At 55.9% G+C, this 57,671-nt stretch carries 47 protein-coding genes, 4 tRNA genes and 1 pseudogene (1 of these 52 running past the window's edge); 33 read left to right on the top strand and 19 right to left on the bottom strand.

What is annotated here, in order from left to right:
* Both FZF01_RS04740 and FZF01_RS04735 read left to right on the top strand, forming a co-directional pair.
* Positions 1 to 405, top strand: partial view of a sensor histidine kinase gene (locus FZF01_RS04740; protein WP_150276993.1) — the 3' portion only. It extends 711 nt beyond the left edge of the window; the window shows 405 of its 1,116 coding nt (coding positions 712–1,116); its start codon lies beyond the left edge, outside the window; the stop codon is at positions 403 to 405.
* Positions 402 to 1,052: a response regulator gene (locus FZF01_RS04735; RefSeq protein ID WP_150276992.1), complete on the top strand. Its 651-nt coding sequence runs from the start codon at positions 402 to 404 to the stop codon at positions 1,050 to 1,052. Before FZF01_RS04740 ends, FZF01_RS04735 begins: the two co-directional genes overlap by 4 nt.
* A 138-nt stretch (positions 1,053 to 1,190) precedes the next feature.
* Here the strand turns inward: FZF01_RS04735 and FZF01_RS04730 are convergent, their stop codons facing one another.
* Both FZF01_RS04730 and FZF01_RS04725 read right to left on the bottom strand, forming a co-directional pair.
* Positions 1,191 to 2,516, bottom strand: coding sequence for a Na+/H+ antiporter NhaC family protein (locus FZF01_RS04730; RefSeq protein ID WP_150276991.1), 1,326 nt, complete (start codon positions 2,514 to 2,516; stop codon positions 1,191 to 1,193).
* Positions 2,517 to 2,611: 95 nt separating this feature from the next.
* A complete protein-coding gene (locus tag FZF01_RS04725; RefSeq protein WP_150276990.1) occupies positions 2,612 to 3,034 on the bottom strand; it encodes a hypothetical protein in 423 nt (140 codons plus the stop codon).
* A gap of 138 nt (positions 3,035 to 3,172) precedes the next feature.
* Between FZF01_RS04725 and FZF01_RS04720 the strand changes: the two genes are divergently transcribed.
* From FZF01_RS04720 to FZF01_RS04680, 8 genes are all read left to right on the top strand, one after another.
* The gene (locus FZF01_RS04720; protein WP_150276989.1) at positions 3,173 to 3,844 is read left to right on the top strand and encodes a glutathione S-transferase; all 672 of its coding nucleotides are present in this window, start codon (positions 3,173 to 3,175) and stop codon (positions 3,842 to 3,844) included.
* A gap of 81 nt (positions 3,845 to 3,925) precedes the next feature.
* Complete coding sequence (locus FZF01_RS04715; RefSeq protein WP_150276988.1) at positions 3,926 to 4,474, top strand: hypothetical protein; 549 nt, start codon at positions 3,926 to 3,928, stop codon at positions 4,472 to 4,474.
* On the top strand, positions 4,474 to 4,812 hold the full coding sequence (locus FZF01_RS04710; protein ID WP_150276987.1) for a winged helix-turn-helix domain-containing protein: 339 nt from the start codon (positions 4,474 to 4,476) through the stop codon (positions 4,810 to 4,812). Before FZF01_RS04715 ends, FZF01_RS04710 begins: the two co-directional genes overlap by 1 nt.
* A gap of 11 nt (positions 4,813 to 4,823) precedes the next feature.
* On the top strand, positions 4,824 to 5,732 hold the full coding sequence (locus tag FZF01_RS04705; protein WP_188434427.1) for a MotA/TolQ/ExbB proton channel family protein: 909 nt from the start codon (positions 4,824 to 4,826) through the stop codon (positions 5,730 to 5,732).
* Between the two features lie 2 nt (positions 5,733 to 5,734).
* A complete protein-coding gene (gene exbD, locus FZF01_RS04700; RefSeq protein WP_150276985.1) occupies positions 5,735 to 6,169 on the top strand; it encodes a TonB system transport protein ExbD in 435 nt (144 codons plus the stop codon).
* The gene (locus FZF01_RS19385; RefSeq protein ID WP_188434429.1) at positions 6,169 to 6,927 is read left to right on the top strand and encodes a TonB family protein; all 759 of its coding nucleotides are present in this window, start codon (positions 6,169 to 6,171) and stop codon (positions 6,925 to 6,927) included. The genes exbD and FZF01_RS19385 overlap by 1 nt, the downstream gene beginning before the upstream one ends.
* A 14-nt stretch (positions 6,928 to 6,941) precedes the next feature.
* Positions 6,942 to 9,557 (top strand): ankyrin repeat domain-containing protein, encoded by a 2,616-nt coding sequence (locus FZF01_RS04685; RefSeq protein WP_150276983.1) that lies wholly within the window; start codon positions 6,942 to 6,944, stop codon positions 9,555 to 9,557.
* A gap of 58 nt (positions 9,558 to 9,615) precedes the next feature.
* Complete coding sequence (locus FZF01_RS04680) at positions 9,616 to 11,157, top strand: phospholipase D family protein (protein WP_150276982.1); 1,542 nt, start codon at positions 9,616 to 9,618, stop codon at positions 11,155 to 11,157.
* An 83-nt stretch (positions 11,158 to 11,240) separates the two neighbouring features.
* On the opposite strand, the gene FZF01_RS04675 is transcribed toward FZF01_RS04680, so the two are convergent.
* Both FZF01_RS04675 and cls read right to left on the bottom strand, forming a co-directional pair.
* The gene (locus FZF01_RS04675; protein WP_150276981.1) at positions 11,241 to 11,609 is read right to left on the bottom strand and encodes a DUF6746 family protein; all 369 of its coding nucleotides are present in this window, start codon (positions 11,607 to 11,609) and stop codon (positions 11,241 to 11,243) included.
* A gap of 129 nt (positions 11,610 to 11,738) precedes the next feature.
* Positions 11,739 to 13,181 carry a cardiolipin synthase gene (cls, locus tag FZF01_RS04670; protein WP_150276980.1) on the bottom strand — a complete coding sequence of 481 codons (1,443 nt, stop codon included), beginning with the start codon at positions 13,179 to 13,181 and terminating at the stop codon, positions 11,739 to 11,741.
* Between the two features lie 97 nt (positions 13,182 to 13,278).
* Between cls and FZF01_RS04665 the strand changes: the two genes are divergently transcribed.
* Entirely contained in the window at positions 13,279 to 15,234 is a 1,956-nt protein-coding gene (locus FZF01_RS04665) for a CASTOR/POLLUX-related putative ion channel (RefSeq protein WP_150276979.1), read from the top strand.
* Between the two features lie 10 nt (positions 15,235 to 15,244).
* Here the strand turns inward: FZF01_RS04665 and FZF01_RS04660 are convergent, their stop codons facing one another.
* The 5 genes from FZF01_RS04660 to FZF01_RS04640 all read right to left on the bottom strand — a co-directional run bounded on the left by FZF01_RS04660 (position 15,245) and on the right by FZF01_RS04640 (position 17,365).
* On the bottom strand, positions 15,245 to 15,583 hold the full coding sequence (locus tag FZF01_RS04660) for a TusE/DsrC/DsvC family sulfur relay protein (RefSeq protein ID WP_223825390.1): 339 nt from the start codon (positions 15,581 to 15,583) through the stop codon (positions 15,245 to 15,247).
* Positions 15,580 to 15,891: a sulfurtransferase complex subunit TusB gene (tusB, locus tag FZF01_RS04655; protein ID WP_150276978.1), complete on the bottom strand. Its 312-nt coding sequence runs from the start codon at positions 15,889 to 15,891 to the stop codon at positions 15,580 to 15,582. The genes FZF01_RS04660 and tusB overlap by 4 nt, the downstream gene beginning before the upstream one ends.
* Positions 15,888 to 16,241 carry a sulfurtransferase complex subunit TusC gene (tusC, locus tag FZF01_RS04650; RefSeq protein WP_150276977.1) on the bottom strand — a complete coding sequence of 118 codons (354 nt, stop codon included), beginning with the start codon at positions 16,239 to 16,241 and terminating at the stop codon, positions 15,888 to 15,890. The genes tusB and tusC overlap by 4 nt, the downstream gene beginning before the upstream one ends.
* Before the next feature lies 1 nt (position 16,242).
* Positions 16,243 to 16,632 (bottom strand): sulfurtransferase complex subunit TusD, encoded by a 390-nt coding sequence (gene tusD, locus FZF01_RS04645; protein WP_150276976.1) that lies wholly within the window; start codon positions 16,630 to 16,632, stop codon positions 16,243 to 16,245.
* Positions 16,633 to 16,699: 67 nt separating this feature from the next.
* A complete protein-coding gene (locus FZF01_RS04640; RefSeq protein WP_150277115.1) occupies positions 16,700 to 17,365 on the bottom strand; it encodes a Bax inhibitor-1/YccA family protein in 666 nt (221 codons plus the stop codon).
* A gap of 165 nt (positions 17,366 to 17,530) precedes the next feature.
* Here FZF01_RS04640 and FZF01_RS04635 point away from each other — a divergent pair.
* A tRNA-Ser gene (locus FZF01_RS04635) sits at positions 17,531 to 17,621 on the top strand.
* A gap of 72 nt (positions 17,622 to 17,693) precedes the next feature.
* Here FZF01_RS04635 and FZF01_RS04630 read toward each other — a convergent pair.
* From FZF01_RS04630 to FZF01_RS04620, 3 genes are all read right to left on the bottom strand, one after another.
* Positions 17,694 to 19,469, bottom strand: a complete 1,776-nt coding sequence (locus FZF01_RS04630) for a putative bifunctional diguanylate cyclase/phosphodiesterase (protein WP_150276975.1) — start codon at positions 19,467 to 19,469, stop codon at positions 17,694 to 17,696.
* 178 nt (positions 19,470 to 19,647) lie between these two features.
* A complete protein-coding gene (locus FZF01_RS04625) occupies positions 19,648 to 22,137 on the bottom strand; it encodes a PAS domain-containing protein (protein WP_150277114.1) in 2,490 nt (829 codons plus the stop codon).
* Positions 22,138 to 22,190: 53 nt separating this feature from the next.
* Positions 22,191 to 23,765, bottom strand: coding sequence for an ATP-binding response regulator (locus tag FZF01_RS04620; RefSeq protein WP_150276974.1), 1,575 nt, complete (start codon positions 23,763 to 23,765; stop codon positions 22,191 to 22,193).
* Positions 23,766 to 23,969: 204 nt separating this feature from the next.
* Here FZF01_RS04620 and FZF01_RS04615 point away from each other — a divergent pair, with 204 nt between their 5' ends.
* Both FZF01_RS04615 and FZF01_RS04610 read left to right on the top strand, forming a co-directional pair.
* Positions 23,970 to 25,466 (top strand): ATPase domain-containing protein, encoded by a 1,497-nt coding sequence (locus tag FZF01_RS04615; RefSeq protein ID WP_150276973.1) that lies wholly within the window; start codon positions 23,970 to 23,972, stop codon positions 25,464 to 25,466.
* Positions 25,456 to 27,552 (top strand): ATP-binding protein, encoded by a 2,097-nt coding sequence (locus FZF01_RS04610; protein WP_150276972.1) that lies wholly within the window; start codon positions 25,456 to 25,458, stop codon positions 27,550 to 27,552. Before FZF01_RS04615 ends, FZF01_RS04610 begins: the two co-directional genes overlap by 11 nt.
* Here FZF01_RS04610 and gdhA read toward each other — a convergent pair.
* The 3 genes from gdhA to FZF01_RS04595 form a co-directional block, all read right to left on the bottom strand.
* Positions 27,537 to 28,874, bottom strand: a complete 1,338-nt coding sequence (gdhA, locus tag FZF01_RS04605; RefSeq protein ID WP_150276971.1) for an NADP-specific glutamate dehydrogenase — start codon at positions 28,872 to 28,874, stop codon at positions 27,537 to 27,539. The genes FZF01_RS04610 and gdhA overlap by 16 nt on opposite strands.
* A gap of 267 nt (positions 28,875 to 29,141) precedes the next feature.
* On the bottom strand, positions 29,142 to 31,526 hold the full coding sequence (locus tag FZF01_RS04600) for a DUF6351 family protein (RefSeq protein WP_150276970.1): 2,385 nt from the start codon (positions 31,524 to 31,526) through the stop codon (positions 29,142 to 29,144).
* 136 nt (positions 31,527 to 31,662) lie between these two features.
* The gene (locus FZF01_RS04595) at positions 31,663 to 33,081 is read right to left on the bottom strand and encodes an aminotransferase-like domain-containing protein (protein ID WP_150276969.1); all 1,419 of its coding nucleotides are present in this window, start codon (positions 33,079 to 33,081) and stop codon (positions 31,663 to 31,665) included.
* Between the two features lie 194 nt (positions 33,082 to 33,275).
* Between FZF01_RS04595 and FZF01_RS04590 the strand changes: the two genes are divergently transcribed.
* Positions 33,276 to 33,539 carry a YebG family protein gene (locus FZF01_RS04590; protein WP_150276968.1) on the top strand — a complete coding sequence of 88 codons (264 nt, stop codon included), beginning with the start codon at positions 33,276 to 33,278 and terminating at the stop codon, positions 33,537 to 33,539.
* Between the two features lie 141 nt (positions 33,540 to 33,680).
* Here the strand turns inward: FZF01_RS04590 and FZF01_RS04585 are convergent, their stop codons facing one another.
* The 3 genes from FZF01_RS04585 to FZF01_RS04575 all read right to left on the bottom strand — a co-directional run bounded on the left by FZF01_RS04585 (position 33,681) and on the right by FZF01_RS04575 (position 37,660).
* Positions 33,681 to 34,922 carry an OmpP1/FadL family transporter gene (locus FZF01_RS04585; RefSeq protein ID WP_150277113.1) on the bottom strand — a complete coding sequence of 414 codons (1,242 nt, stop codon included), beginning with the start codon at positions 34,920 to 34,922 and terminating at the stop codon, positions 33,681 to 33,683.
* A 90-nt stretch (positions 34,923 to 35,012) separates the two neighbouring features.
* Entirely contained in the window at positions 35,013 to 35,729 is a 717-nt protein-coding gene (locus FZF01_RS04580) for a 3'-5' exonuclease (RefSeq protein ID WP_150276967.1), read from the bottom strand.
* On the bottom strand, positions 35,726 to 37,660 hold the full coding sequence (locus FZF01_RS04575; protein WP_150276966.1) for a putative nucleotidyltransferase substrate binding domain-containing protein: 1,935 nt from the start codon (positions 37,658 to 37,660) through the stop codon (positions 35,726 to 35,728). Before FZF01_RS04575 ends, FZF01_RS04580 begins: the two co-directional genes overlap by 4 nt.
* A 167-nt stretch (positions 37,661 to 37,827) precedes the next feature.
* Here FZF01_RS04575 and FZF01_RS04570 point away from each other — a divergent pair, with 167 nt between their 5' ends.
* The 16 genes and pseudogenes from FZF01_RS04570 (at position 37,828) to FZF01_RS04495 (ending at position 54,423) form a co-directional block, all read left to right on the top strand.
* Positions 37,828 to 39,735 (top strand): propionyl-CoA synthetase, encoded by a 1,908-nt coding sequence (locus FZF01_RS04570; RefSeq protein ID WP_150276965.1) that lies wholly within the window; start codon positions 37,828 to 37,830, stop codon positions 39,733 to 39,735.
* 136 nt (positions 39,736 to 39,871) lie between these two features.
* The gene (gene uvrY / locus FZF01_RS04565) at positions 39,872 to 40,516 is read left to right on the top strand and encodes a UvrY/SirA/GacA family response regulator transcription factor (RefSeq protein ID WP_150276964.1); all 645 of its coding nucleotides are present in this window, start codon (positions 39,872 to 39,874) and stop codon (positions 40,514 to 40,516) included.
* Entirely contained in the window at positions 40,516 to 42,348 is a 1,833-nt protein-coding gene (gene uvrC, locus FZF01_RS04560; RefSeq protein WP_150276963.1) for an excinuclease ABC subunit UvrC, read from the top strand. Before uvrY ends, uvrC begins: the two co-directional genes overlap by 1 nt.
* A gap of 33 nt (positions 42,349 to 42,381) precedes the next feature.
* Positions 42,382 to 42,951, top strand: a complete 570-nt coding sequence (gene pgsA / locus FZF01_RS04555) for a CDP-diacylglycerol--glycerol-3-phosphate 3-phosphatidyltransferase (RefSeq protein WP_150276962.1) — start codon at positions 42,382 to 42,384, stop codon at positions 42,949 to 42,951.
* 62 nt (positions 42,952 to 43,013) lie between these two features.
* Positions 43,014 to 43,089, top strand: a tRNA-Gly gene (locus tag FZF01_RS04550).
* Between the two features lie 224 nt (positions 43,090 to 43,313).
* The gene (locus FZF01_RS04545) at positions 43,314 to 43,571 is read left to right on the top strand and encodes a DUF4212 domain-containing protein (protein ID WP_150276961.1); all 258 of its coding nucleotides are present in this window, start codon (positions 43,314 to 43,316) and stop codon (positions 43,569 to 43,571) included.
* A 5-nt stretch (positions 43,572 to 43,576) separates the two neighbouring features.
* Positions 43,577 to 45,340, top strand: coding sequence for a sodium:solute symporter family protein (locus FZF01_RS04540; RefSeq protein ID WP_150276960.1), 1,764 nt, complete (start codon positions 43,577 to 43,579; stop codon positions 45,338 to 45,340).
* Between the two features lie 99 nt (positions 45,341 to 45,439).
* Positions 45,440 to 45,946 (top strand): hypothetical protein, encoded by a 507-nt coding sequence (locus tag FZF01_RS04535; RefSeq protein ID WP_150276959.1) that lies wholly within the window; start codon positions 45,440 to 45,442, stop codon positions 45,944 to 45,946.
* Positions 45,947 to 46,130: 184 nt separating this feature from the next.
* Positions 46,131 to 46,204 (top strand) — tRNA-Cys (locus FZF01_RS04530).
* A 27-nt stretch (positions 46,205 to 46,231) separates the two neighbouring features.
* A tRNA-Leu gene (locus FZF01_RS04525) sits at positions 46,232 to 46,318 on the top strand.
* Between the two features lie 348 nt (positions 46,319 to 46,666).
* Positions 46,667 to 48,789 (top strand): annotated as a pseudogene (gene nosR, locus FZF01_RS04520) (transcriptional regulator NosR).
* 56 nt (positions 48,790 to 48,845) lie between these two features.
* Positions 48,846 to 50,753, top strand: coding sequence for a TAT-dependent nitrous-oxide reductase (gene nosZ, locus FZF01_RS04515; RefSeq protein WP_150276958.1), 1,908 nt, complete (start codon positions 48,846 to 48,848; stop codon positions 50,751 to 50,753).
* Between the two features lie 80 nt (positions 50,754 to 50,833).
* The gene (locus FZF01_RS04510) at positions 50,834 to 52,135 is read left to right on the top strand and encodes a nitrous oxide reductase family maturation protein NosD (protein ID WP_223825389.1); all 1,302 of its coding nucleotides are present in this window, start codon (positions 50,834 to 50,836) and stop codon (positions 52,133 to 52,135) included.
* Positions 52,132 to 53,043, top strand: coding sequence for an ABC transporter ATP-binding protein (locus FZF01_RS04505; protein ID WP_150276957.1), 912 nt, complete (start codon positions 52,132 to 52,134; stop codon positions 53,041 to 53,043). Before FZF01_RS04510 ends, FZF01_RS04505 begins: the two co-directional genes overlap by 4 nt.
* Complete coding sequence (locus tag FZF01_RS04500; RefSeq protein ID WP_150276956.1) at positions 53,040 to 53,870, top strand: ABC transporter permease; 831 nt, start codon at positions 53,040 to 53,042, stop codon at positions 53,868 to 53,870. The genes FZF01_RS04505 and FZF01_RS04500 overlap by 4 nt, the downstream gene beginning before the upstream one ends.
* Positions 53,871 to 53,886: 16 nt before the next feature.
* Positions 53,887 to 54,423 (top strand): nitrous oxide reductase accessory protein NosL, encoded by a 537-nt coding sequence (locus tag FZF01_RS04495; RefSeq protein WP_150276955.1) that lies wholly within the window; start codon positions 53,887 to 53,889, stop codon positions 54,421 to 54,423.
* 145 nt (positions 54,424 to 54,568) lie between these two features.
* On the opposite strand, the gene FZF01_RS04490 is transcribed toward FZF01_RS04495, so the two are convergent.
* The gene (locus FZF01_RS04490) at positions 54,569 to 55,078 is read right to left on the bottom strand and encodes a hypothetical protein (RefSeq protein ID WP_150276954.1); all 510 of its coding nucleotides are present in this window, start codon (positions 55,076 to 55,078) and stop codon (positions 54,569 to 54,571) included.
* Between the two features lie 267 nt (positions 55,079 to 55,345).
* Between FZF01_RS04490 and FZF01_RS04485 the strand changes: the two genes are divergently transcribed.
* Both FZF01_RS04485 and gorA read left to right on the top strand, forming a co-directional pair.
* Entirely contained in the window at positions 55,346 to 56,221 is an 876-nt protein-coding gene (locus FZF01_RS04485; protein WP_150276953.1) for a YihY/virulence factor BrkB family protein, read from the top strand.
* A gap of 98 nt (positions 56,222 to 56,319) precedes the next feature.
* On the top strand, positions 56,320 to 57,671 hold a 1,352-nt coding region (gene gorA / locus FZF01_RS04480), incomplete at its 3' end, for a glutathione-disulfide reductase (RefSeq protein WP_150277111.1).

Genomic DNA, 57,671 nt, shown 5'->3' with positions numbered 1-57,671 from the left:
CTGTCAGACGTGCGTCAGGTCGTTGCCGACCTGCGCGATGTATCGCCCTCAAGCCTGCGCGATCGGATTGCAGGCCTGGCTCAAACCGCGCGGCCTGTAATGGAAATGAATATAGATGAGGCCGCCTACAAGCTCAGCTACGAACAGGAGGATGCCATGTTTCGTGCGGCGCAGGAGATCATTACCAACTGCAACAGGCACTCCCATTGTGAGCGCCTGACCATCAGCCTTGAGCAGCAGCCAAATCAATGGTTGATGACCGCAACCGAAGACGCGCAAAGCCCTGTATCGCTCACCTGGGGCCATGGGCTGAGGGGATTGCAGGAAAGGATTACTGCCTTGGGCGGCAGTGTGGAGCTGGACACCAAAGCCGGGCTCAACTATCGGATTGTGATACCAGCATGATCAAGGTACTGATAGCGGACGACCAGACGCTGGTGCGGCAAGGCTTTCGCAGCTTGCTGGGATTCAGTGATGCCGTGGAGGTTGTCGCAGAGGCAGGTGATGGTGAACAGGTATTGCATGCACTCGGCGAGCATGCGGTCGACGTGCTGCTGCTGGACCTGCAAATGCCCAGACTGACCGGGTTGCAGGTACTGGAGCGCATCCATCAGCAAAGGCTGGGTGTCTCCGTAATCGTACTCACCACCTTTGATGACGATGCCAAGCTACTCGAATGCGCCAGGTTGGGCGCCCGCGGTTATCTGCTGAAAGATGTCAGTCTGGAGCAGCTTAGCTCGGCCATAATCCGGGTCGCGGCAGGGGAGCTGCTGATCGAACCGCTGGTAACCCGGCGTGTAATCCACGGTCTGCAACGACAAGCTCAGGATTTCGAACATGTGGTTAACCCGGAAGCGCTGACGCAACGGGAGCTGGATGTGTTGCGCTATATGGCCGGAGGTTATTCCAACCGAGAAATCGCCAGCGCGATTCACCTGACCGAAGGCACAGTAAAAAACCATGTTTCTTCCATTCTGTCCAAGTTCGGCGTGCGTGACAGAACGCGCGCAGTGCTCAAGGCAATGGAGATGGGCTTGATCGGGGGAGGGTAGAAGCCTCCCTGGGGAGGTATTCTGTGAGGGTCGAGTTCCATCTCGACTTGCGTGGTTATGGCGGGCGCCTTTGGCCGAGGTGGATTCCCGCCTTCGCGAGAATGACGGAAGCGTTCCCAGGGGGCGGAACTTTTTGGTCTAGTTTGAAGCTGGCTTGGGCTTGGGGAAGCCGAAAATGATGGCGGCGATGGCCATGGCTGCCAGGAGCCAGCAGTAGTAGACCTGGCCCACCAAAGCCAGTGGCGAGATGGAGGCCAGGGAGCCGGCCAGCAGTATCTGGGCGCCGTAGGGGATCAGACCCTGGATGACGCAGGAGAAGATATCGAGCAGGCTTGCGCTGCGGCGGCGGTCGACTTCGTAGTCTTCCGCAAGCTCTCTCGCGACGCTACCGCTGATGATGATGGCGACGGTGTTATTGGCGACAAACAGGTTGGTAATGCTGACCAGAGCGGCGATAGCAGCTTCGCCCGTGCGCTTGCCGGTCTTGCCGATGGCACCGGCGATGCGTTGAATACGCTCGCGAACCCAGTCCAGGCCGCCTTCGCGTTTCATGATGGCCGAAAGGCCGCCAATGAACATCGACAGCACCATGATCTCAAGCATGCCTTCGAAACCGCGATAGATGTCTCCGCCCCAGGTCGCCACGCTGTATTTATCTGCGATGAACAAGCCAGTCAGGCCTGACAGCACAATGCCGGTCATGAGTACTGCGAGTACGTTCAGTCCGCTGAGCGCGAGCACCAGTACGGCAACGTAAGGCAGTACCAGCAACAACTGATAGTCGGCGATGACGGGCTCTACGGTGGTGTCGCCGAGAATAAACAGCAGAATCAGCGTGAGTACCATGGCGGGCAGGGCGATTAGCAGGTTGAGCTTGAATTTGTCGCGCATGGACACGCCCTGGGTGCGGGTAGCGGCAATGGTGGTGTCGGAGATGATCGACAAGTTATCGCCCGCCATCGCGCCACCGATGATCGCGCCCATGGCCAGGGGTATAGAGAGTCCGGTCGCTTCGGCAAAACCCAAAGCTACTGGTGCAAGCGCGCCGATAGTGCCCATGGAGGTCCCCATGGCTGTAGAGATAAACGCGGCGATCAGGAACAAGCCCGGAAGTACGAATGCCGAGGGAATAAAGCTCAGACCCATATTGACCGTGGCAGCCACGCCGCCGATGGCTTCGGTAACTGTAGCGAAGGCGCCGGCGAGCAGAAAAACCAGAGCCATAGTAATGATATTGCTGTCGCCCACGCCGGCAACAAAGGCTTCCAATGTGCGGTTCAGGGTGTCACGGGCGAGAAGTACGGCGAGTATGATCGCGGGCAGTATCGCGACCGGCGCCTTGATTTGATAGAACGCGAAGTCGGTGCCGATGGCGGTGTAATAGATGCCGCTGCCGAGGAAGATCAGCAGAAACAGCAGCAATGGCAGTAGTGCAATCGCGCGCGGTGGCAAGCGTTCAGTCATGGCCGGAGATCCCTATGGACTCATCTCGATGGATGCGACAACGGTAGTGATAGAAGGCGCAATATTCTACGCGAGTTGCAGGCTGATTGCCTTTGTCATTCAATCTCAGCCAGCAGCGCTTGAACGTCAGCATAGGATTGCGGCAGCACAGGCCCTGAGATGACTTCACCCTCGGCGTCCAATAGAACCAGATCACCATCTCTGGAGTTGTGATCCCGGGCAAAAGCTCGGCCGTCTTCCTGACCCTGATGGGCTACGCGCAGATATACACGCTCGCCATATTGAGGCTGAGCCTCCCGGAGCAAATCAAGTACTTCACCCCCGCCAACCAGGTTGTTATCCCGGGTCAGGACCAGGGCAGGCTTATCCATACCGATAACGGAGAGGTCTGTCGAGACGCCTGCCCGGGGTAGCTGTTGCCATGCAACAAGGCTGACGCAGCCGAGCAATACCAGAATGAACAGGGCTTTTATCCAGCCGGGGATACGTTTGGTGTTAGAGGTTCTGGTGGTGGTCATATGCTCTCTCCGAATGTGCGGCATGCATGTTCTCACGCCTTGGCACGCCCTTGGGGATAATCCTGCTACAAAGACTTTCAACGCTTTTTCATGGCATAGTCTGTCTCAATTCAAGCCACTTATCAGGAAGACAAGTCGATGATTACAGTCCACCACCTGGCCAACTCCCGCTCGCAACGTATTCTCTGGCTGCTCGAAGAGCTGGGTCTTGAATATGAGGTCAAACGCTATGAGCGCGACCCCGAAACCAGTCTTGCACCGCCTGAATTGAAGAAAGTTCACCCGCTGGGCAAGTCGCCTGTAATTACCGATGGCGATCTGGTAGTGGCTGAGTCTGGTGTAATTATCGAGTATCTGGTCGGCAAGTACGGCAAGGGTAAGCTCGCGCCGGAGCAGGGCACCCCAGAGCGGCTGAAATATACCTATTGGCTTCACTATGCCGAAGGCTCGGCGATGATGCCGCTACTGCTCAAGCTGGTTTTCAACAAGGTCGAGAATGCAAAAATGCCGTTCTTTGCCAAACCCTTCGCCAAGGGTATTTCCAGGAATGTGCGCAGCAGCTTTATCGAACCACAGATTCGTCAACATCTGGATTACATGGAAGCGGAAGTAGCCAAGACAGGATATTTCGTCGGCGATCAATTCAGCGCTGCTGATATCCAGCTCAGCTTTCCCCTGGAAGCGGCCGCCGCTCGTGGCGGCCTGGATAAGAACTGGCCAAACCTGATCGCCTATCTCGAGCGCATACATGGGATGCCGGGTTACAAGCGTGCACTCGAACGCGGCGGTGAATACGACATAATCAGCTGATTTATTTTTTCGGCACACCTCTTGTTTTTGTCTACTCTGTTCAATAGAGTGCTTTGCAAAGAATAAAACAAGAGAGTGTTCATGCCGCCTTCAGTTGAAGAAGCCGCACGGGCGTTGCGCGAGATTGATGCCATCAAGGCACGCGCCGCCGGGTTCCAGGATTACCGTGCAGAGTCCGACCAGCTCCTGCTGTGGGGGTTGGCTCACGCGGTTGGCTTTGCTCTTTCGGGATTTTTCCCAGCTTTCATTCTGTTAATCTGGCTCATCGTAGTTCCCCTCTCCATGGGCGCTGGCATGTTGTTGGCTCGCCGCGCGGCCAGCGAGATACCGGGTATCAGTTGGCGCTACCTGGTACTGATCGGCGCTATTTTCACCTTTATGGTTCTTATCCACGTGGTCATGTGGCCGCTCACCCCCGAGCAGGGCTCCATGGTGGCCCCTTTGTTTGTGTCCGCTTTGTATGTGATGCGCGGCGTACAGATGCGGCCCCGTTATCTGTTTATCGGTGGCTGGTTGGCCGTACTGTTGATGACGGGGTTTGTATTCTTTCAACCGGTTTTCTGGTGGTGGATGACCACTGTCTACGGTGGCAGCTTCATCGCTTTCGGCATCTGGTTGAGGCGCCTGTAATGCAGACACCCAATGAGATCATCCACCAACCTATCCGCCTGAAGATCATGGCTGCCCTTAATACGCTGGGCGCAAATCAATGGCTCGAGTTCGTCTCTCTGAAATCGATTGTCGACACCACCGACGGCAATCTGGGAGCGCACCTCAATACCCTTGAGAGCGCCCAATACGTTCTTATCAAAAAAGATTTTGCAGGCAAGAAACCGCGCACACGGGTCTGCCTGAGCGCCAAGGGTCGCGAAGCCTTCGCCGGCTATATTGCGGCGCTGCACGCCATCCTTGCGCTGGAAACACTTGAACCTGATGTCCCCACTACCTCTACCCATAACAATAGATAATGGAGCTTTCTATGCAGACCACCAACCCTCACGCCCCCGCCAACCGCTGGCAGACCCGTCTGCGTCTTGCGGCACTCGTGATTCTTATGGGCGTGACCGGCCTGACTGCCAATCTGGTGGTTGCCCAGGCCGAACAGGAGCAGGCGAGCCAACAGACAAACGCCGCCACAGCTGCTCCGGCCGTTGAAGCTGGACAATTGAGCCAGCCAGCACAGAGCGCAACAGCGCCTACCCAGACGACGATGACTCCAGCCGAGCGTTTCGGTGTGAAGGAGATGTTTTTCCAGGCCGATGTGGTGGTCAAGGCGGTGATGATTTTTCTGGTGCTCTGTTCCCTGGCGACCTGGGCGATCCTGTTCGAAAAGCTAGTCGTTTTTGCCCGCGCAAAACGCGCCAACCAGCGTTTTCTGGCAGCGTTCCGCAATGATGACAAAACGGCCATGCACGAGCAGTCCGACTCCAGCGCCATGGGGCGTATGTGGCAGGTAGCCCAGGGCGAGCTTCGTCGTTTCGGGTCCGATCGCAAGGCTGATGCCGATCAGATAAATCGCTTGCTGCAGCGCATGTCCCTGACTGCCAGTATCCCGCAGGAGCGTGACATGGCGCGCCTGGGCAGCATGATGGGCGTACTTGCCACCATAGGCGCAACTGCTCCTTTCATCGGTCTGTTCGGTACCGTATGGGGCATTCTCAACAGCTTCGCCAGTATTGCCACAATGAAAACCGCCAGCCTGGCCATCGTTGCTCCTGGTATCGCCGAGGCACTTCTGGCTACGGCACTGGGCCTGTTCGCGGCAATACCCGCGGTGATGATCTTTAACAAGTTTGCCCGTGACATTAATCATTTTGTCGGCAGCCTGGATAACTTCTCGGCCGAGATGCTGGCAACCACTTCCCGTCAGTTGGACGAGGTGCGCTGATCATGTCGATCCAGTTCAATTCAGGGCCTACGGTTAAGAGACACAATTACCAGCAGAATGCCGAGATGAACATCACGCCCTTTGTTGACGTGATGCTGGTATTGCTGATCATTTTCATGGTGGCAGCTCCGCTGGCAACAGTGGATGTGCCGGTAGATTTGCCCAGCAACGCTGCCGCGCCCAGCTCTCCACCTGCAGATCCGGTCTACGTGAGCGTGCAAGCTGACGGTCTGCTGTTCGTGCAGGAACAGGAAGTCACCATCGACGGGCTACAGGCGCTTGTTCGCGGTGTGACCTCAGGGCAACAGGACACACGATTGTTCCTGCGTGGTGACCAAGCGGTTGACTACGGGACGTTGATGCGCGTCATGAATACGCTGCAGAAGGCCGGATACACGCGTATCAGCCTGGTTGCATCGGAAGAGCTGGAACCCTGATGAGTCGCTCTACGACAAAGCTGGGCTGGGCCGCACGGATTCTGGTGATTGCGCTGTCACTGGCGTTGCATGCTGCGCTGGTGGCATGGCTTGCGAGCGGACACCTCGCCAGACCGATGATCATCGAACCTGAGGCGGTGGCAATTGAGCTGGTTGAAATCCCTCCAGAGCCTGAGCCTGAGCCTGAGCCTGAGCCAGAACCCGAGCCAGAACCTGAACCTGAGCCAGAACCCGAGCCAGAACCCGAGCCTGAACCTGAACCTGAACCTGAACCTGAGCCAGAACCTGAGCCAGAACCCGAACCGGTCAAACCGCGCCCCCAGCCGGTCGTTAAGCCAGCGACACCTAAGCCCGCTGGGCCACCTGTGCACTCTTTCGGAGCGAATACCGAATGGAGCGCTCCACCTGCACCACCGGCCAACGCGCCAACACGTGCACGTATGGCGCCATCGGGATATGCCGACACGGTTAAAGGTCGTGTGACTGCGAAAATTGTGCGACCAGTCGGCTCCTCATACAAACCGCCACCGGGCTATAAGGGCGATCCAGAGGACTTCAAGCGTCAATGCCGTATCCCCTATGAGGTGGTAGTTGATGCCCAGGGAAAGATGGTGTCCTACGAGATAGACCGTTGTGGCGACGATGTGCTGGACCAGGCTGCTGAACGTGCGGTGCTTCAGGCAGCACCGTTTCCACCGCCACCCAATGAAGGCGCGAGCCAGTACACGATCTATGGCACCGTCATATTCATCAAGTAACAGGAGGTCGCTCGATGCTATACCTAACACGTTCCAACGCTGCGCTATTGGCGACAGCGGTTTCGGTGGCCTTTCTCAGTGGCTGTGCCGGACAACCCGTTGCCGGCCCGGTGGACAACACGCCACCGCCACCCAGCTTGCCAACCGAGCGCGCTACAACCAAGGCCAGCTTCGAATGCGGCGGCGCCTTGCCGCCAGTGCATCGGCAGATCTGCGCCAGTGATGACCTGTCACTGGCGGACCGCCAGCTCCATGAACAGCACCGGGCCCGGGTACAGGCGACAGATATGGCCGGGGCTCTGTTGCTTGAAGCAAATCATCGCCAATGGCTGTTGGGCAGGGCAGGGCATTGCGGCCTGGGCCAGGAGAGCAGTACCGAAATACAAGCCGATAGTCAGGCGATAGGCTGCCTGCAATCGCTGTATCGGCAACGTTCCCGGGAGCTGGCATCCTGGCCAGAAGCTCAACCCCAGGCCCAAAGCAAGCCCCATGCCTACGCCTCCTACGTAACTTACCGGCTGGCAGACAGCCGCGATCCCGCGTTGTGCTCAGCCATGACGGCCGATTTGAATAATGATCTGGCGCGGCATGGCCGCCCTTCAGCTTCGCGCCTGGCAGGTGTGACGTTATTGGCAGGCACTCACGCCCCGAAAACCTCGGCCAATATCAACGGCAGCGAAATCCAGGTTGATGTTTACAACGCCGGGCCTTATGCCGGTTACGAGAATCGCTCCCGTGTGCTGATCGTCAATGGTCAGGCGATTCTCGGCCACCGCACCATGCCCCAGTGGATCGCCCAGCAGCCCAATTATGGCGGCCGCGCCCATGCCTCGTCATCGCAAACGGGAGACTATGGTTCGATCGACGTATTTACCCTAGACGGGCGCACACTGGTTATGGTTAACGAAACCTGGGGCTTCTATTCGCCTGCAGCGCGTGGTGAGTCGGCTTACAGTGGGTTGTACGAGCTGCAGGGGCAGACGGTGCAGCCGCTGTGTCTGTTCCAGACCTATCTGACGCCGCCGCGCACCAACACCCTGGCGGGAATGCCCTCCTACGCACAGCTGCAGGCCGAGCTCGACAAGCTGGCGGGGGATCCCTTGCCGGGTTACGCGCAGCACGAGCGTCGCGATAATTTTCAGACCTGGAAAGAACGTCAGTGGACATTGCTTAACCTGCCTTTGTTGGGTGCCGATGCACTCAGCCGTTTCGGCCGTGAGGGAGCTGTACGGCAACGCAACGATGCGGCAATGGATGCGTTTTTTGCCTGGTCGGAGCGCAGCCTTAGCAACAAGGCAATGTACCGGCGGGTGATGCCCATGCTGCAGCCAGCTCACAATGAGCTGGTGCAAATGTTTGCTGCTCAAGGCCTTTCGGACTCGGAGGCACGCGCCTCGGCTGATTTGCTGTTCCACGAGACATTTGCCCGGGCCACTGAGAATCTGAGTGCACCGGATCAAGCTCCTGGCTTGCCGTTAGCCCCTGGCGCGAATTATCAGCCACGTTTTGCGATGGCACCGGCCGCGGGTGAGTTGGAGCGCGGACGCAATTTCGCCACGCTGTACAGTGTCTTGCTCAACAACGCACCACAGAACGTGGTGCGGGATTTTATCGCCTACGAAACAGATACGCTGGGTCGTCAACGCGGACTGGGCCCCGACGCGAGCCCGGCATTGCTTGCCGCCCTGGAGACGCCTGCAAACGTGCGGTTATTGCTGGATGCCGGCTTTGATGTGAATGACGCCAATGCCTGGGGCAAGACACCGATGATGGCGGCGGCACAGCTCAATGAGCTGGACAGTGCCCGGCTGCTGCTCGGTAGCGGCGCCGATGTGCATCGCCAGACAACTCAGTCCCCGGGGCTAGGTGTGGGTGGCCCCGACAGGGAAGAGGCTGCAAGTGGCCGGCGAACGGCACTGCTGATGGCTGCACGGGAAGCGGAGGCGAGCATGATTACCACTTTGCTTGATGCGGGCGCGGCACGGCAGCTATGGAAGGGTTATCACCAGCAGGTCTGCAATGCTCTGGATGCCAATCCAAAATTGAGCGATAGCGAGCGTGCTGCATTCAAGGAGCCTCTTTGCAGGGAGGTCTACAAGCCGCTGCCGGTAAGTCAGCAAAAGCCGGTGAATATCCGTGCCGGGGACATTCTGCCGCTGCGCGATGATGGGGTGATATATGAGATCGCCCTCGTCGAACGTCCTGCAATGGACCTGTTTGGCCGTGCATACAATCTTTCGCCCAAACGTTTGCGTAATGATATTGGCTCGCTGGCCCGTACCGTCGGCACGGCTGCGACCCGCCGTGGCAAGGTCAAGATAGATGGCCCTCTCACGCTGGTCTTCGCGGACCTGTCAGCGGTAACTCCGGACAACTTGCCGGTGACTGTAAGCTTTCCAGTAGATGCCTCTGGGGTGCCTTCAGTGAGCGGTTTTGTGATGGATAAAGTTGACGCCCAGCAGGTACTTACCGTTGACTTTGATACCCAGCGTAACGATGTGGAGGGTACCTGGCGTGCTCTGTACAGCGCAGCACTGACGCAGGGTTTCACGCCAGCCGGGCGCGGTTATGTGGTTGTGCATACACGCGGAGGTTTGCGCACGGAATACCAGTTGGTAGTAACGGAATAGGGGGAGTGTCCGGTCGGGTGATACGATAGGATCATCACCCGATAATAATGAGAGCGCCATGCGCCTTGAACAATATGTAATGGTCGGCTGCGTTTGTGCGCTGCTTGCGGGTTTGACGGCCTGCGCCACACCGCTGCCCGACCATGATGTGCCCCCGAGCTACCGTATTGATGCTCCAGCCCACGGCTTGCTCGGCACCTACATGAGAAAGCAACCGGCCGAGGGCAAGGCCATGTCCGGCTTTTACATGCTTGATCGAGGTGTCGACGCGTTATCGGCACGACTGCACCTGATCGATACGACCCGTACCAGCCTCGACCTCCAGTATTACATTTACAACAACGACGTCACCGGAGGGCTCGTCGCCGAACGGATTCTTGCGGCAGCGGATCGCGGCGTCCGTGTGCGTATCTTGCTGGATGATGTGGGTAATGCCTTATCAGACGAGACTGCTACCACGCTGGACAGGCACATCAACATCCAGTTGCGACTGTTCAATCCAGTGCGAATCCGTAATCCCTGGCTCAGCATGCCAAGTAAAATCGTTGAATTTGGCCGCATCAACAATCGCATGCACAACAAACTCATGATTGCCGATAATTTGGCGATAATCACGGGCGGACGTAATATCGGTGATGAATACTTCGCACTGAGTGAAAGGGACTTTCAGGATATTGATCTATTGGGGATTGGCCCGATCGGTCAGGAGGCGTCAATTAGCTTTGATGCTTTCTGGAACAGCCCTAACGCTATCCCTGCCAGCGTGGTGCATGAGAACGGCAAACAGGGCGCCTTGAATATTACCCGCAAAAATTTGGTATCACACCGGCTACGGGAAGAGCAAAAGCCCTATACCCGGGCAATGGAACAATCATCTTTCAGCACTTCCCTGAAGGAAGGCAGCCTGCAGCTGTATTGGGGAGAATCCGAATGGCTTGCAGATCCGCCAGGCAAGGCCAACGCCCAATCCATTCGCAGCGAGGAGCCTTTTCTGGCTCGTATCCTGGCTGATCATTTACAGGATGTACGCTCCGAGTTGTTGATGAAATCAGCGTACTTTATTCCTGGTGAGCGCGGTGTGGAGTTGCTGGCCGCAATGGTGAGTAAGGGAGCAAAGGTATCGGTGTTGACCAATTCACTTGCTACAACCGATGTACTGGCGGTACACAGCAGCTACGCCCAATATCGCAAACCCTTGCTGCAAGGTGGTGCGAGGCTCTGGGAACTGCAGCCCAGGAGCAGCCGGCAGCCGGACCCCAGCGCTTTTATCGGTGAGTCCGAGGCGAGTCTGCATGCAAAAAGTTTTGTGTTTGATAGGCACAAGCTGTTTGTTGGCTCAATCAATAGCGATCCACGTTCTATCAAACTCAACACGGAAGCTGGCGTGATGGTTTATCAGAGGGAGCTTGCAGAACGTTTGGCGGAGTTGTTCATGCGCTGGACCTCCGATGCCTATGCCTTCGAAGTACGCCTGAGCGAGCAGGGCAGTCTGGAATGGCACGCGCAGAACAGGCACTGGACATCAGAACCAGAGGCAGGGAATGTACGCCGTTTCAAGGCCTGGTTGCTCGGGTGGCTGCCAATTGAAAGCCAGATGTAACCCCTACCTGTAAAGGACACAGAGACCAGAATGCCCCACGGAGTCAGCGACTCCGCTGAGGCACCCTCAGTTTCAAATGACAGCTAGTTAATCAGTTTTTTTGCTGCTCCAAGGTAGGCAGTGCCATGCTTACGCACTGCTTCGGAGTCGGCCCGTTCGGATGCCAAATGAACTTCTTCCAGTGACTCGGCCATGTCTTCAACTTCTGCGTCAATTTTTGCCAGCGCATTTTCCAGCGTGTAGGTGAGCTCGTGGACCTGGGCCAGGTCACTACCATTCAGATCGCCGGCCAGCAATCGCTTGAGACGGTCGTTGTATTCGGTAAAGTTGACCAAAGCCTGCTCCAGCGTATCAGCTGATTTGGCCTGGTAGTGATTTACCTCTTCTGCGTGGGCAATGGTGGGGGACATCAAAGCGGCAGTCAGGGTCAGGGGCAGCAGATAAATGCGCATTACGTACCTCTCAATATGAATGATAAACAGTCGCATTTGGAATTTATCAGCCATTCTTGATGATAACAAGTCTCATTTGTGAAATTCAGCCAACTTCTAACTGGGTTCTTGGGCAACTCTGTAGGAGCCTCAGAGCAGCGGGCTCATGAAGAACATCAGCCGTTCGAGCACCTTTGCTCTTTTGCTACGTCCTCTCCATGAGGCCAGGGTCAGGAGTTCACTGCGTTCAAGGTAGGCATCAATCAAGTGCCCAACGGCGGCGGTATGTGGCCCGCCAAACAAAGTAACAGTCAGTTCGAAGTTGAGCTGGAGACTCCGTATATCCAGGTTGACGCTGCCAACCAACGCCATTTCATTGTCAATCAGCATTGCCTTGCTATGCAGCAAACCACCTTCAAACCGGTGAATTCGCGCACCCGACTCCAACAGCAGCTCGAAATAGGAGCGACTGGCCCATCCCACCATGATTGAGTCGTTATGCTTGGGCAGTAGCACGTTTACGTCAACACCACGCCTTGCTGCCTGGCGTAGTGCATCGAAGATCGCCTCTGAGGGCACGAAATAGGGAGTGCAAATGGTGATACTGGTATTAGCACGATAGATCGCAGAGAGCACTGCCTGGCCGATAAGGTCTTCCCCGACTCCCGGGCCAGAGGGAATAACAGAAAGCCAGTTGGGCCAGCTCTCTGAGGTGGGGTAATGCTGTGGCAGATCGCGCAGGCCGGTTTCCACTTCCCAGTCCCAGGCAAAGACCTTGGACAAACCGGGGGCTGCCTGACCATCAAAGCGCAGCATGAGGTCGATCCATTGACCGACCCCGGCGCCCTGTTTGAAGCTCAGCGGGTCGGCCATGTTCATCGAGCCGGTATAGGCGACGCGGTCGTCAATGATCCAGAGTTTGCGGTGCATGCGAAGATCTATACGGTGAGCGAGGGCACGAAGCAGCTTCACCGGTAAAGCCGGCACCACCTCTATACCCGCCTCAACCATTTTTTTACGCCAGCGTGAGCGGAAAAATTTCCGACTGCCCGCGTGGTCAATAAGCAACGATACCCGAACGCCACGCTGGCTCGCGGCTATAAGAGCCTGGGTAATATCGTCAACCCGACCCCCAGGGTGCCAAATATAGGTCACCACCCGGATACTTTCAGTGGCATGCTCGATGTCACTCATCCATTGCTGAAAAATAGCTTCAGGCGTGGCGAGCAACTGCATATTCGAATACCCCAGCGCACTCACCCCGTTTCGCGCGATCAGCAACTGGTGGATACCCAGGGCCAGGGGGCCACCGGGCAATTCAGCACCGGGGCGTACAAAACGCTGATTGATGTTGTGCAGGTAAGGGTCGATCATCGCGCTGGTACGCCTGCCATGTCGGCGCCCCAGATTCATCTCACCAATCATCAGATATAGCACTGCGCCGATCAGCGGTATTACATAAATAACCAGCAACCAGGCAAGGGTGCCGCTTACGGGTCTGCGGCGGGTGATGACACGGACAGTGACCGCTGCCGAGAACAGCCAGTAAAAGGCAATGGCAAAAAGCGCGAAGATGTTTTGCAGGTTATCCATCAAATTCCGTTGTCATAATTTGGCCGCAGGCTTGCAGATAGTCAATCTAGCAGGCTTTATGTACGCTTGTAAGATTTTGACCTATTCGGAAATTCTTATGCTGCCCTTCACGCTGGTAGACCGCCTGCGCTACATCCTCGAGCGCCAGTTAATCAAAGGGGTGCATTATCAATTGCTGGTGGTAGCACTTTTTATCGGATTGATTTCGCTGATTGGTGGCTGGTTGGCCTGGCCCTCTGCAGCGGCTGACATGCCCCTGGCAGATTCGGTGTGGTGGGCATTTCTGCGACTTACCGATCCCGGATATCTTGGCGACGATGTGGGAACCTGGCGTCGAGTCATTTCAACTGTATTGACCGTTGTCGGGTATGTGTTGTTCATGGGTACACTGGTAGCCATCATGACCCGGTGGCTGATCAGTAAGATGGGGGTGCTGGAACAGGGCCTGACACCGGTCACCATCAGCAATCACGTGGTAATCCTGGGCTGGACAAACCGGACCATTCCCCTGGTGCAGGAAATCATGGATACCGCTGGAGGTATTCAGCGTCTGCTCAAATCTCTCGATACTCGCCGCCTGCGGCTGGTCATTCTCTCCGATATCGTCAACACCGAGCGCAGTCAGGAGCTGCGCGATACACCCGGCGTCGGTCGAAGGGTGAAGGACATCATCTTGCGCTCAGGTACGCCGCTGCACCCCGACGCACTGCACCGGGTCGCCTGTTTGCAGGCTGCCGTGGTCATGATTCCCGGGCGGTCACAGGGCGGTAGTACGCTTGTGACCGGCGATATGGAAACCATCAAGGCTTTATTGACCCTACACGCCCAAGGCCAACATAGCGGTCAGCCTTTACCTTATGTCGTTGCCGAGATCGAAGACGTTCGCAAACTTAACGTCATGCGCCGGGCCTACCCGGGGCCACTGGAAATTATCGCCAGCGACGCAATAGTCAGCCGTCTGATGGCACAGGCCATCTTGCATCCTGGCCTCCCGGAATTCTACGGCGAAGTCATGTCGGTGCACGATGGCAACGAGATTTACCTGCGCTCCAGTGCTGGCTGTGAGGGGCAGACATTAGCGGCAATTGCTTCACGATGTCCACGTGCAGTGCTTCTCGGTCTGGTGCGCAGGGAAGGGGAGAGATCAATCCCGATGCTCAACGCACCGACCAGCGAACGCCTGCGAGCGGGTGACAGCCTGGTAATGCTGGCCCGCGAGTATGAGGATGCTGATCCGATACAGGTAAGTGAGAGTCTCACCAGGGCCTGGGAGCGGAAAGAGCAGATTAATTCGGACCTGGTTGCTGTGAATGCAATCAAGAAGTCAGTACTTATTCTGGGCTGGAACCGCCGTCTGCCAGCTCTGGTGCACGAGCTTGCAACCTATGGTGAACAGAACTTCCGGCTCATGATGGTTTCAACGCTGGACGCCGAGGCCCAGCGTGAGGAGCTGGTGCAATACAGTGAGCAGGCTCAGCGAGTGCCATGTAATCACCTGCAGGCGGACTTCATGGCCGAGACGACGTTGAGAAAGATACTGCAAACCGAGTGGGACAGTATTCTGCTGGTATCAAGCGACCGGCTCGACTCGGGTGAAGAAGCCGACGCTAGAGCCATGGTCGGTTATATGGCAGTGGATGAGTTGCTGAAGGAGCGCAGAAAACGACCTCAGCTGTTGCTGGAATTGAGTGATCCTGCAAATGAAGAGCTGGTGGTGCGTAACCGCAGCGAAAGTATCATAAGTCCGATGATTCTCAGTCATCTCATGGCGCAAGTTGCTCAACGACGCGAGCTTGGGTTGGTATTCGAGGAGCTCTTTACCGTGGGCGGAGCCGAAATTCTTTATCGAGACCAGAGCGAATACCCGATGCAGAGCGTCAATACCTTTGCCGATCTGGAAGCTGTGGCTGGTTTGCAAGGCGAAACCGCTCTGGGCATCTACCGGAATGCCCCTGACGGCGAGGGCCGACGTCTGCAACTTAATCCTCCCAGGGATATTCCGCTCAAGCTTCAGGTTGGCGATGAGCTGGTTATTCTAACAACACTGCCTTGATACCTAATCTTCACAGACAATTATCAGGCTTGGGCAGACCGGCAATCTTGCTTGCGAGTTTGGCAGGGCTGCCGGGAAACAGCTTGAGTAAATAGATGCTCTTACCTTTCTCGGCGCCCAGTTCCTGGCCAATATATTTGACCAGCGGCCGCATGGCTGGAGAAAGCTGATAGCGCTGATAAAACTGCCGGAGTGCCAGAACCACCTCCAGGTGCTCTTCGGTAAGATCGATGCCCTCAAGGCGCGCCAGCTCAGCCGCCAAGGGTTGCGACCAGTCGTTCAGATCGACCAGAAAGCCTTCCTGATCCAGCGCTACATTCTTCGAGCCGATCTGTATTGTCTGCGTCACCAGCTGATCACCTTGCTGCTCTGTTCGCAGAGTCTAACCATACCGGCGTAGCCTGTGGGTTGCACTCGCGAGGGCAGGTCGTCGAGCGCCAGACCTCGAGCGAGCAGGTCCGTCTCCAGCACATACAGGCGCACATCGCCCGGTAGCAGACCGATGCTGCTCAAGGCCGCAGAACCGGGTAGAAGAGCGTAAACTGCGTCCTCGGTGAACAAGATTGATTGTCCGCTCGCCAATACCCGCTTGCAGCTGGCCAGCGAGCTGTTAGCGGACGGCGAATGGCGGAGAATATGCAGCAACGGCGCGCTCACAGGGAGACAACCTCCGAGTAATGTTCCAGTAAAACAGCGATTTGAGCGCTATCCACACAGTCTGCAGCCAGTGAACATTGTTTGATGTTCATGCCGCGCTCGGCCAGGGAGTGACGGCAAACCATGATGTCTTCTACTCCATACATGTCCAAAGCACCCAGGTTGGCGGTCAGGGACTTTTGCTGCAGTAGGCTGGCATCCTGGCCCTTGCGCAATTGCAGTACTCCATCACCCATAAAGAGAAACCCCGTCGGCACGCCAAAGGCGGCGGAGGCGAGGGCCAGATCGAGGGCTTCCCGGGCGGCGATATGCGTCGGCGGTCGACTGGTAATGATCAGCACACTTTTCATATCAGGTTCCGAACGTCACGGTACGGTCAGCTGTTTGCAGACTGTCGACCCATTGTCCAAGGCCGGATAACTCCCAGGGCGCTCCTGTGTTTGCTACAGGCCGCTGCCAGCGTGAAGCCTCCGCGTCATCGAGCACGCCGCGGCGCAGGGCGGCGGCAATGCATACAACGGCATCAAGCTGGTTCTCTGAAATGAAGGCTCTCCAATCCGCGTAGATGTCCGCTTCGTCCTGGGGCTGTACAGCCAGCGCGGTAGCCAGATGGACTGCGTCGCGATAGAAGAATAACCGACTGATCTGATGCCCGGCATCCAGCGTTGCGCGGGCAAAATTCAGTGCGCTGCGGGCAGCTGGATCCTGGGGACCGGAGAGTAGGACAATGGCAAAATTCATGGTCAGAACCGTTCAAAAACAAAAAAGGCCCGCTATCGAGCGGGCCTCATTGTAACCAACTAATCGATCAGTCGTCGCCAACAACGCCCAGAATGTGCAGCAGGCTCAGGAAAATGTTGTAGATAGAAACGAAAAGGGTGATGGTCGCCATGATGTAGTTGTCTTCGCCACCGTGAATGATGGAGCTGGTCTGATAAAGAATGATGGCCGATGAAAACAACACGAAGCCAGCAGAAATCGCCAGTGAAAGACCAGAGATGTCCAGGAAAATACTGGCCACGACTGCGCAAAGCAATACGACAAAACCAGCCATGATGAAGCCGGACAGGAAGCTGAAATCCTTGCGGGTCAGAATCGCGTATGCAGACAGACCCAGGAACACCATGGCAGTCATGCCCAATGCCATAGCCACCAGTGAACCGCCATTGGGCAGTGACAGGTAAGCGTTCAATATGGGGCCAGTGGTGTAGCCCAGGAAGCCGGTAAATACGAAGGTCAATACCAGACCCCAGCCCGAATCACGGAACTTCGAGGTCAGGAAGAGCAGGCCATAAAACCCCACCAGCATGATGATGATATTAGGCCGCGGCAGATTCAACGCCATTGAAACCATTGCAACAATGGAACTGAACGCCAAAGTCATGGCCAGCAGAGCATAGGTGTTGCGGAACAGCTTACTGACCTCGGCCTCGTTTACACCCGAATGCTGCAGGGTGGTTTGCTGATCTTGCATGTTCATAGTCGATCTCCAGGAGTGGGCAAGCAGGTTGATCCTTTGATATGCGCTCGATCATACCTGTTCGATGTTGCAAATCAAGGCCTTGAAAATGTTAAAGCGTTTCATTTAGCTACCTTGGGCATTGACTAGCGCGCGGTTTCCGGTAGTATTGCCGGCCGTGGAGGGATGGCAGAGCGGTTGAATGCACCGGTCTTGAAAACCGGCGTAGGTTAATAGCCTACCCAGGGTTCGAATCCCTGTCCCTCCGCCATATCAGTAGTCAAAAGCCCCAGAAATGGGGCTTTTTTCGTTCTGCTGTTGATCTGGACGATTGGGCGAATCATCAGGTGGTAGCAACTCCAACATGGGCTTGATCGGGCAACCATCCGGCCCACACCGCAAAGTCAGCCGCGGCCATCGGTTTGGCATAATAGAAGCCCTGGGCGAAACGGTAGTTGAGCGACCGCAAGAAAGCTTCCTGAGCAGGGGTCTCGACCCCCTCGCCAAGCGCCTCGATATGCAGGTGACGACTCAGCTGCGCAAGACTCGCAACTACACCGGCGCCGCGTCCGTCGGGTGATTGCCAGACAAACGCCTTATCTACCTTGATCAGATTGAACGGGATATCGATCAGACGTCCCAGAGAAGAGTAACCGGTACCGAAGTCGTCCAGGGCTAGAGAAAAACCAGCTGCAACCAGGTCATCGATCACCTGTCGCACACAATTGATGTCGAATTCCAATGCGTTCTCTGTTATTTCGAGCTTCATGCATCTTGGCGACACGCCTATAGATCGCGAGATATCCACAAAGCGGGCGGCCAGATTCGGATCCCGGAGTTGAGAGGGTGCTACATTGACCGAAATCCAGAATGCCGCGTTGCCCTCGAGCGCTTGCCAACTTCGAAGTTGAAGGCAGGCATCTTCGAAAACTTGTCCTCCCAGCTCATCCATGAGCCCCAGCTGCTCGGCCAGCGGGATAAAACAGTCCGGACCTATCGGGGCTTGCCCTTCAGGTAGTGGCCAGCGCAATAAGGCCTCAGCCCCCACTGCCTTACCGTTTTCCAAATCCATAACTGGTTGATAAAAGAGCACCAATTGCTTTTCGGAGACGGCAGACTGCAGATCGCCTTCAAGTTTGATTTCCTGGCGCTGCGCTTCCTTTATGCTGTGATCAGCCCAGCGAATAGGATCCGCGTCTGTATTGGCGGCCCCTTCAGCAAGCTCTTCGGCAAGCAGTGCCAGCTCTCGCGCGTGGCGGCCATCTGTGGGCGCGCGGGCAATACCCGCGCTCACCTCGACCCGTAGAACTTCACCCGCAATTTCAAAATCCTTTTCAGTAACAGCCGCAATGAAAGAGCGTGCTCGCTTCATCAGATGATGATCCGCATCGTTCGCCGCATCGGCTTCCGCAGAGATGATTACCGCGAAGGTGTGATCATGGGAACGGGCCAGCGATTCCTCCGGCTTAAGTCTGTTACCGAGGCGTTTGGCGATATCGCTCAGGAGATGATTGATTGTCTCCACGCCAAAGGCTCGATCAATGCGGTCAAGGCGTCTGAACTGCAAGGACACAAGGCCGGTCACTGAGCCGGATTCTGCCGTCTGATCAATGAGACGCTGTAGCCGCAAAAGCATACTGCGATGATTCAAGGCGCCAGTAATAGGATCGTGCTTGGCTCCGCTTGAATTCAAAAGTGCATTCAAGCGCCGAGTTTGGCCCTCCAGCCTGTCCTGAGCAGGATTCAGGTTGGTTATTTCCTGCTGCACGGAAAAAAAATAATCCAAACCTTCTCCATCATGGCGTAAACGCGTGATGGTCCACTCAACCAGATAGGGCGTACCGTCCTTCCGGTAATTCCACGCCTGACACTCAAAAGAGTCGCCGGCACGCAAGTTTGACTTGAGTCGCTCCAGAACTGTGCGATCAGTGTCCGGACCCTCCAGGAGGCTGGGTGCTGCACCCAGAAGCTCCTCTCGTGAATAACCCGTCATGCGTGTAAAAGCATCATTAACATGCACGTAGACCGGCCCTGCAGGTTCCAGCTCGCCAGTGGTTATGACTACTGAAAAATCTGATTCCTTGATGACCGCTAACAAGGCGGGGGGTCTGAAGGTCATTGGCTGCATCCTTGCTATTATTCGCGATGGGGTATCAGCAACTATATGTGGCCAAAATGCGGAAAAACTATATCTTTTTTTGCAACTGACTGGTCCCCAATTGATGGGTTGAGTCGAACCTGGAGACATTTGGCGCGCTATAGAGTGGTCTGCAGAAGAAATTGTTTTCCAGACCCAATTACGAAATAGGGGGCGTTTGCAACACGGATCCCCGATCCGCGGGGTCCGAAAACAGTAGGTGTTGAACCCGAGCAGAGAGCGCGTCGATGGCAAAGGGCTTGGTCAGCACTTGCATACAAGCTCCAAGATCGTCTTTACCAAGAACAGAAGCCTCCGCATAACCAGTAATAAACAGCACCTTGAGGCCAGGCCGATTTTCCAGGCCTGCGTCGGCCATCTGCCGTCCATTCAGACCGCCCGGGAGTCCGACATCGGTGATCAGCAGGTCAATGTTGATGTCGGAACGCAGCAGCTTGAGCCCTGCGACGCTATCAGCCGCCTCGATCAGGGTGTATCCCTGGTCGCCCAACGCCTCACGAAGCAACATTCTTACCGTTGGTTCATCATCGACGATAAGGATGGTCTCGCCACTTTTGGAAAAGTTTACGGGAGCGTTTTTCAGTTGTTGACCGACTTTCGCAGCGGGACCGTGATGGCGGGGAAGGTAAATGCTTATGGTCGTGCCCTGGTCAACCTCCGATTCAATACGTACCTGCCCACCTGACTGCTTGGCAAAACCGTAAATCATCGAGAGACCCAGCCCTGTCCCCTGACCGATTGGCTTGGTGGTAAAGAAAGGCTCAAAAGCTTTGGCAAGGATGTCCGGTGTCATACCAACACCGGAGTCAGTTACAGTAAGTGCAAGGTACTCACCCGGTGGTATCTCGGCAGCTTGCGCCGTCAGGCCCTCCAAATGCTTGTTGCTGGTTTCAATAACAATACGGCCACCATCAGGCATGGCATCTCGCGCATTGAGGCAAATGTTGAGCAAAGAGCTTTCGAGCTGCCCTGCATCAACCAACGTAGTCCAGAGATTGTCCGCGCCAACTGTTTTCACGAGGATGCCCGGTCCTACAGCGTGGCGGATCAATTCGACCATGCTGGCAATCAAGGTGTTCACATCAATGGCACGAGGATCCAGCGTTTGCCTACGCGAAAAGGCGAGCAATCTGTGGGTCAGAGAAGCTGCACGTTGGGCTGCCCCTTGTGCCGACAGGATATATTTACCTATCTCGTCGGTACGTCCCTGATTGATCCGTCTGGACATCAGTTCGAGCGCACCGGAAATACCTGCAAGCAAATTGTTGAAGTCATGGGCCAGCCCTCCTGTGAGCTGACCGACTGCTTCCATTTTCTGCGATTGACGCAACTTGTCCTCGGACTGCATCAGCTCATCGGTACGCTCTGCAACGCGTTGTTCCAGGGTGTCATTCAAAGCTCGTAGCGCTGCCAGTGCCCTGTCACGTTCCGCCTCGACAGCGCGTCGCTCTTCTACATCAAGAAGGACCCCTGGAAAGCGCAGAGGTACGCCCTCGGCGCTATGCTCAACCCGACCGTTTGCTTCTATCCAATAGTATTTCCCATCTGCCCGACGCACACGGTACTGGTGAGCATAGGCGCCGCCCCGCAGGATGGCTTCATCGATTGCGTTCATCAGACCAGCGCTGTCATCGGGATGCACTGTCTTTACCACCTCTACCAGAGGAAGGTCGTGTCGACTGATTCCGGGGGGAAGACCAAAGGCGTTCACAAAGCCGTCATCGATGCTGAAGTGGTCGGTAGCCAGATCCCAGTGCCAAGTACCAATAATGGCGCCAGCGGACAGCGCCAGTTGAACACGCTCTACATTGTCTCGGGCCAGGGCTTCGCTTGCGCGCAACCTTTCCTGCGCATTCCGCCGCTCAGTGACATCATTGAAAATGACCGCAATTTGCCTATCCGCCGGATCGCCGACGCGAACCGCGCGTACATCGAACCACCGGGCGAACGCTTCGGCGTAACTTTCGAAGCTGGCGGGCTCGCCGGTCATGGCCACCTTTCCGTAAATCTCAAACCAGAAGGGCTCCAGATCAGGGGCGTACTCTGTGACCCATTTACCCTGAAGGTTTACGCCCGCCTGTTTCTCGAACGCAGGGTTGATCTCGTCGAAACGGTAATCAACCGGCCTGTCCTGGCTGTCGAACTTGACCTGAACGATGGCAAACCCTGCCTCAACGGTTTCCAGTATCGTTCTGAAGCGTTCTTCGCTTCTGCGTAGCGCATTTGCTGCAATTCGCATCTGAGTCAAATCGAGCATGGCGCCGATAACACGTATTGCCTGGCCGCTCGAGTTCCGTATCACCTGTCCACGATCGAGGACCTCTGCATACGTACCATCTCCCCGGCGGAAGCGGTATTCCTCACTCCAGGCAGTTTCTTCACTATGAATGACGGTATGGATCGACGCATCAACACGGGCCTGATCGACCGGATGAATCTGGGCAATCCACCAATCTCCGGTCGGAGTAATGGTTTCTGCCGTGTAGCCGTAGGCGTGCATCAACGCCTCATTCCACAAGACGTAATTGGTCACAAGATCCCAATCCCACACCGCGTCGTTGGTGGCTTTAGCAATCAGCCTATAACGTTCATGCATCGCCTGTTCACCGCTTTGATCGCGGTTTTGCATGGTTTGAGAACTGCTTGCGGGCGTGTTTCCAGCTCCTTCTGGATGGTCGTCCTTCAAGGTATTACCCCGCGAGACACAAGGGTCGTTGCCTTCTCCATCGCCTGGCAAATAACTCTGGATAAACCGGCCTCATCAAAGGGCTTGGCCAATGTGGGTATGCCTGGGTCAGCCCGCTCGGTAATGTCCGAGTAACCCGATGCAATAATTACCGGCAACTTGGGGTTGGACACTTTCAGGCTTTCCACCAGTTGTCTGCCAGTGGTATTGGGCATGGCGTGGTCCGTAATGACCAGTGCGACTTCGAGATTCTTCAACATCTCAAGAGCTACGTCCGCAGAGGAAGCTTGAAAAGTGTGATGACCCATGTCCTCCAGAAGCGCACAGGTATTGGTCAGCACCAGGTCGTCGTCGTCAACTACGAGAATCTGTAATGGTTTGGTAGCAGAGGCGCACTGAGCAATGCTGGATGGACCGGCCTGCACAGTCAGCTCATGGCTAATCGGCAGCCACAGCTGGACTGTTGTACCTTTTCCCAGAACACTTTCTAACATCAGCTTGCCACCCAGTTGCTCGACTATGCCGTGTGCCATTGACAGCCCAAGCCCGGTACCCTTGCCAACGTCTTTTGTGGTGAAGAACGGTTCGATGGCCCGCCGAGCGGTTTCTTCATCCATACCGTCGCCGGTGTCGACAACCTCCAGCAAAACATATTCATTTGGCTCCATTACCGCTTCAACGCTATCGAAAGCGGTGGGTAGACGGGCCGAGATTAATACCTCGCCGCCCCCGGGCATGGCGTCGCGGGCATTGATGACCAGATTCAGAAGGGCCGTTTCCAACTGGTTACGATCGCCATGAATGCGGGGCAGGGCAGACGCGATTCTTGTATGAATCCGCATAACGGGCCCAATGGATTGCCGAATGAGACCTTGTATCCCCTGCAACAGGTCGGCAATTACCAATGTCTCTATTTTTAGTGGCTGGTGTCTGGAGAAGGCCAGCATCCGCTGGGTCATGGCAGCACCGCGCTCGGCGCCCTGAATAGCATTGTCAATCAGGTCAAGTACAGGGGAGTCAGGGGCTCGTTTCTTCGCCAGGTTCAGACTGATCAAGACGATGGTCAGCAGATTGTTGAAATCGTGGGCGACACCGCCGGTGAGACGACCAACGGCTTCCATTTTCCGCGCCTGAAACAAAGCTTCACGTGCGCGGTCGAGCTCCTGCTGGGTTTGATAGCGCTCGGTGATATCACGAGTGACCTTGGCAAATCCGGTGATAGAGCCCACCTCGTCGCGAATCGGATCGATAATCACGTGGGCCCAAAACCGCGAGCCGTCGTTTCTGACCCGCCAGCCCTCCGTCTCGAAGCGCCCCTGCGCCGCGGCAATTTCAAGACCACGCTTGGGCAAGCCGGCAAGTCTGTCTTCCTCGGTATAAAACAAGGAAAAAGGCAAACCAATTATTTCTTCGCTGGCATATCCCTTGAAGCGCTGCGCTCCAGAATTCCAGCTGGCAACGATACCGTCTGGGTCGAGCATGTAAACGGCATAGTCGATGATCGAGTCGACCAGCAGCCGGTAGCGTTCCTCCACGTTAGGCAATAGAGGTGACATATCTTGAATTTTCATGCCGATTTGCGGTCCTAGATGTTGAAGGTGCGAGCTGGCCCAGTGCTCTGAAACATTTCCTAACAGCCGCGAAGATTTTAACCATACTGGCTGATAAAATACGCCAATAAAGTGGCTCGGATGGTTTCAGAGTCAGAAAACAGCTGCCCAACAGCAGATTAGTACGTTGCTCTCGAGGGGCTGCGTCCCTTTTGAGGATATCGAATGGCAAAAACATACCCCGTCATCTCCACCGGCAACAACGGATTTGACGCAATTCTCAAGGGCGGACTGCCCCAAAACCGGCTCTATCTTTTAGAGGGCACGCCCGGTGCTGGTAAAACAACACTTGGCTTACAGTTCCTGCTCGAGGGTGTTGCCGCCGGCGAGCCCGTGCTCTACATCACCCTCTCAGAAACGGCAGAAGAACTTGAAAGTGTGGCGCATTCACATGGTTGGACACTCGATGGTATTGATCTGTTCGAGTTTTCTTCCACTGCTGAAGTGCTGGGCCAAAGCTATGAGCAATCCATCCTGCATCCCTGGGAGGCCGAGCTAGGCAATACCATTCGGCTGATCGAGGAAAAGGTAGAACTGCTCAAGCCAAAGCGACTGGTCTTCGACAGCCTGTCAGAAATGCGCCTGCTTGCTCAGGATCCCTTGCGCTACCGACGCCAGGTTTTGGCGCTCAAACAGTATTTCTCTGGTCAGCAGATCACCGTTCTGCTGGTAGACGATATGACAGGTTCTAACGGGGAGCGTGATAATCACTTGCACAGTCTTTGCCATGGTGTTGTTACCCTGGAACGGCTGACCCTGGAGTTCGGGGCCGCTCGCAGGCGCATGCAGGTACAGAAACTGCGAGGAGTGGATTTCGTAGCTGGCTATCATGACTTTACTATCAAGAAAGGTGGATTGGAGGTGTACCCTCGTCTCATTGCGGCCAAGCACCATGTCAAGTTCAGCACTGAATCAGTTTGTAGCGGGATAAAAGAGCTCGACGACTTGCTGGTTGGTGGCCCCCTACGGGGTACCAGCACTCTGGTAACCGGTCCGGCCGGCTCCGGCAAAACCACTCTGGCACTCGTATACCTGGCAGCTGCCTGTAGAAGGGGGGAAAACTGCACCATCTACGAATTCGATGAGCGGGTAGCCACGCTCATCAATCGCGCGGACAGCATGGGGCTCGACCTCAGTAGGTATGTAGCAAATGGTCAGCTGGTAATCCAGCAGATTGATCCGGCAGAAATCTCCCCCGGTGAATTTACCTGGCGAGTGCGCACCGAAGTAGAAGAACGCAACAGCAGGATGATCGTAGTTGACAGTCTTAATGGCTATATGGCCGCTATGCCTCAGGAGCAGCAGCTCATCCTGCAGATGCATGAGGTGCTGTCCTATCTGAGCCAGTTGGGGGTCGTCACCTTTCTGATAAACCCACAGCATGGGCTCATAGGCTCGATGTCCACCAGCCTCAACGTTTCCTACATAGCAGACTCAGTCATACTGATTCGCTATTTCGAAGCCCAAGGGAGGCTTCGCAAAGCGATTTCAGTACTCAAACACCGTACTGGCGCCCATGAAGATGCTATTCGTGAATTGCGGATTGACTCTCATGGCGTACGCGTTGGCGATCCACTGATAACATTCCGCGGCGTACTTACGGGCACCCCGGAATATTTTGGCGAAGAACACCTCATGGAAGAGAGGCAGCGTGATTTCTGAAAGACGACCTGAAGCGAAGACCCTTTCAATTGTTGCACCGTTCAAAGGGGATGCGCCCAGCCTGAACAAGCTTTTCTCAGGTAAGTACTATGTTCAGGTTCATTCCAATATCAACTCCCTTGCAGCAGAGCTCGGCGCGGGTACGGGGCTGGTCATCCTGACCGAAGAGTCCCTGCTGGGCGGAGTCGTTGCGCTGGACGAGGCGCTGGGTCGCCAGCCCAGCTGGTCTGATATTCCGACCATACTCTTGGCATCTAACAAAGGTCGATTGGGGCGTGATACCGATGTTGCCAGACGCCGTTTGCCTGCCTCCGCCGGCTACGTGATCGTGCTGGAGCGACCATTGAGTTCCGCATCGTTATTGAGTGCAGTTGATGCTGCCTGGGGTTCACGTGAGCGTCAGTTCGAGATGCGTGATCGCCTGGCTGAACTCGCGGAAGAACGCGGCCGGCTGACAACGCTTTTGGAAAACGTGCCCGTCGGTATCAGTTTCATGGACAGTCAGGGCAAATCAATCATCAGCAATCCGCTGTTCAGAAAGTATCTGCCCAGTGGAATTATTCCTTCAAAGCACCCGTCAAGCGCTGCACGCTGGATCGCTCGTGATTCAGAGGGTAAAAAGCTGGAGCCGAACATGTTTCCCGGCGCCAGAGCCCTCAGAGGCGAGGCCGCGACAGGTGTGGAGTTTTGCCACAAACTTGATAGTGGTTCCGAGTCCTGGATGCGTGTAAGCGCGGTGCCTTTGTACGACGAGCAGCGCAATATTCTTGGAGCCGCGTCGGTCATTCTGGATATAAACGAAGAAAAGCAGGCTGAGCTGTCTCTGCGCCGTTTTAATGAGGAGCTCGAGATTCAGGTACAGGCGCGAACACGCGAACTCAATGCCGCTATTGAGCGACTCAGAAAGGAGAGTGATGAGCGCGAACGAGCCGAGGACCAGCTCCGCCAGGCACTGAAGATGGAGGCGGTAGGCCAGTTGACCGGGGGTATCGCGCATGATTTCAACAATATGCTCACGGGCGTTATCAGCGCGCTTGATCTGATCAAGATTCGCATGGCTAAAGGCCAAACCAAAGACATTGAACGGTTTATGGACGCGGCCAACAGCTCTGCACAGCGCGCAGCCTCCTTGACCCAACGATTGCTGGCTTTTTCAAGGCGCCAACCACTGGACGCCAAACCCTTGCCAATCAACCGTCTGGTGTCGACTCTCAAGGATCTGCTGCAGAGAACGGTATCCGAGCAGATCGCCCTCACATTGGAGCTCTGTAGTGAGGATCCATGGATCCACGCCGACGGCAATCAGTTGGAAAACGCTATTCTCAATCTCGTCATCAATGCCAGGGACGCAATGCCTGCGGGGGGAGCCCTGATCATTCGCACTCGGCTTATCAAGTCCAATGAGGCTGAGCAGGGGCAGGTGTGTATTGATGTGCAAGATACCGGGTATGGAATACCCCACCATGTTCAGGACAAGGTCATGGAGCCCTTCTTCACCACCAAGCCGATTGGTCAGGGCACAGGGCTAGGTCTGTCCATGGTTTACGGCTTTGCTCAGCAAAGTCATGGTTACCTTACAATCAACAGCGTGCCGGAGAGGGGTACCAACGTAACCATCTGCCTGCCGGAAAACTACCAGGCTCACAAGGACTCAGCGCCTATTGAAAGGTTGGCTAAAGCAGGTAGCGGTCAGTCGATACTACTGGTTGAAGACGACGATTCGGTGAGGCTGATCAACAAGGAAGTGCTGGAAGAGCTCGGCTATCAGGTTACGGTGGCTCGCAACAGCGATGAGGCGCTCGAATCCTTTTACGTCATGGACCGCGTTGATCTGCTGTTGACCGATGTCGGGCTACCGGGAATGAACGGTCGGCAGTTGGCTGAGGTTATTCAGCAGCTGCAACCAAGGTTGCCTGTTCTCTTTCTCACCGGTTACGCAGAGAGCGCCATCAACCAGACCGATTTTCTCGGTCCGCATATGCAATTGTTGACCAAGCCTTTTACCATTGATGTATTGGCCAGCCGCGTAGCAAACATGCTGCTGGCCAATACACAGGAAAATGCTGGATATCAGACTACGCCCTGAGCGAGCATCGTGTCCGCAATTTTGACGAAGCCTGCTATGTTAGCCCCTTTGACATAGTTGATAAATCCATCATGTTCCCTGCCGAAATGCACGCAGGTGTTGTGGATCGACTTCATGATGCTGTGCAGCTTTTCGTCTACCTCACCGGCAGTCCAATGCAGGCGCATGGCGTTCTGAGTCATTTCCAGCCCGCTCACGGCAACGCCGCCAGCATTAGCGGCTTTACCCGGCGCGAACAGGATCTGGTGCTCCATGAACACATCGACGGCAGCCAGAGTGCACGGCATATTGGCACCTTCAGCCACGCATATGCAGCCATTCTGGACCAGAGCACGAGCGTCGGTTTCGTCAAGCTCATTTTGTGTGGCGCAGGGCAGGGCGATATCACACTGCAAATGCCAGGGCGTCTGTCCGGGGTAAAAGTCAGCGTTGTCGCTGGCCATTTCTTCCAGCCTTCCGCGACGTTCGTTCTTGAGCGCCATCAGCTCGAACCATTGATCAGACGTCATACCTTCGACGAAGTGCAGGGTACCGCCAGAGTCGGAAACGGAAATCACCTGCCCACCGAGTTCCAGCACTTTTTGCGCAGCGTACTGGGCAACGTTGCCGGAGCCCGAAATAGCGACGCGTTTGCCTGCGAAACCGGTATCACGGCCCTTGAGCATCTCTTGCGCAAAATACACACAGCCGTAGCCGGTCGCTTCCGGACGGATGAGGCTGCCTCCGTAGGTGGGGCCCTTGCCAGTCAGCACCGAAGTGAATTCATTGCGCAGACGTTTGTACTGCCCGTACATATAGCCAATCTCGCGTGCGCCAACTCCGATGTCGCCAGCGGGCACATCCACATCTGCACCGATATGACGCGCGAGTTCCGTCATGAACGACTGACAGAAGCGCATCACTTCTTCGTCACTCTTGCCCTTGGGGTCAAAATCCGATCCGCCCTTGCCACCGCCCATTGGCAGAGTTGTCAATGCATTCTTGAAAACCTGTTCAAAGGCGAGGAACTTCAGCACGCTCAGATTTACCGATGGATGAAAGCGCAGCCCACCCTTGTAGGGCCCTATGGCGCTGTTCATCTGTATCCGGAAGCCCCGATTGACCTGGACCTGGTTCTTGTCATCCATCCACGGCACCCGGAACATTATCACCCGCTCTGGCTCGACGAGACGCTCGATAATGCCACTTTTCAAGTACTTGGGATGTGATTCCAGAAACTCCCAAAGAGAGCTGAGTATTTCTTCCGCAGCCTGATGGAATTCAGGCTGGTCGGGATCACGCTTTTTGATATTCGCGAGACAGTTTTCCAGGGTGTAGGTCATTTGCATTCTCTTGTAGTAAGCGTGAAGAACATTATTGGCTTAAGGGCATATGCATACAGACACGCAGTCGCGCCTGACCCCGGGACTGGAAATAGACACAGTCGCGCGGTGAATATCGTTTTTTCAAAGGATTCCTTTCGGGGATCTACCAGGTTCGCTGCAGCTCTAACTGTAACAAAGTGATGCATTCTATGCACTATTGCGGTGCGAGCCATAAAAACAAAGCCCCGAAGTTCGGGGCTTTGTTTCTCAACCAGCGTAGGTATTTCAGTTCTGTGGGCGGCCCTGATCAGGCTCGTTATAGTTACAAACCCCCTCGGGGAAAATGGCATTCAGTTGCGTTATCTCCGCGGTGTCAGGCACCCAGCTTCCATAAGTACCATCGTTCAACGCAGTACTGATCGGCTTGAGAGTGCACTTGAAAATACTGCCCTCTATCGGCCCGCCGGCCTCCATGCGTGAGGTGGTATAGGTAGGGAACTGGCTAGTGCACAGGCCCTCCGGGTCGTTGTCGATTATTCCGTCCCATACGTCGGTGCCGGATGCAATCAGATCGCCCTGCGTTTCAAAGCAACTGTCCACTGCAGCGGCTGGCTTGTTTTCAGCGATGGTCTGGTCCGGATTCTGTTCGATGTTTTCAAGCCATTCGTGCAACACCTCAAGGGCCAGCCAGGTGTGATCGAATTCTTCCCGAGGGCGAGGACGAGCCGGGTCGGAAGTATCGGTCGGGCGAGTATCGGTAAACCATATAACCTGATTATCAGAATGGCCCATTTTGTTACGGATACGCTGGCGTGCGGAGAACGACTGATGGCTGTTGTGCATGTCGAGCACTTCTTCCAGGTAATGCCGCCATTCAATTACGGGAATATTCAGCTGACCATCGAATACCATTCCTGACTCATAGGCTGCCCGGATTGCCAGCAGATCACCCTCCGTGCGCGGCGCAGGTGCGATACCATCCGGACTGAGTAACATGTTCCGCCGGCTCCAGGGGTCGAACTTGGTAGGATCATTCATTACATCGGCGATGGTGCCGATAAAGGGAAAACCTTCCTGAACCATGTCCTCCGGCTGCTTCCAGCCGCCTACTTGCGAATTGAGTTTGAGAAACTCCTCAGGAGATATCTCATTGCTGGTCAGCGCATCAAGGCCGTATTGAACACCGACGTTATCGAACAGTGTTCGCGGATTACCTTGGGCATCTACGCCGTAGATATTGCGCAGGTCGTCATAGTGAGTCCAGTTAACCTGCTCCATTACCCCTGCAGGTTCCATCTGGGCCTGATTGGCCACCTGTCCGAACATTGGATTCATGACCAGGGGTGTCAAGCCGCGCCATGCAGGAATACACTCGGACATTCCGGGTGCCGTTGCGTAACCCAACATGGTCTTGGCGTCGGCGAAGGGATCGGGATAGTCATCTGTCGCATTCAGCCCTACCAGCAAAGAGCGATTCTCGGTGGTTTGCCAGCGTGCGTTGTTGCGGTCAGTCACGTCCATGTAGTGTTCCAGAAGTTCGCAATCGCCGATATGGATGGTCTGGGTGACCATGTCCGGATAGGCGTACTGCGGCACACCGGCATCCAGTAGGTCGGGGTGGTTCTGGGAGTAGACATACTGCTGGATTCCGCCGCCCGAGCCACCGATGGCCACGGTGTAGTCCGGCACACCGAAGCGTTTGATAAAGTGCTCCTTGACCATGAGTGCAGTTTCGCCGCCAACCTGGAGGTTGTAATGCGCATTGGTTCGGGTGCCGGAAGAGTAGATGACGGCATATCCCTTGCCCAGAACTTCTGGTGCCAAAGCTCGACCGCTGACTCGGCCCTGGGTGTGGCCGATGGCAACACCTCCCTCGAACTGGAACAGCAGCCGGCCATTCCAGTTATCAGTCGCTGCCGCATCTGCGGCATCTCCCAGGGTGGCAAGGGTGGCAAAGCTGTAAAGGAACCTGTTCAGCGTTCCGCGCTCCCAGCGCACGACGAAATCTACTTCACGGCCGTCGGTCAGGGTGGTGCTGGCCATGTCGGCTGGGCGAGTACCGTCGCCCGGTAGAGGCTGGTAGCTGCCGCCTGTAGTGCGATAAACAAATGTCACGAAGGGCTCAACCGAACAATCACGGCTTAGGCCGATCTGTGTACCTCCCTCGAATACCGGAAAACCTGTATCGCCATTGGTATCGACCAAGGGCTGTTTGTCCCACTCGCTGACTGTTGTGCAGACAAAGGGGTATTGCTGCGGGCCAGAGAAAATCGGACCAGTTTCTGGAAACGCTGACACAGCCATCGAGTCCAGCGGACCACGCTCGGTGTGGTGCAGCTCTATCCGGTTTTCACCCTCGCTCAGGCCCGGAATAAGCACCTCGATGCGGCCGTTGCGCCGCGTGACACGTGTCGGCTCGGTTTTCTGGTCATTAACCCACAGTTCCAGCTCTGCCACCTGTTGTTCAGTCAGGTCGACATCACCCTCGACGCCCAGCAGTACCGAGTTCCCGGTGACCTGGTCAGGACTGCTGGAGAGCACCGCTATAGACAACGCCGCAGGGTCTTCAATATCGGAGCTTGAACCGCCACCGCCACCGAGGCAGCCTGTGAGTGCCACTGTAAGTGCGCCAAGGGCGCAAGGTAATGCGTAACTTCTGAAAGGTGTCATGGTGCAGATCCCTCTGGGCCGGAGCCTTCTTGTTGGTTTTTGGAATCATCATGCTAGGCCCGGGGAGTGGAGCGGAACAGGTACAGATCCATGCATTTGACTGACACAGAGGAGTCCAGGGCCAGTACCCGAAGCGTCAAAGCCTCGCTGCGATATCGCCAAGACGCTGGATGGCCCTGCTGTTTTGCTCGCTGAGCGGATTGCCGGCATTCAACCGCAGGAAATCACTATGCCTCGGCCCGGCAGAGAATACGCTGCCGGGGAATACGTGTATGCCCTCAGCCAAGGCCAGATCGAAGAGTTGGCGCGCATCCCTGCCGCCAGGTAATCCAACCCATAAAACGCAACCACCGGTAGGTTGCCTGGCTGTGGTACCGGCGGGAAAGCATTCGAGGATCTGTTTCGAGGTCTGTTCTGTCTGTGTTGCCAGATGGCCCCGTAAATGCTGTATGTGCTGCGTGTAAAACCCGCTTTCCATTAACCGCGCCATCATTATCTGTGGAACCGAAGCGGTGGTGATGTTGCTGATCTGTTTCAGCTCCCGAATACGGCGGTGATAACGCCCGGGCGCAACCCAGCCAAGTCGTAAGCCGGGCATCAGTGCTTTGGAAAACGAATTGCAGTAGATCACCATGCCCGTTTCATCATAGGCCTTGGCGGGTAAAGCCTCTCCGGTGAATACGGTATCGCCCCAGATATCGTTCTCTATGATGGGTACGTCAAATTTGACCGCCAGGGCGACCAGCCTGCGTTTACGCTCCGCAGACATGGTAAAGCCCAGGGGGTTCTGGGCGTTGGTCGAAAGCAGGCAGGCTTTGACCTGTCCCCGTTTGAATGCCTGTTCCAGTGAATACAGGCATATACCATCCCGGTAATGCGTCGGGATCTCCAGGACACGTCGCCGCATGACGCCTAACGCGAGCAGGGTGCCATAGTAAGTGGGCGTCTCCACGGCCACAGTGTCTCCGGGTTGCGTCAGCGCGCGCAGAGCCAGTTCAATTCCCTCCATACACCCGTTGGTAGCCAGCAGCTCATGCTGGTCGATGGGTACGGGATAGTTGATGCTTCGCCGGGAGAGCTGATGGGTAAAGCGCTCATGACCATGGGGATGGGTATAGTCCCAGGACTCCAGTGCGTGCGTACGGGTAACCTCGCGCATGGTTTTGAGTATGCGGTCCACTGCTATCAACTGGGGGCTGGGCAGGGCGATTCCGAAGCGCACAAGTTCGGATCTCGCATGGGGCTCCATGAAATGAAGTATGTCCTCGCTCAGGGAGACCTCTACCGGCAGCAACGGGAAATGCGCAATATTGTCAGGGCGGGCTGGGGCAGGGAGCGCGTCCGCAACAAATACGCCGGAACGGGGACGCACTTCGATAAAGCCGTCAGCTTCCAATTGTCGAAAACACTGGGTGATGGTGTTCACACTGACATTGAACAGTCGACTGAGCGATCGTACCGAAGGCAGTCGTTCGCCCGATCGATAATTGCCCTGTCGAATATGGCAGCGCAGTCGCTCGCTGATGCCCTCGTACAGATACAGATGCTGTGCCATGAGCTGTGTCCTGAACCGGCTTGCTGGGTTGTTGTTGTGAGCCAGTTGGAGAAAGCATAGGCAATTGAGACTGAAGGCGCCAAAAAAAGTGACACGACAAAAAGGTGATAACTGTACGCACATACAGTATCCTGTGTCGGCCGGTCTGATCAAAGCGACAGAACGGATATCACTATCAAGCCAGAGGTATGAGTATGGCCGTTGAAGTTGTTTATCGTAGTAGCAGAGACCCGGAGCAGTTGTTCATGGATAAAGCCGAAGCTGATCGTCACGACAAGATGCTAGAACTGGCTGAAGCGCTCGGTGAAGTGCTGCAGACTGCGGTACCGTCATTGACCGAGCAGACCGCTGAAGATGTCAGCCTTTACCTGGCGCAAAATCGTGATGTGTTTGCCAAGGCATTCAAGAACAATTTGGGCGCGCTAGCTGATCTACTTCCCGCCGGCAACCCGTCCTGATAGGTCGTCCGCTCTAAAGGTGCCCGCCGAGAGGCGGTGTGATGCATTACAGCCCGGACGCTCCCTTTGTTGGCGCACCGAAGTTCGAGGTTGAATGAAAACGCCCCGACTGGTTCGGGGCGTTTTTGTGTACGCTATTAATTAATAGCTATAGGTCGCCTGGGCTGACAGACCATGGGCGCTGTTGCGGTAATCGGCGGTGTAGGCGGGACTGGTGTCGGATCCTGAGTAGCTGACACTGCCTTCATCTTCGTGCAAATAGGCATAGGCCACATCCAATGTCAGATTATCAGTGGCCTCCCAGCCAGCACCCAATGACAGAACCGTGCGATCACTGACCGGTATACGTACCGTACGGTCGGCATCGTTGGTTGGCGAGCGATCAAAGGCAACACCAGTACGCAACACCACACTTGGAGTGATCTGGTAGGCAGCCCCTAATGCATAGGCTACGGTGTCAGACCAATTGAGGTCCTCCTCGATATTGCCGAACCGCCCTGGGGCAGAGGGGTTTTCAATAACCAACTGATCAAACTGGCTCCAGCGGGTCCAGGTAGCACCGGCGTACAGCGTCCAGTATTCGTTGTGTGCATAGGTCAGCGACAGGTCAATCGACTCCGGAGTGGTGACGTCCAGCGTGGCGTCGTAGGTACCGTTAACCGGGATAGGGAAATCAGACACCTGGGTGTCGCCTTCCAGGGTGTAGTCAACCTTCGAGTGATAGGTCAGGCCCAGTGCCAGGCTATCGGTCAGATCAGCCAGAACGCCCACATTGAAACCATACCCGACGTCGTCTCCTTCAATATCCACATAACTATCGTTGAGCGGACTGGCAGCTACCGCACGGGTCAGGGTGCCTTCAATACGATTGATGGTGGGCCCGAAACCAACCGAGACCCGCTCGTTGATCCGGTAGCTGATTGTAGGCTGCACAGTAACTACCTGCACTTCGCTTTCCAGTCCGTGGTAGCGGCCCTGGAAGCTGTTCTCGTAGTCGCTGATCACGCCGAAGGGAACGTAGACGCCCAGACCGAAATGCCAGTTGTCGCTAAGGGGTTTGACGTAATAACCAAAGGGAATCGCGGTGAATGGCACCATATCGCCATCGTTGGTTCCGGTAGCCGGGCTTTGTACACTGCTGATGTCAGTGCTGGCGTCGATCACGGCAAAGCCGCCGCTGATCTGGGTACGCTCGATTTTCGACATGCCAGCAGGGTTGCCAAATACGGTGCTGGCGTCCTGTGCAGAAGACGACCGGCCCGCAAAACCCGTGCCCATGCCGCTAGCACTTTGCTCGTTCACGGCCACACCGTTGGCCATAGCCTGTGTGGAGGCCGCAGCAGCGGCTAGGGCGAGGGCGGTTCTAAGGCGTGTTTTGTTGATCATTTGGAACTCCGGAATTGGCAGGGGCGCGAAGACTATCGTCCGTTCCGACCCGTGTCCAACCCTGGGGTTCAGTTTTTTTCGATAAGGCTAGATTCCGCCCGAACGGGCGTGCTTGAGCTTGCGCCAGTGGCCGAGGCGACTCTCCAGGGCGGCCAGATTGGGGATTCCCTGGGCGCGCGCCTTGCTCAACAGGATCAAGGCGATTTCAGCGGTGGCCAGTGCATCAGCTGCCGCATTATGCCGCTGAGTGTTATTGAGACGAAAATGGGCCTGCCAGTCATCAAGACCGCCGCGGCCAACTTGCGCGTCAGGGCAGAGCATGGGCGACATTTCGGCGATATCAATAAACACATGCTGCAGTCGATGCCCCAGGTCCTCGCGCAAGCTGCGCCGCAGCATGCGTTGATCGAAGCGGGCGTGAAAAGCCATGAATACGCACTGGCCGGAGAATTCCATGAAATCCAGCAGCGCATCGGCGGCGTCCCGGCCTTCGGCTATCTCGCTGGGCGCGATACCGTGGATCAGAATGGCTTCGGTTACCTTGTGGTTTTCACGGTAGAGCGTGCATTCGTACTGGGTGCCCATGTCGATGGCACCCTGCTCGATAACCACCGCACCGATCGACAAGACCTTGTCGCGTCGTGTATCCAGGCCGCTGGTTTCCAGATCCATGACGACCAACCGCGCTTTCTCCAGGGGAGTGTCATTCAGCGGTTGCACAGGGGGGAGATGTTCCCTGCGGGCCTGCTGAGCTTCGGTCAGTTGAGCGCCACTCTTGCGTGAGAGCCAGTCAAACGGATTCATAGCTGGTAACGGATGGCCAGGCTGGCCTGGAGGCGCTTGGCCTGGCGAAAGGATTCGCGGAGGATGCGCCGGTCAAGATGGTTGAGGGTGTCCGGGTCAATTCTATTGCTGAAAGGCAGACCTTGCCGATCCTGCAACTGGTGTTGCTGCATGCGGATCAGCTGAATGAAGTGATAGGCCTCTTCGTATGCGGCGGCATCCTTGGCGTCAATCACCTCGCGGGCACTCAGTTGCTGAAAGCGCTCGAGCGTGTTGCAGTCGGTAATGCCATGGGCCAGTGCCAGCAGTCGCGCGCCGTCCACAAAGGGCATCAACCCCTGTTTCTTCAGATCCAGGGTGTCTTTTTCGGCGCCGCTGCGAGCCACCACGAAATCACGGAAGCGCCCGATGGGCGGCCGTTGTGTCAAGGCATTCTGGGCCAGCATATGCTGGAACAGGGAGTTGTCGCGGATCTTGTCGAGCAGCCGGTCAAATATCCTGCGCGTGCCCTCAGGCTCGCCCCATATGACCCTCAGGTCGAAGAAAATCGAGGACTCCATCAGGTTCTTTGGTGTAGTGGTACGGATCAGCTGATCGAAGCGTTTATCCCACTCCTGCTCCGACAGACACAATTCGGGGTTGCTGGCCATGATATTGCCCTTGCACAGTGTGAAACTGCACTCCGCCAGGGCATTGTTTATATGTCGCGCCAGTGGTAACAGACGTTCACGGTAACTGGCTGCCTGTGCGGGACTTTCGGCCTGAAAGAGAATGCCGTTGTCCTGATCGGTATGCAGGGTCTGTTCGCGACGACCCTCACTACCAAAACACATCCAGGTGAAGGGGAAGCCCGGATCGCCATACTGTTGAATGCAAAGTTCAATCACCCGGCACACCGTATGGTCGTTGAGCAGGGTGATAATGTGGGTGATCTGGGTTGACGAGGCGCCATGGGCCATCATGCTCTCTACCAACTGGCGTACATCGGTGCGCAGGGCGGCTAGAGTACTGACCTTGGTGGCTTGGCGGATGGTTCTGGCCAGGTGCACCAGGTCTACGCGCTGCAAGGAGAATAGGTCCCGCTCGGACACCACGCCGATGAGCTTTTCTTTCTCAACCACGCATATATGCGCGATATGCAGACTGGTCATGGCAATGGCGGCATCAAAGGCCGAAGCACCAGGAGCCAGGTAGTGGGGCGATGGAGTCATGACGCCGCTTACCGGGTCCTCCAGATCTATATCGATCTGGGCGATTACCCGGCGCAGGTCGCGCAGGGTGAAAATGCCCAGGGGTTTATGCGCGGCATCAACGATTACAATGCTGCCCACGCTGGCATCATCCATCGCTTTAACCGCGTCACGGATGGACAGTTCGGCGGCGCAACAGACCGGGCTGCGTACGGCCAGGTCGCCAAGACGGGTGTCCAGCGAATATTGTGCGCCGAGGTTTTCAGCAGCCTGCTGCTGCGCCTGCTGGTTGACCTGATCAAGCAGGCTGCTGACCCCGCGCAAGGCAAAGTCGCGGAAGGGCGCAGAGAGGCTGAACAGGCGTGCGAACTCACTGCGCGGCAGAGCCAGACAAAAGGTATCTTCACCGGCCAGATGCTCGGTGCGGGTGGCGCGCTCACCAATCAGTGCCGCCAGGGGAAAACACTCGCCAACGCTGATTTCAAAGGTGGTCTCAGGTTCGTCCTGACCGCTGAGCAGACGCTCGCCGCGCACCAGGCCCTGCTTGACGATATAGAAATGTGTCACTGCCCCCTGCTGGGGGCGGATGATGGCTTCACCCTGGGCATAGAAACGCAGCTGGCAGTGTTCAACCAGGTATGCCAGATGGTTGGTCTCCATCTGATTGAAGGGCGGATAGGCGAGCAGAAACGTCATAGTGCCATGCACGTTCTGCATGACCGCTGTTTTACCGGCTTCGGCGAACACTGTGTCTTTGCTCATGGACTCTTTGTCACCCGGGCAGTTAAAGACTTATTATCACGGGCAAGACCCTCTTGCATGTGTGGCTATTGTGCGCCGGTGGGCAGTTTCAGCCCACCCGACGTAAGTCTAGTTCCCCTCACCGACCCAGGAGCGAATCATGGCGGCAAACAAGAGGAATAGTCATCATGTCCGCACAAAACTACCAGCAAGCCTACCACCAGGCCAGTGAGAACCCGGAAGCTTTTTGGGCTGACCAGGCAGCAAAACTGGAATGGCATACCCGGCCAACCACCATTCTCGCGCAGGATGCCGAAGGTAACCACCAATGGTTTGCGGACGGCAGGCTGAATACGTCATGGCTTGCCCTGGATGCCCATGTGCAGGCCGGCCGTGGCAACCAGGCCGCCATTATCTACGATTCACCGGTCACTTCTACCAAGGCAACCATCACCTACGCGGATCTGACCCGTAGAGTCGCTCAATGCGCCGGCATGTTGCGTGGGCTCGGTGTAGGGAAAGGCGACAGGGTCATCATCTACATGCCGATGATTCCCGAGACGGTCATTGCCATGCTGGCCTGCGCGCGCCTGGGAGCGGTGCACTGCGTGGTATTCGGTGGCTTTGCTGCACCGGAACTTGCGGTACGCATCGATGATGCCAGGGCAGATGTGGTTCTGACAGCCTCCTGCGGTATTGAAATTGATCGGACTATTGCCTACAAACCCCTGGTTGACGCTGCGATCGAGCTGGCGCGGCATCCGGTTCGCCACTGCGTGGTTCTACAGCGCCCCTCCTGCAAGGCCGAGCTTTATACCGACCGCGACCTGGACTGGCACCAGGCCCTGGCCAATGCAGAACCCGCCGATGCTGTACCCGTAATGGCAACCGACCCTCTATATATTCTGTATACCTCAGGCACCACCGGCAAACCCAAAGGGGTAGTCCGCGACCATGGGGGCCATGCGGTTGCCATGCGCTACAGCATGCAGTCCGTCTACGATGTAGGCGTGGGTGATGTATTCTGGGCCGCGTCAGATGTGGGCTGGGTGGTGGGTCACTCCTACATCGTGTACGGCCCGCTGCTGGCAGGCTGCACCACTGTGATCTACGAGGGCAAACCGATACGCACACCGGACGCCGGCGCGTTCTGGCGGGTCTGCAGCGAGTATGGCGTGAAAACCCTGTTTGCTGCGCCAACCGCTTTCCGCGCGGTTCGCAAGGAGGACCCGGATGCCGATCTGGCCAGGCAATTCGATCTGACGCGCCTCGAGCGGCTGTACCTGGCCGGCGAACGCCTGGATCCACCCACCTGGGCGTGGCTTCAGGAGCACTTTGATCGGCCGATCATTGATCACTGGTGGCAGACAGAAACAGGCTGGGCAATTGCTGCCAACCCCGCAGGCTACGAACTGCAGGCGCCGAAGATGGGGTCCGCCACATGGCCGATGCCTGGTTACATGCTGAGCATTCTGGACGATGAGGGCCTACCCGTAAGCGCTGGCATGAAGGGTAACATTGCCATTCGTCTGCCCCTGCCCCCAGGTTGCCTGACCGGCATCTGGGGTAATCCGGCTCGTTTTCGCGAGGGATATCTGAATACCTTCCCCGGTTTCTATGTGTCTGGTGACGCCGGCTACGTCGATAGGGACGGCTACGTCTTCGTGATGGGTCGTACCGACGATATCATCAACGTGGCAGGGCACCGGCTATCCACCGGTGAAATGGAAGAGGTGCTGGGCGCACACCCAGCCGTGGCCGAATGCGCGGTAATCGGTATTCCTGACGAACTGAAAGGCGAATTACCCCTGGGCCTGGTGGTGCTCAAAAATGGCGTGCACATCGACCCGCAACAGCTGGCTGGCGAACTGGCGAGCATGGTGCGCAAGGAAATAGGCGCCTTGGCGTGCTTTCAACGCAGCCTGATTGTGCAACGTCTGCCTAAAACCCGATCAGGCAAGATCTTGCGCAGAATCATGCGCCAGATTGCCAGCGGCGAAGCCTTTGTGACGCCTTCTACCATTGATGATCCGGCCTGCCTCGAGGAGCTGAAGGGCCAACTGGACCCTCAGATGGAGGAGAGCCGCACCGGCTGAGAATCGTTCCACTCTGCGCGTCGATTTGCTATGGTAGCGGCTTACGAATAGCGGCAGGAAACACTGCCAAAGCTGCCCGGAGACGGAAACCCGGCAGGCACAAACGCCGACCGTCAATTTGCGCAAGGGGTGGGATTTGATCAAGGTACTGGTTGTTGACGACCATGATCTGGTACGCATGGGCATCAGCCGCATGCTCGGCGACGTCCCCGGTTTGAGTGTGGTAGGGGAGGCCAACTGCGGTGAGAGCGCAGTGACCCAGGCTCGCGCGCTGAAGCCCGATGTGGTGCTTATGGATGTGCGCATGCCCGGTATTGGCGGCCTTGAAGCCACCCGGAAATTGCTGCTGCATGACAAGAACCTGCGCATTATCGCCGTCACTGTCTGCCACGAAGAACCCTTTCCCACGCGTCTTATGCAGGCTGGCGCAGCCGGTTATGTAACCAAGGGCGCGGCGCTCGATGAAATGGTCACGGCCATCCGCCAGGTGGCCAGCGGACAACGTTATATCAGCCCGGAAATTGCCCAGCAGCTGGCACTCAAATCATTTGCCCCCGCCAGTGAATCGCCTTTCGACAGTCTGTCCGAACGTGAAATGCAGATCGCTTTCATGATTGTCAGCTGCGAAAAGGTTTTGGCTATCGCCGACAAGCTGTGTCTCAGCCCGAAAACCGTGAATACCTACCGTTATCGACTGTTCGAGAAACTCGGCATCACCAGTGACGTAGAGCTCACCCTGTTGGCGATTCGCCACGGCATGATCGACGCCATACCCCGTTGATGCAGCAAATTACCGAATTCGATCCGAGCGCCTTTCTGGCGACTGCGAGCAATAAGCCCGGCGTTTACCGCATGTTCGACGTCAAAGGCGAGCTGTTGTATGTGGGCAAGGCAAAAAGTCTCAAGAAACGCCTGGCCAGTTACTTTCGCAAGACTGGCCTGAGCCCCAAGACTGCTGCTCTCGTGGCGCGCATTCAGCAGATCGACACCACTATTACCGCAAATGAGACCGAGGCACTGCTCCTTGAGCAGAGCCTGATCAAGGCATCGCGGCCGCCATACAATATTCTGCTACGTGACGATAAATCCTACCCCTATGTCTTTCTGTCTAGCCAGGACAGCTTTCCACGGCTGGGCCTGCACCGCGGCACAAAGAAACTCAAGGGCCGCTACTTCGGCCCTTATCCCAGCGCCGGCGCTATTCGCGAGAGCCTCAGCCTGCTGCAGAAGACCTTCAAAGTCCGCCAATGCGAAGACAGCTATTATCGCAACCGCAGCCGGCCATGCCTGCAGCACCAGATCAACCGCTGCAAGGCCCCATGCGTTGGCCTGGTAGACGAGCAGGAATACGCTGAAGATGTACGTCATTCGGTGATGTTCCTCGAGGGCCGAAGCAATGCCCTGACCGATGAACTCAACAGGGCAATGGAGCAGGCCGCCCAGGACCTGGATTTCGAGCGCGCCGCCGAGCTGCGCGATCAGGTCGGGCTGCTAAGACGTGTTCAAGATCAACAGAGCATGGACACCGAGCAAGGCAACGTCGACGTAGTCGCTGCGGCTGTATCCCCGGGCGGGGCCTGCGTGCATGTCATCATGGTGCGCCAGGGCAGGGTGCTCGGGAGCAAGAACCATTTCCCGAGGGTACCCATTGAACAGACGCCTGGGGAGGTGCTGGCAGCCTTTCTGCCGCAATTCTATCTGGGCGGCGCCGAGCGTGAACTGCCTGGCGAGATTATCGTCAACGACACGCACGAAGACCTGCCCGTGATCGCCGAGGCCCTTGCCCAGGCCCGCGGCCACAATCTGGTCATCAGCCATCGCGTGCGCGGTACTCGCAGCCGCTGGCAAACCATGGCGGTCAATAATGCCGATATGGCGCTGACCGGCATGCTGGCCAATCGTCAGAATATTCAAGTGCGCTTCGAAACCCTGCAGGAAGCACTCAAGCTGGATGAAATGCCCACGCGGCTGGAGTGCTACGACATAAGCCATTCCAGCGGCGAAGCAACAGTTGCTTCCTGCGTGGTCTTTGGGCCCCAGGGACCGATCAAGAGCGATTACCGCCGATTCAATATCGAGGGCGTCACCGCCGGCGATGATTATGCCGCGATGCGCCAGGCACTGGTACGACGTTTCAGTCGGATCCAGGAGGGCGAGGGCAAGATGCCCGATATTCTGCTGGTCGACGGCGGCAAGGGCCAGATGTCCATGGCTCTGGAGGTGCTCAAGGAACTCGCTATCCACGACCTGACGCTGCTCGGTGTGGCCAAGGGCGTTACTCGCAAGGCTGGTATGGAAACGCTCTATCTGAACGATCCGCAGGTGGAGCTGGTATTGCCCGGACATTCACCCGCGCTGCACCTGATTCAACATATCCGCGATGAGGCCCACCGATTTGCCATTACTGGTCACCGCGCCCGTCGTGGCAAGGCACGCAACACCTCACCACTTGAGGGTATTGAAGGCGTGGGGCCCAAGCGCCGGAGGGAGTTGCTGCGTCACTTTGGTGGCCTGCAGGAATTGCGTCGTGCCAGTGCCGCCGAAATGGTCAAGGTGCCAGGCATCAGCAAAAAACTTGCGGAACAGATTTATGCATCACTGCATAGCGACTAGAATGCATGATCAAGAGAGGGTCGCCGAAAGTTTATGAACATTCCCAATATCCTGACGTTGTTGCGGGTCGCGCTGATCCCCATCTTCATCCTGCTGTATTACCTGCCTCTGCACTGGAGCTACCTGGCCGCCGCTACGGTCTTTACTTTGGCGAGTCTGACTGACTGGCTGGACGGCTATCTGGCCCGAAAGTGGCAGCAGAGCACCGCCTTTGGCGCCTTCCTGGACCCGGTGGCAGACAAGCTGATGGTCGCCGTGGCCCTGGTTCTGCTGGTGCAAGCCCACGCCAATTTCTGGGTTACCGCACCAGCTATGGTAATTATCGGGCGCGAGATTGTTATCTCGGCGCTGCGCGAATGGATGGCGGAGATAGGCGCGCGGGCACAGGTAGCCGTCTCCAACCTTGGCAAGTACAAGACGGCCGCGCAAATGGTCGCGCTGATCGTGCTGCTGGCCAATCCCCCAACATTTTCGAGCTGGGTGATCCTGGGCTATGTACTGCTGATGATCTCCGCCGTGCTCACTTTGTGGTCCATGTGCCTGTATTTAAAAGCCGCATGGCCTCATATGAGTATGCATTCTGATCAAAAAAGCGACAAATAACTTTTTCTGAATCAATGAGTTGACAGGCTGGCGCAGCAAGATAGAATAGGCGCCGTTGCAAAGCGGGAATAGCTCAGTTGGTAGAGCACGACCTTGCCAAGGTCGGGGTCGCGAGTTCGAGTCTCGTTTCCCGCTCCAGATACAGATCAAAGCCACCTTAGGGTGGCTTTTTTCGTTGTCTCTTTCGCGCAGTTTCTAGCCCCCCCCTAGACCTCCAGATCTCTCCCTACGCGCGCAATTCAGCCTAAGACTAATGTCGGGGATTTATTGTCAGGCCGAATTTTGCAGAATCGCTAGCACGGAACCCTTCCGAGCTAGTGGAATTTCCCAAATCGGTAATAACAATAAAGTGGAGAGATACGATGGATGATAAAGAAAAAGGCAAGGCGTACTGGTCGGCGAATCTACGCCTGATCTACGGATGCCTGGCAGTCTGGGCTACGGTTTCATTCGGTTTCGGTATCTTGTTACGACCTTTTCTATCTGACATTTCGGTCGGTGGCGCAGACCTTGGCTTCTGGTTTGCCCAGCAGGGCTCAATCCTGACGTTCGTTTTCCTGATCTTCTTCTATGCCTGGAAAATGAATCGTCTGGACAAAAAACACGGCCTGGAGGAGTAACCGGAATGAGCCAATTCGTTATCAACCTCTTGTTCGTCGGCGGGTCTTTCGCTGTCTATATCTTCATTGCGATATGGGCGCGTGCCGGATCGACTAAAGAATTCTATGTCGCAGGCGGCGGCGTGCATCCCGTCGCGAACGGCATGGCGACGGCAGCTGACTGGATGTCTGCGGCCTCTTTCATCTCAATGGCTGGCCTGATCTCGGTTGGCTATGTCAACTCGTCATTCCTGATGGGCTGGACCGGCGGCTTCGTGCTCCTGGCGATGTTGCTGGCTCCCTACCTGCGCAAATTTGGCAAATACACCGTGCCGGATTTCGTCGGTGATCGGTTCAACAGCAATGCGGCGCGGGTAGTAGCAGTCATCTGTCTTCTGGTGATTTCCACCACCTACGTTATCGGGCAGATGACCGGTGCAGGCGTGGCATTTGCGCGCTTTCTTGAAGTCGACAGCACCACCGGCCTGATTATCGCATCTGCAGTGGTATTCGCTTATGCGGTGCTGGGCGGCATGAAGGGTATTACCTACACCCAGGTTGCCCAGTACGTCGTGCTGATCATTGCCTACACCATTCCCGCGATCTTTATTTCGCTGCAAATGACGGGTCATGTATTACCACAGACAGGTCTGTTCGGAACCCATCTGGAGTCCGGCATGCCCATGTTGCAGAAACTGGATCAAGTGGTTAATGAGCTTGGCTTTCAGGACTATACCGCTGACGTCTCCAACAAGCTGAACATGTTCCTGTTCACTGTGTCGTTGATGATCGGTACTGCTGGTCTGCCGCACGTCATCATTCGCTTCTTCACTGTGCCAAAGGTCGCCGATGCGCGTTGGACCGCCGGCTGGGCGCTGGTATTCATCGCGATTCTGTATACCACTGCACCCGCTGTCGCCTCCATGGGCCGTTTGAACCTGATCGACACTGTCTATCCTGAAGGTCCGACCGCCGAATCACTGGAATACGAGGAACGGCCAGAATGGATCAGGACATGGGAAGCAACCGGGCTTGTCACCTATGAAGACAAGAATAATGACGGTCGTATCCAGATGTACAACGATGTGCCTGCATTTGCTGAAACAGCCGAAGCGCGTGGCTGGGAGGGTAGTGAGCTGGTCGTCAACAACGACATTCTGGTACTGGCGAACCCTGAGATCGCCAACCTGCCGGGATGGGTCATCGGTCTGATTGCGGCGGGGGGCATTGCAGCGGCGCTTTCCACCGCTGCGGGTCTTCTGTTGGCGATTTCATCGGCAATCAGTCACGACCTGATCAAGAAGATCATAAAACCCGATATCACGGATAAAGGAGAAATGCTGGCAGCCCGTATTTCCATGGCGGTAGCCATTATCATTGCCACGTACCTGGGTATCAATCCACCCGGATTTGCTGCACAGGTGGTCGCACTGGCGTTCGGTATTGCCGCGGCAACCATCTTCCCCGTACTGATGATGGGTATTTTCTCCAAGCGCATCAACAGCAAGGGCGCGGTATTGGGCATGCTGGCCGGCTTGATCGCCACCACCGTGTACATCTTCATCTATCTGGGCTGGTTCTTTATCCCAGGCACCAACACCCTGGAAAACATTCCAGCGAACTGGGTGTTTGGCATCTCGCCTTTGGCCTTCGGGGCAGTTGGTGCGCTGATCAACTTTGCCGTCGCATTCGCAGTAGCCTACGCGACAGAGGAGCCTCCGCAGGAAATTCAGGATCTGGTAGAGAGCGTCCGCTACCCGAAAGGAGCTGGCACCGCGCTGGATCACTGAGTACTATCCAAGCCAGACCTGCAGGGCCACGCTCTGCAACTGGCTGAACCTGAGCGGGCTTCCTTATGGGAGCCCGCCTTATTTCCGGGAAATGAATTTATGATCTGGCATTTATTTGCATTGGCTGTAGCAGGCCTGGGCGCGGCGGGGATCGCTTTCCTGTTGCGCGGTTTGACTGGAAAGAAACTGCCGACATGGATAGTTCCAATATTTGCCGGAGCGGGAATGCTGGCTTACCAGATCTACTATGAGTATTCCTGGTTCGAGCATAAACAAAGCCAGTTACCTGCAGCGTCGCAGGTGATAGCTCTGGATCAGGAAGGCGTGTTCTGGCGTCCCTGGACTTATCTGTTCCCGATGACAGTAGGCTTTACTGTACTGGACACCGAAAACATCATCCGGACTGACCGTGATGAGCAGCGTGTTCGTCAATTCATACTTTACACGTTCGACAAGGAATACGTGGACCTGGTCTCGCACCAGACCCACCTGCTCAATTGTGATACTCGGGAACTTGTGCCAATGGCCGAGGACGGATCCTTGCGAGTGTCCGCTATGCGGCAGCTTGAGCCTGGCGAGCCGTTGTACAAGCAGGTCTGCCTCTAGAGTTCAGGGCATGCTTGCCAAGCCCTCCAAATTAATACATAATGCAGCCCATCGATTGCGGCACGCTTGAAAATTATCAGTCTTATCAACAAGATAAGTTAATATCTGAGATGTTTTTGTTGCGATTGCCGGTATCGATAAAAGTTACGTTTGACTCACCCACAACGTAGCTGTTTTCCTCTGAGGCCGGGTGGCAGAGTGGTCATGCAGCGGATTGCAAATCCGTGTACGCCGGTTCGATTCCGACCTCGGCCTCCATTATTCAGTAGCATTCAGTACCTGCTAGCCCGGATGGCGAAACTGGTAGACGCAAGGGACTTAAAATCCCTCGGAGGCAACTCCGTGCCGGTTCGATTCCGGCTCCGGGCACCATTGGTTATTCTTCTCCGGCATCAATTATCCCGTTTCATTATTTCTGCTTTATAGCGCTCCAGCACCCAGAAACCAACTTCTCGAACATTCCTCCTGAACGTATCCGCTTTCCGGCGGTCCCTACCTGTAAGCGATAAAAAGCCCAAGTCTGATTCAACATCGAACATCGAACATCGAACATTGAACAGCGGGCCATAAATGCAATTTTCGCGAAAAACGGTGATTTGACGCGAAAAAAGACGATAACAAGTAAAAAATCGTTTTTGATCAATATCAATTCTAAAAGTTTGGATTGGACCTACACTGATCGCCCCGCAAGTCCCCTCACCGCAACGGGAGTCTCGTTGAATGACCAACCTTCTCAGCTCTGCATGGCTATGCAGAACTGCCGTCTGCGTTTTTCTTGCGTTGGGAGCATTCCAGGCTGCTGTCGCCCAGGAATCCACCGAGCTTGTGCAACAGCGCATTGATACTGCGTTGCCCGACGTTGATGTCATCTCCGAGCCCGAAGGTGAGTACAACGTCCGTACCTTGTATGCAGGCGAGGAGGTGGTGGGTTATAGCTACCAGAGTATTGACGTCACTACTATTCCCGCCTATTCCGGCAAACCTATCAATCTCCATGTGATCCTGGATCCGTTGGGCGTAATCGTTGATGCCTATGTACTTGAGCATCATGAGCCCATTTTGCTCATCGGCATCCCCGAGCAAAAATTGCACGATTTTACCTCCAAGTATACCGGCGTCTCCGTCAACCAGCGTGTAGTGGTCGGCCGCTCGAGAGATGAAAACGCGGTCACTGTGGATGCAGTGAGCGGCGCTACAGTGACCGTCATGGTGGTCAATGAAATTGTCATGGGCACTGCGCATACAGTGGCGGTTTCCCTGGGGCTGGTCGAAGAGACAAGTGGTGTCGGAACCAGGCCGGCCACTGTTCGAGATGATGTATATCAGGAAGCGGACTGGGAAACTCTCACCGGGAATGGAGCAATCCGCCGCCTGCGTCTAACCCATGGTCAGATCGACGAAGCTTTTCGCGGTACGCCTGCAGAGGGAATAGACGAAGCAGGCCCAGATCAGGCCGACACGACCTTCATTGATCTGTACGTTGCGCATCTCAACCCGCCTACCATTGGTCGCAACTTGCTGGGTGACAACCAGTACCGATTTCTGATGGAAGATCTCGAACCTGGTGAACACGCCATCGCTGTGATGGGACGTGGAGATTACTCCTACAAGGGTTCCGGTTACGTCCGCGGTGGCATCTTTGATCGTTTGCAGTTGCGGCAGTTCGGCGAAATGATGAGTTTTCGCGACCTGGATCATGATCGTCTGTCGGATGTGTATGCCGCTGGTACGCCCGATTTTGACGAGAAGTCCATCTTTATCGGTCCCTAGAGCTGCTGGTTCGCCGTCAGACCGGGCCGGTGAGCAGTATGTTCAGCAGCTTCGAGCTTGCATACCAGCTTCCTGAGGATTACCTCGAGCGGCCGCTGCCCACTGAGCAGGAGCTGGCTGCCATCGAAGAAGCCAACCGGCCTATGTGGGTCAATATCTGGTATCAACAAAGCTGGCAGATCGCCGTGGTCATTACGGCACTGCTGGTTTTGCTCGGGATCCTGTTCTTCCAGGACAAACTCACCAAGCACCCAACCATGCTGCATTGGCTACGTCGCGGATATCTGGTTTTCACCGTGGTGTTTCTCGGCTGGTATGCGCTGGGTCAGTTGTCGATAGTCAACGTACTGACCTTTGTTCACGCGGTCTTTGATGACTTCCGTTGGGAGCTGTTTCTCACCGACCCGATCATCTTTATCCTGTGGGTCTTCACTGCAGGCAGCATCCTGCTTTGGGGGCGCGGGGTGTTTTGCGGCTGGCTGTGCCCCTTCGGCGCTCTGCAGGAGCTGATCAACGAAGCAGCACGCAAACTGAAAGTGCCTCAGTATGAACTGCCCTTCGCAGTGCATGAGCGGCTTTGGGCGATCAAATACATCGTGCTTATGGTCCTCTTTGCCATATCGCTGGAGTCCATGTCAGTCGCGGAGCGGGCGGCCGAGGTGGAGCCGTTCAAGACGGCCATCACTCTCAAATTCGATCGCCAATGGTGGTTTGTGTTGTATGCGGTGATCCTGCTGGTGATCAGCATATTCACTCGCAAGGTGTACTGCCGCTACATCTGTCCGCTCGGCGCAGCGCTAGCCATCCCTTCAAAGTTCCGTTTGTTTGACTGGTTGAAGCGTCGCAAGGAGTGCGGTGACCCCTGCCAGTTGTGCGCCAAAGAGTGTGAGATCCAGGCCATTCATCCGGATGGACACATCAATCATAACGAGTGCCACTACTGTCTGGATTGTCAGATGACCTATCACAACGACGAAAAATGTCCGCCGTTGATCCTCAAGAAAAAGCGCGCCCGAAATGGGAAGAAGGAGCCCATACCCGAGCTGATACCTGTGCATGTGGTTGAACCCTGAACGAGCAGAAATCTTAACGTTCAGGATCCGAATATAAAGTATTCAAGGAGCACAAGATGAGCGACAAAGATAAAGCAGGCGAGATAATTGAGTCCAAAGGACTAAGCCGCCGCGGCTTCCTCGGTGCCAGCGCCATGACCGGCGCAGCAGTTTTCGGCGCAGCGACGCTGGGCAGTTCCGTCATGAGCCGCGAGGCCTTCGCCCAGGCCGCAAAGGAGGGTAAGGGCAAGTCCAAGATCCATGTCGCGCCAGGCGAACTGGATTCGTATTATGGTTTCTGGAGCGGCGGGCATCAGGGTGAGGTCCGGGTCATGGGCGTCCCGTCCATGCGCGAGCTGATGCGCATCCCCGTTTTCAACGTTGATTCGGCCACCGGCTGGGGTCTTACCAACGAAAGCAGAAAGATCCTGGGCGATGGTGCGAAGTTTCTGAATGGGGACTGTCACCATCCGCACCTCTCCATGACCGATGGCAAGTACGACGGCAAATACCTGTTCATCAACGACAAGGCCAACAGCCGCGTCGCGCGTATCCGCCTGGATATCATGAAGTGCGACAAGATCACCACGATCCCCAACGTTCAGGCGATTCATGGCCTGCGGCTACAAAAAGTGCCGTATACCAAGTACGTTTATGCCAATGCCGAGTACTTCATTCCGCACCCGAACGACGGCAGCAACTTCGACATGACTGGCGATGATGTCTACACCATGTTCAACGTGATCGATGCCGAGAGTATGGAAGTCGCTTTCCAGGTTATCGTTGATGGTAACCTGGACAATACCGACTCAGACTTTACCGGCAAATACGCAGCATCTACCTGCTACAACTCGGAAAAGGCCACTGATCTGGGCGGCATGATGCGCGCAGAACGCGACTGGGTAGTGGTGTTCAATATCGCTCGCATCGAAGCTGCGGTCAAAAAAGGCGACTTTATCACCCTGGGCGACTCGAAAGTGCCAGTTGTGAACGGCCGCGCCGGCTCAGAGCTGACGCGGTACATCCCCGTGCCGAAGAACCCCCACGGCTGCAACACCTCGCCTGATGGCAAGTACTTTGTAGCAGCCGGCAAGCTGTCACCTACGGTCAGCATGATCGCTATCGACCGACTCGATGATCTGTTCGACGACAAGTTCGAAGATCCACGTGAGGTGATCGTTGCTGAAGTTGAACTGGGCCTCGGACCGCTGCACACGACTTTTGATGGCCGTGGAAATGCCTATACCACCCTGTTCATTGATAGCCAGGTGGTTAAGTGGAACATGGCAGATGCTATTCGTGCGTATAACGGCGAAGACGTGAAGTACATCAAGCAGAAGATTGATGTGCACTATCAGCCCGGTCATAACCATGCGTCGCTGACTGAAACGTCCGAAGCAGATGGTCAATGGATGGTAGTGCTGAGCAAGTTCGGCAAGGATCGATTCTTGCCAACCGGTCCGTTGCACCCAGAGAACGACCAGTTGTTTGACATCTCCGGTGACGAAATGAAGCTGGTGCATGATGGTCCTGCCTTTGCCGAGCCGCATGACTGTGTTCTGGCGCGTCGTGATCAGATCCGGACCAAGAAGATCTGGGATCGTGATGATCCGTTCTTTGCCGAGACGGTCAAACGGGCGGAAAAGGACGGCATCAGCCTGACTTCCGATAACAAGGTGATCCGCGACGGCAACAAGGTGCGCGTCTACATGACGTCCTTTGCGCCGGCTTACGGTGTAACAGAGTTCACCGTCAAGCAGGGTGATGAGGTCACTGTGACCATCACCAACATCGACCAGATCGAGGATGTGACCCACGGCTTCGTGATGGTCAACCATGGTGTGAGCATGGAAATCAGTCCGCAGCAGACCTCCTCTATTACCTTTACTGCCGACAAACCCGGTGTGTACTGGTACTACTGCAGCTGGTTCTGCCACGCATTGCACATGGAAATGACTGGCCGGATGTTGGTCGAGCCCGCCTGATAAGCACGTTGTCAGCATGCTTAACAGCCCGGCGAAATCGCCGGGCTGTTTTTCTATGGCGCCCAAAGAAGGTAACAGCAGTGCCGAAAAGACTGGCGAGAGTGGTATCGCGCTTTAGTGCTACATGTGCATTACTGTATGTTTCCGGAGTTGCCCAGGCGGCTCCCCAGAATATTGTTGACTTGCCACTGTCTGCCGACAGTGACAACCGCTGGATCCTCCCTGAAGGGGAGTATCAGGGTCAGTTTCTGATTGATCAGCCTATCCATCTGCGTTGCGAAGATGGCGCAATACTAAGAGGCCAGGGCACCGGCCATATCGTCGAGATCAAAGCCCCGGACGTCACGCTCGAGAACTGCACCTTGCTGGAGTGGGGAGCGAACCTGACCGATCTGGATGCGGGGGTTTTCATTCATCCACACGCGGATCGCGTGACCCTGCGCGGCAACCGTCTGCGGGGGCCCGGTTTTGGCATCTGGATCGATCAAGCCAGTGATGTCAGCGTGATCGGCAACGACATTGAAGGAGACGAGACGGTTCGCTCGCAAAACCGTGGCAATGGCATCCATATGTTCAGTACCAAGGGTGCCCGCATTATCGATAACCATGTGCGCCACACCCGCGACGGCGTATATATCGGCAATTCCAACGGCAATCAGATCGAGGGCAATACGCTGGAAGATCTGCGCTATGGCGTGCACTACATGTTTTCCCACGACAATACGGTAATCGGAAATCTCACGCGCAATACCCGTACCGGCTATGCGCTGATGCAGAGCCGTCAACTGACGGTCACCGGTAATCGCTCCGAGCACGATCAGAATTACGGCATTCTGATGAACTACATCACCTACTCCACGATAAGCGATAACTTCGTATCCGATGCACACCAGGGAGATGGTGATGCCATGATCTCGGGCGCGGAAGGCAAGGCTTTGTTCATCTATAACTCCCTGTTCAATACCATTGAGAATAATTATTTTGAAAACAGCGGGTTGGGAATACATCTTACTGCTGGTTCTGAGGACAACAAGATCAGTCGCAATGCCTTTGTGGGTAACCAGCAACAAGTCAAATATGTCGCTACCCGAACCCAGGAATGGTCGGTGGAGGGGCAGGGTAACTATTGGAGCGATTATCTGGGCTGGGATCGTGATGATGACGGTATCGGCGATGTGTCCTACGAACCGAACGACAATATCGACAGACTGCTCTGGCTCTATCCGCAGGTGCGCTTGTTGATGAACAGCCCGGCCATTGAACTGTTGCGCTGGGTGCAGCGAGTTTTCCCGGTGACCAAGTCACCGGGCGTGCAGGATAGTCATCCGCTAATGAAGCTGCCGGCCGACAGTCCGGCGCTGATTCAGGAAACCACTCGATGAATGCTGTTGAAATCCAGAATCTCACCCAGCGCTACGGCACCATGACCGTGCTCGAAGACCTTAGCCTGACCCTGGACGAAGGTGAAGTGCTCGGCCTGTTCGGACATAACGGGGCAGGCAAGACCACTACCATGAAACTTGTTCTTGGCCTGCTCAACGCCACCGAAGGTCGAGTGCGGGTGCTGGGTCGCGAGCCGAATGATCCGCAGGTTCGTCGCACACTCGGTTATCTACCCGAGAATGTCACTTTCTATGCACAACTGAGTGGGCGCGAAACATTGCGTCACTTTGCCCGTCTCAAAGGTGCTCACACCAGCCAGACCGACCATTTGCTGGAGCAGGTAGGTCTGGGGCACGCGGCCGATCGCAAGGTACGCACCTATTCCAAAGGTATGCGCCAACGCCTGGGCCTGGCGCAAGCATTGCTGGGCGAGCCCCGGTTGTTGTTACTGGACGAGCCTACTGTCGGGCTGGACCCGGTTGCCACCGAGGATCTGTACAGCCTGATCGATGGCCTGCGCCAACAGGGCTGCAGCGTCATTCTCTGTTCCCACGTACTGCCGGGCGTCGAACGGCATATCGATCGAGGTGCCATCCTCGCAGGTGGTCGCCTGCAGGCAGTGGGCACCCTGACCAGCTTGCGCCAGGAGGCTGCGCTGCCCGAGCGTATCCGGGTCAGCGGTGTGGTCGATCGGGAGTCATGGCTGCAACGGTGGAACGCAGCTGGTCATATTGCCACGCCCCTTGGTAACGACGGTATCGAAGTAGTTGCACGCGGGGATCAGAAGCTTGACCTGTTACGTGAGCTGCTCGCCGGAGAAACACTGACTGACATCGAAATTCACCAGCCCTCGCTCACCGACCTCTATCGCCACTATATGGATCAGGCCAGCGAGGTCACGGCATGAACCAGATATGGAATATCGCGCGCAAGGAACTCAGCGACGGGCTACGCAATCGCTGGTTGCTGGCGATCAGTCTGGTGTTCGCATTGCTGGCAGTAGGCATCGCCTGGTTTGGCGCAGCGGCTTCAGGGCAGGTGGGTTTTACGTCTATTCCGGCGACCATTGCTAGCCTCGCCAGTCTGGCAACCTTTCTCATGCCACTGATCGCCTTGATGCTGGCCTACGATGCGATCGTCGGCGAGGAGGAGGGTGGTACGCTGATGTTGCTTCTGACCTATCCGCTCGGCCGCGGACAGATACTCCTGGGCAAGTTTTTCGGGCATGGCTTGATCCTGGCCCTGGCCACCTTGATCGGTTTTGGCTGCGCTGCCGTGGCCATCGGTGTCCTGGTCGAAGATGTGGAACTGAGCCTGCTGATGTGGGCATTCGGACGTTTCATGATCTCTTCGACGCTGCTGGGCTGGGTGTTCCTGGCCCTGGCCTACGTGTTGAGCAGCCTTGCCCGGGAAAAATCGACCGCGGCGGGTCTGGCCCTTGGGGTGTGGTTCGTGTTCGTGCTGGTATTCGATCTTGCGTTGCTGGCGGTACTTGTTATCAGCGAGGGCAAGTTCAATCCGGACCTGTTGCCCTGGCTTTTATTATTCAACCCCACCGACATCTACCGCCTGATCAATCTGTCCGGCTTTGAAGTTGGCAGCAGCGCCGTGGGTGTACTCACCCTGGGTGATGATCTGCCCATATCAGGTTGGCTGTTGTGGGCCTGCCTGGTGGTTTGGGTGGGTGTTTCCCTGCTATTGGCTTATTGGTTATTCCGTCGACGTGTTGTGTAGCTATGAGGATATCTGGATGATGAGTTATCTCGAAGGGCGCAGCGCGCGCCTGATTGCAATTGCCCTGTTGGGTTTGAGCTTGCTGGCCTGTGGCAAAGAAGATGTCGAGCAGGTCGCCCGCGAACCTGTGGCATTCCATCAGGAAGACGAGTGCCATGTCTGTGGGATGGTGATCAGCGAATTCGAGGGGCCGAAAGGGCAGGGCGTGGGCAATGATGGCGTGCGCAAGTTTTGCTCGACTGCCGAGATGTTCGGCTGGTGGCTGCAGCCTGAAAACCGCATCAGTGATGTTTCGCTGTTCGTTCACGACATGGGCCAGAGCACATGGAGCTCGCCAGATGATGCGCACCTGATCGACGCAACCCAGGCCTTTTACGTCATCGGCATTCCGCTGAAGAGCGCAATGGGCGCCAGTCTGGCCAGCTTTGCAGACGAAGCTGCGGCGCAGACACTCGCTGACGAACATGGCGGACAAATGTTGCGCTTTGAAGAGATAGATCAGCAAGTATTGCAGCAGTCCGCGTCCTCGCAGCATGGGCATGACATGCACTGAAAAAACCGGCTTCCTGGGAAAACTCTGTATGCAATGGCGAGTGCAGCCCGCCTGCACTCTTCCAGCATGGTAACGGCATGAACCCTCTCAGTGGCTGTCCGTCCGCCGAGCCTGACTGAGGTCGCGGGCTATCGAGAGTGAGCAGTTAGTGATCAAGCTTTTCGAAAGTCGGGTCATTGAAGTAGGTTGCGTAGCTGTTCAACGCCTCCACCACCCGTATGGCACCATCGCTACGAGCCTGCCCGTGCTTATCGCCCTGCATCAAGACGACTCCAGCCATTAGCTCGGCAATGATCACATGCAGTTGTGCATCCGCTTGGGCCTCCAGCTCGCAATTGTCAATCATATAGGTCACCTGGTCATTCACGCTGGCAGCAATCGCGTCGTAGTGATCAACTGAGAGCCGACGCTGATGAATATCCAGCGCCAGTGGCTGCAGATCGTTTCTTAATCTGGCCATGGCCTTGCGTAACGGACCATCGGTCTGCCACTGATTGCCGTTGTTCAATTGCAGAGCATTTGGTCTTTCACTCTGCTGCTGGTGCGTTTCCCCACCATGGGCATGAGCACCGGCATTATCTTCGGCATGGGACAGGCTGAGCGGCAGAGCCGTAATTACAATCGCGAGGCATAAGCCAAGAGTGTGGTTAGGCATTACTGATAGTCCTTTGTTGGATCTTGAAGCGAAGTTTCGCTTCTCCCTGTAACCTTAAGCATATTTCATGCCGCTACTTAACCCCATGAGTTTGTTAACATTTTAAACTTAATGGTCAGATACACCACGAGGCATCAGGGTAAATTACACTGATGTGGTTATATAAACCCCGCTCTTCTGTCTTATCACCAGTCTTTTTGGCAACGCAGAACTCTTGCTTGATGTTATCGTCAGACCTAGAGACGATTCATGTACCGAGGGACGACAATGGCATTTCTGGATCTGCAGGGAACGAGTACTTTCACGCTGATCAAGCGTACCTTCAAGAACTTCATCTCCGATGATATGCCCACTTACGCCGCGGCACTCTCATACCGCGCACTCTTTGCGCTTTTTCCCTTTCTGCTTTTCCTGATAGCCATGCTGAGCTTTCTCAACCTACAGGATTTTTTCGGCTGGTTACGTGAGCAGGCGGCGCTGGTGCTTCCATCGGCAGCACTAGAGATCGTGGATCCTGTGATTACTGATTTGCAAAGCGGCAAGAACAGCATCTTCTCGGTAGCCATTGTGGTGGCAATCTGGGTAGCGTCAAACGGCATCCGCTCGCTGATGAACGCAATGAACAAGGCTTACAACGTGTCTGAAACCAGACCGGGCTGGAAACGCTATCTGCTTTCCGTGGCATACACCGTCGGGCTTGCATTGCTGCTGCTCACTGCTACGGCACTGATGGTGGTGGGGCCGGGCTTGATAGCGTGGATAGGTAGCTGGGTGGGGCTAGGTGATATGGCGGTTACGCTGTGGGCCGTTTTACGCTGGCCGTTCGCTATCATGCTGCTGATGTTAGTAGTTGCCCTTTTGTATTACTTCACACCTGACGTCGAACAGAAATTTCGTTACATCACTCCAGGATCAATAATGGCTGTGATCATCTGGATAGTCGCTTCCTTGGGGTTCGGCTTCTACGTCAGCAATTTCGGCAACTACGACGCCATGTACGGCGGGATCGGAGCGATGATTGTGCTGCTGCTGTTCTTTTACATCTCCTCAGCGGTATTACTCCTGGGTGCAGAGCTCAATGCCACTATTGAACATGCCTCGACGGAGGGCAAGGACAAGGGCGAGAAACAGGTCGAATCATGATCCCGTGGTGACAAACCATCTGGTGGGCTAATGCGTGGGCAAAACAGCCTGTCGATGCGTTATGCTGTGGCATCTTTTTTCAGCAGCCAGGCGGAAACATGAGCGATTTTGATTTTGACCTTTTTGTAATCGGGGCCGGGTCAGGAGGCGTGCGGGCCAGCCGCCTCGCCGCAAGTTATGGGGCGAAAGTTGCCGTTGCCGAAGACCTGTACCTCGGAGGCACCTGCGTCAACGTTGGCTGCGTGCCAAAGAAACTGTTCGCCTATGCTGCGCATTTCGCCGAAGACATGGAAGATGCCCATGGCTATGGCTGGAACATTGGCGAAACCAGCTTTACCTGGAGCCGCCTGCTGGAAAACAAGAACCGCGAAATTACGCGGCTTAACGGCATCTACCGCAATCTGCTCTCCAGCGCAGGGGTCACGCTTATTGATGGGCGTGCACGCTTTGTGGACTCGCATACCGTTGCGGTAGGTGACAAGACCTTCACCGCCGAGCGTGTTCTGGTAGCCACAGGCGGCTGGCCTTACATCCCGGATTTTCCTGGTAGCGAACATGTCATAAGCTCCAACGAAGCCTTTTACCTCGAAACCCTCCCAAAACGGGTAACCGTGGTAGGCGGTGGTTATATCGCAATAGAGTTCGCCAGTATCTTCCAGGGCGTCGGCTGCGAGGTGACTCAGTTGTACCGTGGAGACCTGTTTCTGCGCGGGTTCGATCAAAGCATCCGTGAACACATGGCTACTACCATGAAGGCCAAGGAGCTGGATCTGCGCTTTAACACCGATGTGCTTTCCGTCGAGCGCCGCGAGGACGGAGTGCTGTCGCTGTCGCTGTCCGATGGCTCAACACTGGAGACCGATCTGGTGCTTTACGCCACTGGCAGGCGCCCCAATATTGCCGGACTGGGTCTGGAGAATACCGGAGTCACCGTGGACGATATGGGTTTCATCGATGTCGACCAGGATTATCAGACCAGCGATCCCGCCGTGCTTGCCATAGGTGATGTTACCCATACCATGCAGCTGACACCGGTCGCGCTGGCTGAGGGCATGGCGCTTGTGCGGCGCCTGTACAAGCCCGACGAATACCGCCCGGTGGATTATGACGATATCGCCACCGCGGTGTTCTGCATCCCCAACGTGGCAGCTCTGGGGCTGACTGAAGAGCAGGCCAGAGGCAAGGGCTACACACTCGCTGTCTACGAAAGCCGATTCCGCCCGATGCGCAACACCTTGGCCGGACGGGGGGAAGAGAGCCTGATGAAGATGATCGTCGACAAGCAGACCGACCGGGTACTGGGTGTTCACATGGTTGGCCCGGATGCGGGGGAGATCGTCCAGGGCATGGCGATTGCACTCAAGGCGGGAGCGACCAAGGCCATGTTTGATGCCACTCTGGGTATCCATCCCACAGCCGCTGAAGAATTCGTGACGATGCGGGTCCCTAC

This window comes from Halopseudomonas salina, from assembly GCF_008641105.1.
Note: the sequence above shows the minus strand (reverse complement) of the source record. Positions and strands in the feature narration are given on the sequence as shown.

Bases quoted from the DNA above. Each gene is read 5' to 3' on its own strand.
- FZF01_RS04735 (WP_150276992.1), top strand. From the start codon at position 402: ATGATCAAGGTACTGATAGCGGACGACCAGACGCTGGTGCGGCAAGGC.
- FZF01_RS04730 (WP_150276991.1), bottom strand. From the start codon at position 2,516: ATGACTGAACGCTTGCCACCGCGCGCGATTGCACTACTGCCATTGCTG.
- FZF01_RS04725 (WP_150276990.1), bottom strand. From the start codon at position 3,034: ATGACCACCACCAGAACCTCTAACACCAAACGTATCCCCGGCTGGATA.
- FZF01_RS04720 (WP_150276989.1), top strand. From the start codon at position 3,173: ATGATTACAGTCCACCACCTGGCCAACTCCCGCTCGCAACGTATTCTC.
- FZF01_RS04715 (WP_150276988.1), top strand. From the start codon at position 3,926: ATGCCGCCTTCAGTTGAAGAAGCCGCACGGGCGTTGCGCGAGATTGAT.
- FZF01_RS04710 (WP_150276987.1), top strand. From the start codon at position 4,474: ATGCAGACACCCAATGAGATCATCCACCAACCTATCCGCCTGAAGATC.
- FZF01_RS04705 (WP_188434427.1), top strand. From the start codon at position 4,824: ATGCAGACCACCAACCCTCACGCCCCCGCCAACCGCTGGCAGACCCGT.
- exbD (WP_150276985.1), top strand. From the start codon at position 5,735: ATGTCGATCCAGTTCAATTCAGGGCCTACGGTTAAGAGACACAATTAC.
- FZF01_RS19385 (WP_188434429.1), top strand. From the start codon at position 6,169: ATGAGTCGCTCTACGACAAAGCTGGGCTGGGCCGCACGGATTCTGGTG.
- FZF01_RS04685 (WP_150276983.1), top strand. From the start codon at position 6,942: ATGCTATACCTAACACGTTCCAACGCTGCGCTATTGGCGACAGCGGTT.
- FZF01_RS04680 (WP_150276982.1), top strand. From the start codon at position 9,616: ATGCGCCTTGAACAATATGTAATGGTCGGCTGCGTTTGTGCGCTGCTT.
- FZF01_RS04675 (WP_150276981.1), bottom strand. From the start codon at position 11,609: ATGCGCATTTATCTGCTGCCCCTGACCCTGACTGCCGCTTTGATGTCC.
- cls (WP_150276980.1), bottom strand. From the start codon at position 13,181: ATGGATAACCTGCAAAACATCTTCGCGCTTTTTGCCATTGCCTTTTAC.
- FZF01_RS04665 (WP_150276979.1), top strand. From the start codon at position 13,279: ATGCTGCCCTTCACGCTGGTAGACCGCCTGCGCTACATCCTCGAGCGC.
- tusC (WP_150276977.1), bottom strand. From the start codon at position 16,241: ATGAAAAGTGTGCTGATCATTACCAGTCGACCGCCGACGCATATCGCC.
- tusD (WP_150276976.1), bottom strand. From the start codon at position 16,632: ATGAATTTTGCCATTGTCCTACTCTCCGGTCCCCAGGATCCAGCTGCC.
- FZF01_RS04640 (WP_150277115.1), bottom strand. From the start codon at position 17,365: ATGCAAGATCAGCAAACCACCCTGCAGCATTCGGGTGTAAACGAGGCC.
- FZF01_RS04630 (WP_150276975.1), bottom strand. From the start codon at position 19,469: ATGACCTTCAGACCCCCCGCCTTGTTAGCGGTCATCAAGGAATCAGAT.
- FZF01_RS04625 (WP_150277114.1), bottom strand. From the start codon at position 22,137: ATGCAAAACCGCGATCAAAGCGGTGAACAGGCGATGCATGAACGTTAT.
- FZF01_RS04620 (WP_150276974.1), bottom strand. From the start codon at position 23,765: ATGAAAATTCAAGATATGTCACCTCTATTGCCTAACGTGGAGGAACGC.
- FZF01_RS04615 (WP_150276973.1), top strand. From the start codon at position 23,970: ATGGCAAAAACATACCCCGTCATCTCCACCGGCAACAACGGATTTGAC.
- gdhA (WP_150276971.1), bottom strand. From the start codon at position 28,874: ATGACCTACACCCTGGAAAACTGTCTCGCGAATATCAAAAAGCGTGAT.
- FZF01_RS04600 (WP_150276970.1), bottom strand. From the start codon at position 31,526: ATGACACCTTTCAGAAGTTACGCATTACCTTGCGCCCTTGGCGCACTT.
- FZF01_RS04595 (WP_150276969.1), bottom strand. From the start codon at position 33,081: ATGGCACAGCATCTGTATCTGTACGAGGGCATCAGCGAGCGACTGCGC.
- FZF01_RS04590 (WP_150276968.1), top strand. From the start codon at position 33,276: ATGGCCGTTGAAGTTGTTTATCGTAGTAGCAGAGACCCGGAGCAGTTG.
- FZF01_RS04580 (WP_150276967.1), bottom strand. From the start codon at position 35,729: ATGAATCCGTTTGACTGGCTCTCACGCAAGAGTGGCGCTCAACTGACC.
- FZF01_RS04575 (WP_150276966.1), bottom strand. From the start codon at position 37,660: ATGAGCAAAGACACAGTGTTCGCCGAAGCCGGTAAAACAGCGGTCATG.
- FZF01_RS04570 (WP_150276965.1), top strand. From the start codon at position 37,828: ATGTCCGCACAAAACTACCAGCAAGCCTACCACCAGGCCAGTGAGAAC.
- uvrC (WP_150276963.1), top strand. From the start codon at position 40,516: ATGCAGCAAATTACCGAATTCGATCCGAGCGCCTTTCTGGCGACTGCG.
- pgsA (WP_150276962.1), top strand. From the start codon at position 42,382: ATGAACATTCCCAATATCCTGACGTTGTTGCGGGTCGCGCTGATCCCC.
- FZF01_RS04545 (WP_150276961.1), top strand. From the start codon at position 43,314: ATGGATGATAAAGAAAAAGGCAAGGCGTACTGGTCGGCGAATCTACGC.
- FZF01_RS04540 (WP_150276960.1), top strand. From the start codon at position 43,577: ATGAGCCAATTCGTTATCAACCTCTTGTTCGTCGGCGGGTCTTTCGCT.
- FZF01_RS04535 (WP_150276959.1), top strand. From the start codon at position 45,440: ATGATCTGGCATTTATTTGCATTGGCTGTAGCAGGCCTGGGCGCGGCG.
- nosZ (WP_150276958.1), top strand. From the start codon at position 48,846: ATGAGCGACAAAGATAAAGCAGGCGAGATAATTGAGTCCAAAGGACTA.
- FZF01_RS04505 (WP_150276957.1), top strand. From the start codon at position 52,132: ATGAATGCTGTTGAAATCCAGAATCTCACCCAGCGCTACGGCACCATG.
- FZF01_RS04500 (WP_150276956.1), top strand. From the start codon at position 53,040: ATGAACCAGATATGGAATATCGCGCGCAAGGAACTCAGCGACGGGCTA.
- FZF01_RS04495 (WP_150276955.1), top strand. From the start codon at position 53,887: ATGATGAGTTATCTCGAAGGGCGCAGCGCGCGCCTGATTGCAATTGCC.
- FZF01_RS04490 (WP_150276954.1), bottom strand. From the start codon at position 55,078: ATGCCTAACCACACTCTTGGCTTATGCCTCGCGATTGTAATTACGGCT.
- FZF01_RS04485 (WP_150276953.1), top strand. From the start codon at position 55,346: ATGGCATTTCTGGATCTGCAGGGAACGAGTACTTTCACGCTGATCAAG.